The 56,685-nt window shown below is 58.0% G+C and carries 53 protein-coding genes (2 of these 53 only partly in view); 24 read left to right on the top strand and 29 right to left on the bottom strand.

What is annotated here, in order from left to right:
• The 3 genes from FEM03_RS12880 to glsA all read left to right on the top strand — a co-directional run.
• Positions 1–1,550, top strand: the 3' portion of a protein-coding gene (locus tag FEM03_RS12880; protein WP_138086666.1) for an FtsX-like permease family protein. 1,024 nt of this gene lie to the left of the window's left edge; only the last 1,550 of its 2,574 coding nucleotides appear in the window; its start codon lies off the left edge, out of view; its stop codon occupies positions 1,548–1,550.
• Positions 1,551–1,596: 46 nt separating this feature from the next.
• Positions 1,597–2,679: a lipocalin-like domain-containing protein gene (locus tag FEM03_RS12875; protein ID WP_166442826.1), complete on the top strand. Its 1,083-nt coding sequence runs from the start codon at positions 1,597–1,599 to the stop codon at positions 2,677–2,679.
• Between the two features lie 89 nt (positions 2,680–2,768).
• Positions 2,769–4,622: a glutaminase A gene (gene glsA / locus FEM03_RS12870; RefSeq protein WP_240772766.1), complete on the top strand. Its 1,854-nt coding sequence runs from the start codon at positions 2,769–2,771 to the stop codon at positions 4,620–4,622.
• A 49-nt stretch (positions 4,623–4,671) separates the two neighbouring features.
• Here the strand turns inward: glsA and FEM03_RS12865 are convergent, their stop codons facing one another.
• The 7 genes from FEM03_RS12865 to FEM03_RS12835 all read right to left on the bottom strand — a co-directional run bounded on the left by FEM03_RS12865 (position 4,672) and on the right by FEM03_RS12835 (position 9,434).
• Positions 4,672–5,385 carry a class I SAM-dependent methyltransferase gene (locus FEM03_RS12865; RefSeq protein WP_138086663.1) on the bottom strand — a complete coding sequence of 238 codons (714 nt, stop codon included), beginning with the start codon at positions 5,383–5,385 and terminating at the stop codon, positions 4,672–4,674.
• 9 nt (positions 5,386–5,394) lie between these two features.
• On the bottom strand, positions 5,395–6,039 hold the full coding sequence (locus FEM03_RS12860; RefSeq protein ID WP_138086662.1) for a YajG family lipoprotein: 645 nt from the start codon (positions 6,037–6,039) through the stop codon (positions 5,395–5,397).
• Between the two features lie 95 nt (positions 6,040–6,134).
• A complete protein-coding gene (locus tag FEM03_RS12855; protein ID WP_138086661.1) occupies positions 6,135–6,959 on the bottom strand; it encodes a glycosyltransferase family 2 protein in 825 nt (274 codons plus the stop codon).
• Between the two features lie 97 nt (positions 6,960–7,056).
• Positions 7,057–7,956 carry a hypothetical protein gene (locus FEM03_RS12850; protein WP_138086660.1) on the bottom strand — a complete coding sequence of 300 codons (900 nt, stop codon included), beginning with the start codon at positions 7,954–7,956 and terminating at the stop codon, positions 7,057–7,059.
• 130 nt (positions 7,957–8,086) lie between these two features.
• Positions 8,087–8,368 (bottom strand): hypothetical protein, encoded by a 282-nt coding sequence (locus tag FEM03_RS12845; RefSeq protein ID WP_138086659.1) that lies wholly within the window; start codon positions 8,366–8,368, stop codon positions 8,087–8,089.
• A 9-nt stretch (positions 8,369–8,377) separates the two neighbouring features.
• A complete protein-coding gene (locus FEM03_RS12840; RefSeq protein WP_240772765.1) occupies positions 8,378–8,905 on the bottom strand; it encodes a GNAT family N-acetyltransferase in 528 nt (175 codons plus the stop codon).
• 40 nt (positions 8,906–8,945) lie between these two features.
• Positions 8,946–9,434, bottom strand: a complete 489-nt coding sequence (locus tag FEM03_RS12835) for a DUF3592 domain-containing protein (protein ID WP_166442825.1) — start codon at positions 9,432–9,434, stop codon at positions 8,946–8,948.
• Positions 9,435–9,551: 117 nt separating this feature from the next.
• Here FEM03_RS12835 and recJ point away from each other — a divergent pair, with 117 nt between their 5' ends.
• The 6 genes from recJ (at position 9,552) to FEM03_RS12805 (ending at position 17,720) form a co-directional block, all read left to right on the top strand.
• Positions 9,552–11,282: a single-stranded-DNA-specific exonuclease RecJ gene (recJ, locus tag FEM03_RS12830; RefSeq protein WP_138086657.1), complete on the top strand. Its 1,731-nt coding sequence runs from the start codon at positions 9,552–9,554 to the stop codon at positions 11,280–11,282.
• A 50-nt stretch (positions 11,283–11,332) separates the two neighbouring features.
• A complete protein-coding gene (locus FEM03_RS12825) occupies positions 11,333–11,554 on the top strand; it encodes a hypothetical protein (RefSeq protein ID WP_138086656.1) in 222 nt (73 codons plus the stop codon).
• Between the two features lie 78 nt (positions 11,555–11,632).
• Positions 11,633–13,744, top strand: a complete 2,112-nt coding sequence (locus FEM03_RS12820; RefSeq protein ID WP_240772764.1) for a prolyl oligopeptidase family serine peptidase — start codon at positions 11,633–11,635, stop codon at positions 13,742–13,744.
• Between the two features lie 19 nt (positions 13,745–13,763).
• Positions 13,764–14,126, top strand: a complete 363-nt coding sequence (locus FEM03_RS12815) for a hypothetical protein (protein WP_138086655.1) — start codon at positions 13,764–13,766, stop codon at positions 14,124–14,126.
• Between the two features lie 152 nt (positions 14,127–14,278).
• Entirely contained in the window at positions 14,279–15,598 is a 1,320-nt protein-coding gene (locus FEM03_RS12810; protein ID WP_138086654.1) for a homoserine dehydrogenase, read from the top strand.
• Positions 15,599–15,734: 136 nt separating this feature from the next.
• Entirely contained in the window at positions 15,735–17,720 is a 1,986-nt protein-coding gene (locus FEM03_RS12805) for a redoxin domain-containing protein (protein WP_138086653.1), read from the top strand.
• A 58-nt stretch (positions 17,721–17,778) separates the two neighbouring features.
• Here the strand turns inward: FEM03_RS12805 and bioA are convergent, their stop codons facing one another.
• The 3 genes from bioA to FEM03_RS12790 are packed head-to-tail and all read right to left on the bottom strand — an operon-like array spanning position 17,779 to position 20,317.
• Positions 17,779–19,029 carry an adenosylmethionine--8-amino-7-oxononanoate transaminase gene (gene bioA, locus FEM03_RS12800; RefSeq protein WP_138086652.1) on the bottom strand — a complete coding sequence of 417 codons (1,251 nt, stop codon included), beginning with the start codon at positions 19,027–19,029 and terminating at the stop codon, positions 17,779–17,781.
• Entirely contained in the window at positions 19,026–19,352 is a 327-nt protein-coding gene (locus tag FEM03_RS12795) for a putative signal transducing protein (RefSeq protein WP_138086651.1), read from the bottom strand. The genes bioA and FEM03_RS12795 overlap by 4 nt, the downstream gene beginning before the upstream one ends.
• 5 nt (positions 19,353–19,357) lie before the next feature.
• The gene (locus FEM03_RS12790) at positions 19,358–20,317 is read right to left on the bottom strand and encodes a histone deacetylase family protein (RefSeq protein ID WP_138086650.1); all 960 of its coding nucleotides are present in this window, start codon (positions 20,315–20,317) and stop codon (positions 19,358–19,360) included.
• 29 nt (positions 20,318–20,346) lie between these two features.
• On the opposite strand from FEM03_RS12790, the gene recG reads away from it, so the two are divergent.
• The 3 genes from recG to FEM03_RS12775 all read left to right on the top strand — a co-directional run bounded on the left by recG (position 20,347) and on the right by FEM03_RS12775 (position 25,220).
• Complete coding sequence (gene recG / locus FEM03_RS12785) at positions 20,347–22,506, top strand: ATP-dependent DNA helicase RecG (RefSeq protein ID WP_166442824.1); 2,160 nt, start codon at positions 20,347–20,349, stop codon at positions 22,504–22,506.
• Positions 22,507–22,527: 21 nt separating this feature from the next.
• On the top strand, positions 22,528–23,673 hold the full coding sequence (locus FEM03_RS12780; protein ID WP_138086648.1) for a S1C family serine protease: 1,146 nt from the start codon (positions 22,528–22,530) through the stop codon (positions 23,671–23,673).
• Positions 23,674–23,753: 80 nt separating this feature from the next.
• Entirely contained in the window at positions 23,754–25,220 is a 1,467-nt protein-coding gene (locus tag FEM03_RS12775; protein WP_138086647.1) for an OmpA family protein, read from the top strand.
• Positions 25,221–25,295: 75 nt separating this feature from the next.
• On the opposite strand, the gene FEM03_RS12770 is transcribed toward FEM03_RS12775, so the two are convergent.
• Positions 25,296–26,324, bottom strand: a complete 1,029-nt coding sequence (locus FEM03_RS12770; protein ID WP_138086646.1) for a 3-deoxy-7-phosphoheptulonate synthase — start codon at positions 26,322–26,324, stop codon at positions 25,296–25,298.
• A gap of 127 nt (positions 26,325–26,451) precedes the next feature.
• Here FEM03_RS12770 and tal point away from each other — a divergent pair, with 127 nt between their 5' ends.
• A complete protein-coding gene (tal, locus tag FEM03_RS12765) occupies positions 26,452–27,405 on the top strand; it encodes a transaldolase (protein WP_138086645.1) in 954 nt (317 codons plus the stop codon).
• Positions 27,406–27,561: 156 nt separating this feature from the next.
• The gene (locus tag FEM03_RS12760; protein WP_138086644.1) at positions 27,562–28,158 is read left to right on the top strand and encodes a hypothetical protein; all 597 of its coding nucleotides are present in this window, start codon (positions 27,562–27,564) and stop codon (positions 28,156–28,158) included.
• A 454-nt stretch (positions 28,159–28,612) separates the two neighbouring features.
• On the opposite strand, the gene FEM03_RS12755 is transcribed toward FEM03_RS12760, so the two are convergent.
• The 7 genes from FEM03_RS12755 to FEM03_RS12725 form a co-directional block, all read right to left on the bottom strand.
• A complete protein-coding gene (locus FEM03_RS12755; protein ID WP_138086643.1) occupies positions 28,613–29,194 on the bottom strand; it encodes a hypothetical protein in 582 nt (193 codons plus the stop codon).
• A gap of 376 nt (positions 29,195–29,570) precedes the next feature.
• Positions 29,571–29,987 (bottom strand): PaaI family thioesterase, encoded by a 417-nt coding sequence (locus tag FEM03_RS12750; protein WP_138086642.1) that lies wholly within the window; start codon positions 29,985–29,987, stop codon positions 29,571–29,573.
• 191 nt (positions 29,988–30,178) lie between these two features.
• Positions 30,179–31,192 carry an SRPBCC family protein gene (locus tag FEM03_RS12745; protein ID WP_138086641.1) on the bottom strand — a complete coding sequence of 338 codons (1,014 nt, stop codon included), beginning with the start codon at positions 31,190–31,192 and terminating at the stop codon, positions 30,179–30,181.
• Positions 31,193–31,203: 11 nt separating this feature from the next.
• Positions 31,204–31,809 carry a hypothetical protein gene (locus FEM03_RS12740; protein WP_138086640.1) on the bottom strand — a complete coding sequence of 202 codons (606 nt, stop codon included), beginning with the start codon at positions 31,807–31,809 and terminating at the stop codon, positions 31,204–31,206.
• Between the two features lie 59 nt (positions 31,810–31,868).
• Complete coding sequence (locus FEM03_RS12735; RefSeq protein ID WP_138086639.1) at positions 31,869–32,417, bottom strand: hypothetical protein; 549 nt, start codon at positions 32,415–32,417, stop codon at positions 31,869–31,871.
• Between the two features lie 201 nt (positions 32,418–32,618).
• Positions 32,619–33,485, bottom strand: coding sequence for an alpha/beta hydrolase (locus tag FEM03_RS12730; RefSeq protein WP_138086638.1), 867 nt, complete (start codon positions 33,483–33,485; stop codon positions 32,619–32,621).
• Positions 33,486–34,134: 649 nt separating this feature from the next.
• Positions 34,135–36,294 carry a thioredoxin domain-containing protein gene (locus FEM03_RS12725; protein ID WP_138086637.1) on the bottom strand — a complete coding sequence of 720 codons (2,160 nt, stop codon included), beginning with the start codon at positions 36,292–36,294 and terminating at the stop codon, positions 34,135–34,137.
• A gap of 109 nt (positions 36,295–36,403) precedes the next feature.
• Here FEM03_RS12725 and FEM03_RS12720 point away from each other — a divergent pair, with 109 nt between their 5' ends.
• On the top strand, positions 36,404–37,150 hold the full coding sequence (locus tag FEM03_RS12720; RefSeq protein ID WP_138086636.1) for an ABC transporter ATP-binding protein: 747 nt from the start codon (positions 36,404–36,406) through the stop codon (positions 37,148–37,150).
• An 87-nt stretch (positions 37,151–37,237) separates the two neighbouring features.
• On the opposite strand, the gene folK is transcribed toward FEM03_RS12720, so the two are convergent.
• A complete protein-coding gene (gene folK / locus FEM03_RS12715; protein ID WP_138086635.1) occupies positions 37,238–37,762 on the bottom strand; it encodes a 2-amino-4-hydroxy-6-hydroxymethyldihydropteridine diphosphokinase in 525 nt (174 codons plus the stop codon).
• Positions 37,763–37,813: 51 nt separating this feature from the next.
• Positions 37,814–38,554 (bottom strand): 4-hydroxy-tetrahydrodipicolinate reductase, encoded by a 741-nt coding sequence (gene dapB, locus FEM03_RS12710; RefSeq protein WP_138086634.1) that lies wholly within the window; start codon positions 38,552–38,554, stop codon positions 37,814–37,816.
• 74 nt (positions 38,555–38,628) lie between these two features.
• Here dapB and FEM03_RS12705 point away from each other — a divergent pair, with 74 nt between their 5' ends.
• Positions 38,629–41,151 carry a hypothetical protein gene (locus FEM03_RS12705; protein ID WP_138086633.1) on the top strand — a complete coding sequence of 841 codons (2,523 nt, stop codon included), beginning with the start codon at positions 38,629–38,631 and terminating at the stop codon, positions 41,149–41,151.
• Here the strand turns inward: FEM03_RS12705 and dapA are convergent.
• From dapA to trpA, 3 genes are read right to left on the bottom strand one after another with little or no spacing between them, the layout of a single operon-like run.
• Positions 41,137–42,015: a 4-hydroxy-tetrahydrodipicolinate synthase gene (dapA, locus tag FEM03_RS12700; protein ID WP_138086632.1), complete on the bottom strand. Its 879-nt coding sequence runs from the start codon at positions 42,013–42,015 to the stop codon at positions 41,137–41,139. The two genes, FEM03_RS12705 and dapA, sit on opposite strands and share 15 nt — an antisense overlap.
• A gap of 32 nt (positions 42,016–42,047) precedes the next feature.
• Complete coding sequence (gene dapF / locus FEM03_RS12695; RefSeq protein WP_138086631.1) at positions 42,048–42,863, bottom strand: diaminopimelate epimerase; 816 nt, start codon at positions 42,861–42,863, stop codon at positions 42,048–42,050.
• Positions 42,864–42,883: 20 nt separating this feature from the next.
• Positions 42,884–43,702 (bottom strand): tryptophan synthase subunit alpha, encoded by an 819-nt coding sequence (gene trpA, locus FEM03_RS12690; protein ID WP_138086630.1) that lies wholly within the window; start codon positions 43,700–43,702, stop codon positions 42,884–42,886.
• A gap of 134 nt (positions 43,703–43,836) precedes the next feature.
• Here trpA and cls point away from each other — a divergent pair, with 134 nt between their 5' ends.
• Positions 43,837–45,294 carry a cardiolipin synthase gene (gene cls, locus FEM03_RS12685; RefSeq protein WP_166442823.1) on the top strand — a complete coding sequence of 486 codons (1,458 nt, stop codon included), beginning with the start codon at positions 43,837–43,839 and terminating at the stop codon, positions 45,292–45,294.
• A gap of 15 nt (positions 45,295–45,309) precedes the next feature.
• On the opposite strand, the gene FEM03_RS12680 is transcribed toward cls, so the two are convergent.
• Entirely contained in the window at positions 45,310–46,032 is a 723-nt protein-coding gene (locus FEM03_RS12680) for a V-type ATP synthase subunit E family protein (RefSeq protein ID WP_138086628.1), read from the bottom strand.
• A gap of 54 nt (positions 46,033–46,086) precedes the next feature.
• Complete coding sequence (locus FEM03_RS12675) at positions 46,087–47,004, bottom strand: sulfurtransferase (protein WP_138086627.1); 918 nt, start codon at positions 47,002–47,004, stop codon at positions 46,087–46,089.
• A gap of 68 nt (positions 47,005–47,072) precedes the next feature.
• On the opposite strand from FEM03_RS12675, the gene FEM03_RS12670 reads away from it, so the two are divergent.
• The 4 genes from FEM03_RS12670 to FEM03_RS12655 are packed head-to-tail and all read left to right on the top strand — an operon-like array spanning position 47,073 to position 50,479.
• Positions 47,073–47,918, top strand: a complete 846-nt coding sequence (locus tag FEM03_RS12670) for a phosphate ABC transporter substrate-binding protein (RefSeq protein WP_240772763.1) — start codon at positions 47,073–47,075, stop codon at positions 47,916–47,918.
• 30 nt (positions 47,919–47,948) lie between these two features.
• Positions 47,949–48,824 (top strand): phosphate ABC transporter permease subunit PstC, encoded by an 876-nt coding sequence (pstC, locus tag FEM03_RS12665; protein WP_138086626.1) that lies wholly within the window; start codon positions 47,949–47,951, stop codon positions 48,822–48,824.
• Positions 48,817–49,680, top strand: coding sequence for a PstA family ABC transporter permease (locus FEM03_RS12660; protein WP_138086625.1), 864 nt, complete (start codon positions 48,817–48,819; stop codon positions 49,678–49,680). Before pstC ends, FEM03_RS12660 begins: the two co-directional genes overlap by 8 nt.
• The gene (locus FEM03_RS12655; protein ID WP_240772762.1) at positions 49,673–50,479 is read left to right on the top strand and encodes a phosphate ABC transporter ATP-binding protein; all 807 of its coding nucleotides are present in this window, start codon (positions 49,673–49,675) and stop codon (positions 50,477–50,479) included. The genes FEM03_RS12660 and FEM03_RS12655 overlap by 8 nt, the downstream gene beginning before the upstream one ends.
• Positions 50,480–50,555: 76 nt before the next feature.
• Here the strand turns inward: FEM03_RS12655 and FEM03_RS12650 are convergent, their stop codons facing one another.
• The 4 genes from FEM03_RS12650 to FEM03_RS12635 all read right to left on the bottom strand — a co-directional run bounded on the left by FEM03_RS12650 (position 50,556) and on the right by FEM03_RS12635 (position 54,345).
• A complete protein-coding gene (locus FEM03_RS12650; RefSeq protein ID WP_138086624.1) occupies positions 50,556–51,392 on the bottom strand; it encodes a DpnII family type II restriction endonuclease in 837 nt (278 codons plus the stop codon).
• Complete coding sequence (locus FEM03_RS12645) at positions 51,389–52,471, bottom strand: DNA adenine methylase (protein ID WP_206170987.1); 1,083 nt, start codon at positions 52,469–52,471, stop codon at positions 51,389–51,391. Before FEM03_RS12645 ends, FEM03_RS12650 begins: the two co-directional genes overlap by 4 nt.
• 143 nt (positions 52,472–52,614) lie before the next feature.
• Positions 52,615–52,902: a translation initiation factor gene (locus tag FEM03_RS12640; RefSeq protein WP_138086623.1), complete on the bottom strand. Its 288-nt coding sequence runs from the start codon at positions 52,900–52,902 to the stop codon at positions 52,615–52,617.
• A 54-nt stretch (positions 52,903–52,956) separates the two neighbouring features.
• The gene (locus tag FEM03_RS12635) at positions 52,957–54,345 is read right to left on the bottom strand and encodes an alkaline phosphatase (RefSeq protein WP_138086622.1); all 1,389 of its coding nucleotides are present in this window, start codon (positions 54,343–54,345) and stop codon (positions 52,957–52,959) included.
• A 234-nt stretch (positions 54,346–54,579) separates the two neighbouring features.
• Between FEM03_RS12635 and FEM03_RS12630 the strand changes: the two genes are divergently transcribed.
• The 3 genes from FEM03_RS12630 to argJ form a co-directional block, all read left to right on the top strand.
• The gene (locus tag FEM03_RS12630; RefSeq protein ID WP_138086621.1) at positions 54,580–55,218 is read left to right on the top strand and encodes a sterol desaturase family protein; all 639 of its coding nucleotides are present in this window, start codon (positions 54,580–54,582) and stop codon (positions 55,216–55,218) included.
• 179 nt (positions 55,219–55,397) lie between these two features.
• A complete protein-coding gene (gene argC / locus FEM03_RS12625) occupies positions 55,398–56,447 on the top strand; it encodes an N-acetyl-gamma-glutamyl-phosphate reductase (protein ID WP_138086620.1) in 1,050 nt (349 codons plus the stop codon).
• Between the two features lie 33 nt (positions 56,448–56,480).
• On the top strand, positions 56,481–56,685 hold the start of the coding sequence (argJ, locus tag FEM03_RS12620) for a bifunctional glutamate N-acetyltransferase/amino-acid acetyltransferase ArgJ (RefSeq protein ID WP_166442822.1). It continues 1,076 nt past the right edge of the window; 205 of the gene's 1,281 nt are visible here — the first part of the coding sequence; the start codon lies at positions 56,481–56,483; the stop codon falls past the right edge of the window.

Raw genomic sequence — 56,685 nt, 5'->3', positions numbered from 1 at the left:
GATTGGTGGGGCAGACGGTGAACACGCTGTATCATCAGACGCAGGCGAAGTCGGTGATGTTGTCGTGGGGCGATTTCGGGGTGGCGATGGGATTGGGGATTGGGGCGAGTTTGGTGGCGGGATGGTGGCCGGCGAAGTCGGCAGCGATGACACCGCCGGCGCAGCTTTTGTCGCGTCATGCGCCGCAGCCTTTGGGGGCGGTGTTATGGCGGCGCTGGTGGTTGGGGCCGATGTTGTTGCTGGTAGGATTGGTGTTGGCTTGGTTGCCGCCGTTGAGGTTGGAGGGTGGAGCGAGATTGGCGTTGGCGGGGTATGTGGCGGCGTTGTGCTGGGTGTTGGGAGGGGGGGTGACGGCGGGGAATGGGTTGCGGTTTTTCGCGAGGGGATTGGAGAGGGTGGTTGGGGGTTCGGTGATGTGGCGGTTTGCGTTGAGTCATTTGCGTCGGGCATCTTCGCGGCATCGGCTGGCGGTGGCGGCGTTGCTTTGTGCGGTGGCGATGACGGCGGGGATGTCGGTGTTGGTGGGGAGTTTTGACAAGACGATGCGGGGGTGGATTGAGCGAACGTTTCAGGCGGATATTTATGTGTCGAGCGACGGGGCGCAGGGGGCGGCTTCGCGCAATTTGATTCGATTGGAGACGCAGCGGAAGATTGCTTCACATCCAGGGGTGGCGGAGGTGAATGGACTGTATTTTCAGCCGGTGCAACTGGCGGAGGGTGAGACGATGCTGGCGGGAAGTGATCTGGGGTTTTTGCAACGTCATGTGGAGCAGGCGTGGCTGGAGGAGCCGGTCAATGAGGCGGTGTTTGATGTGGCGAGGAATGAGGGGTTGTGTTTGGTGTCGGAGAGTTTCCAGGAGAGGTTTCAAAAACGCCGTGGCGATGTGGTGAGGGTGCCGACGCCGGAGGGGGTGAAGGATTTGACGATTGCCGGCGTGTTTGCGGATTATGGGAATGAGCGGGGGACGGTGAGTGTGGACCGGGTGCACCTGGCGAAGTGGTTGAAGGAGGAGTCGGCGTCGCGGTTGATTTTGATGGTGAAGGACGGGGTGGATGCGGAGGTGGTGAAGGCGGAGCTGGTAAGTGAGTTTCCGGGGTTGTCGGTGTTTACTAATGCGCATCTGCGCGGGGAGGTGATGCGGATTTTCCGGCAGACGTTTGCGATCACGCATGCGCTGGAGTTGATCGGCGTGGTGGTGGCGGTGATTGGTTTGGGGATGACGCTGGCGAGTGTGCAGCTGGAGCGGCGGGGGGAGCTTACCACGTTGCGGGCATTGGGATTGACGCGGAAGGAGATGGCGCGGTCGACGGCGTGGGAGGGGGTGTTGCTGGCCCTGGGAGGGGTGGTGAGCGGGTTGGTGTTGAGTCTGGCGTTGGGGTGGCTGTTGGTGTATGTGATCAACAAGCAGACGTTTGGGTGGACCTTGCAGTTTTATTTTCCGTGGGTGCCGATGGGGATCTTGGCGGGGTTGATTTTACTGAGTGCATGGGGGGTGAGTTATAGCGTGGGAAGGTGGGGAGCTAACTTGCCGGCAGACAGGGAGGAGTAATATGATGATGAAGATGCTTTTGTTGATAACTTGCTGGGTGACGTTGATGACTGCGTTGAGAGCGCAGGAGTTAGCGACGTCGGAGGGATTTGCGATCCCACAGCCGGGTCGGGAGTTTGTGTTTCCGAGGGATCATGGGAGTCATCCAGAGTTCAAGATTGAATGGTGGTATGTGACGGGGCATTTGTATGCGAAGACGGATGGTCGGAGGTTTGGGTTTCAGGCGACCTGGTTCCGGCAGGCGGTGAAACATGAGGGGCCGGAGAGCAAGTTGTTTCAGCAGGGGCAGATGTATCTGGCGCACATGGCGTTGTTGGATGTGAAGAGCGGGAAGTTCTTGCATGAGGAGCGGCTGAATCGCGGGGGGTGGAATGCGGGGGCGTCGGTGGAGACGTTGGACGTGTTTAATGGCAACTGGTTTTTGCGTATGGAGGATGCCGGGGAGCAGCGGATGGGGTTGAGGGGGACGTTGGGGGAGGAGGCGGGGATGGAGTTGACGATGTTGCCGAAGAAGCCGTTGGTGTTTTTTGGGAAGGATGGGGTGTCGCGCAAGGCAGCGGCGGTGTCGGCGGCGAGTCATTATTTGACATTCACCCGGTTGGGGGTGGAGGGCGTGGTGGAGATTGGCGATGAGAAGGTGGAGGTGACGGGTGAGGCGTGGATGGATCACGAGATCAGCAGCAGTCAGTTGTCGCCTGAGCAATCGGGATGGGACTGGGCCGCGATTCAGTTGAAGGATGGCCGCGAGATCATGGTGTATCGATTGCGTTTAAAAAGCGGGGGCGTGGATGAGCATTCGACGCTGGCGTGGATTGATCAGAATGGTGGGGTGGAGCATCGCAAGCCAGATGCGTATGAGTGGCGCGAGGTGGGGCATTGGGTGAGCCAGGTGACGGGGGCGAAGTATCCGATTGAAGTGGAGGTGTCGACAATTGATCCGCTGAGTGGGCAGCGGGTGAGTTACCGGCTGGAGCCCTTGATGGAGGCGCAGGAGCAAACCGGCAAGTTGGGCGGCACCGCGTATTGGGAAGGAGCATGCCGGGTTTTTGATGCGGAGGGCAATGAGGTGGGCTCGGCATTTTTGGAGCTAGCAGGGTATACAGGCGATTTGGCAAAGAGGTTTGAGTAGTGTTAGCCGTTCACGCGGTTTACCGTCGCATGGCATAAATGGTGCTCGCTAATGAGCGCTCTTTTCAAATTTGTGCACGACCCTCGCTTATGATTTCAGACAACGACCCCCGCTCCTCGCCCGTCCTCGATTATCTCAAGCAATTGCACCATACCCATGCGGAGTTCACCGGTGGTGAAGTGGCGACTTATATTCCTGAACTGGCCAAGGCGGACCCCAACTGGTTTGCCATCTGCCTCGTCACTCCCGATGGCCAGGTTTACGAAGTTGGCGACAGCAAGCAGCAGTTCACCATCCAGTCGATTTCCAAACCGTTTGTCTACGGCATGGCGCTGGAGGACAACACGCGCTCTGAAGTGTTGGCGAAGATCGGCATGGAACCGACGGGCGATGCCTTCAATGCCATCAGCCTTGAAAGCGACACCGGACGACCCCGCAATCCCATGATCAACGCCGGCGCGATTGCTGCCGCCGGACTGGTGGCCGGGAAGTCGATGAGCACGCGGTTGCAGCGCATTCTCGACACTTTCTCCCTTTATGCGGGTCGGGAACTGACGGTCGACGAAGGGGTCTACTCGTCCGAAAGCACCACCGGCCACCGCAATCGCGCGATCGGACACATGTTGCGCAATTTCGACATCGTCGACGGCGACCCGACACCGATCGTGGATCTTTATTTCAAACAATGCTCGATCTCCGTCAATTGTCGCGACCTCGGCATCATGGCGGCGACACTGGCCAATCACGGCGTCAATCCCGTCACGGGCAAACGCGCGATTCGCGGTGAATATGTGGAAAGTGTGCTTAGCGTGATGGGCTCGTGCGGCATGTATGACTACGCGGGCGAGTGGCTTTATCGCGTCGGCATGCCGGCAAAGAGTGGCGTTGCAGGCGGCATCATGGCGGTGCTTCCCGGGCAGTTGGGCATCGGCATTTTTTCGCCGCCCCTGGACGAACGTGGCAACAGCGTGCGCGGCATCAAGGTTTGCGACGACTTTTCCCGGCACTTTAATCTGCATCTTTTTAATTCGCCCCACGCCAACAAGGCCGTCATCCGACTGCAATACGACGGCTCTCAGATCAATTCCAACCGTGTGCGAGGCGATGACGAAGTCTTTGAACTGCGCAAGTCGGGGAGGTCGATCCGTGTCTACCAGCTTCAGGGCAATCTGGTCTTTTCCACCGCCGAAGTGTTGGTGCGCGAAATCATGTCGGACCTGGAAGACAAGAAATTCGTCATCCTCGATCTGAAAAGAACGCTGGAGGTCAACGAAAGTGCGTGCCGTCTGTTTCATCAACTGCTGTTGAAACTTTCTGCGATCGGCATCACTTTGATTTTTACCCACACCTCGCGCGCCCCGATGCTGAGGCGCTACATGAAGCTCAAACTGGGAGATCGGGCGGCGGAACTTTATCATGCTTTCGATGACAACGATCCGGCTCTCGAATGGTGTGAAAACAAGCTCCTTAGCGAACTGCTTCCAGGATACCAAAGCGAATACCAGCTGGCACCCGAGCAATACGAACTCTTCCAGGGCCTGACTCCAGATGAGTTCACCATCATCAAGGGACGCCTGTTGCTCAAAACCTATCGCAAAGGCAGCGTGCTGGTGAATACGGGAGACAAAGCGCTCGAACTTTTCATTGTATCGAAAGGCAGCGTCAGCGTCGTGGTGACCCTCGCCAGCGGGTCACAAAAACGCCTCGCCACTTTTTCCTCCGGCATGGCGTTTGGAGAGATGGCGCTCATCGACAACGCCACGCGCTCTGCCATCGTTGTTGCTGAAACCGAGGTCGAATGCCATGTGCTTACCGTCGAGACTTTTGACGCCCTCGACGATGATCATCCCCACATCAAGATCGTGCTGCTTCGCAACCTCGCCCACTCTCTTTCGACGAAACTCCGCAAGGTCAATCGCGAGGTGAGCATCTTCGATTATTAGACTCATCAAACGGCACCTGCTTCGGGCGACCGCGTTCGAACCCAATGGGTTAGTGTCGTTCAAACACCTGGAAGTGCATGTTGAACGGAGTGCGTCCCCACAATGGACGTGCTTCCTTCAACTGCAAACCACAGGTCTTCAGCACCGACACCAATTCGTCGTGCGTGGGATATGATACGGGAGCGGCCTTCATCCAGCTCAGGGCGTTGGCGATGTGGTCCATTGAATAGTTGACCCGCCAGCGCCAGGTCGGCTCCTTCATCGAACCGCGAATAACCAGAAGTCCGCCTGGAACAACGTGAGAGGCGGCTTTTGCCAGCAATTCCGCCCGCCCTTTGACCTCGAGATACTGCAAGATGTCGAGCAGACAAACATTGCCATGAACCTCCGGCCAGGGTTTGCGCATGTCGCCGGTTTCAAACTGGGGTTCCGGGGAATACTGCTTCGCCAGCAACTGGGCGGTTTGAATCTTTGCCGCATCAAAATCCACTCCATGAACCGGCACGGTCATTCCCCGTTCCCGGAGGTAAAAAGCCAGCAGGCCCATGCCGCAGCCGATGTCCAATACGGGATGGGGGCTGTCCTTCAACGCATCAAACACGGCACCGTAAAGCGGATCAGTAAGGATCTTCCACTTCGCATAGTGACGATGCGCGCGGAAGGAAAGTTGATTGGGAAATCGTCTGGAGATGCATCGAGCCATCTCCGACTGACTGGGCGAAATCTTTTTCGGCGGAGCAATGGCGATGGCGGGCGATGTCATGGGAGGGAATCAGAGCACGTTCGGACCGTAGGGCTCATTCGCGCGAATGCGCCCGCCGTCAAAACTGCTCAGCCGGGAACGCAGGCTGGGATCATCCAAAGCCTTGTCCACCGTGTCCTGCAAGGCCCTGGATGCCATCTCCTGCAGTGCAGGAACAGGCGAACCCGATCCCGGCAAATAGGCAGAGCCAGCGCGCTCTCCGGTGTAGACCCGGCTGAAAATGATTTGTCCGCTGCCTTCACGAACCAGGTTGACGCGCACCTTGGCGTAGGCACCGGGGCGCACCAATTGGTCGGCGGCGAACTCAAGAATCTCACCTGTCAGAATGAACTGAGCCCCATTCTGCTCCGTCAACATCCTGCGTGAACTGAGCCCATGGGCAAAAGCATTGCGCACCACCTGTTCGACCGGAACGCGGGTGGTCAGCTCTTCCATGGTGGTGCCTATCGGAGTGCGCACTGCGCCGAGGTGATACGAGCCGACGCGACGATGATCGATGAAACGACCGACCGCCACCTTGCGTGGCCCCGTGATGGTCTGGCCGGTGGGCTGGTAATCCAAAGTGATGGTGGAGGTGGAGCCGCAGCTGCTCAACAACGCGGCGAAGGCGGCGGCAGCGGCAAGCCTCAGGACAGGAAAGGTGGCGGAAATCATGGAAAAGATGGGGTTACATCTGGAGCCACTGCTTTAGGTCGTGGCCAGATGCAAAGGCTTCTTTAACATGCACAACTTAAAATGTCTACCGACGATCATTGAGGTCGCGGATTGGACTTGCTGCGTTCGACTTGCGGGGTCGCGATGTGAACGGATTCATGATCACCACTAAACCGGCGCGCCAGCAGCCAGGGCATCCGGATAAATGCGCCGACCAGCAGCCTCGCAAACATCCAGGTCATCAACACATTGTCCCGGTAATAGTTGAAGTGCGAAATTCCCCCCTCAGCGATGGTCAGATAGCGACAGGGTGCGGGCACATTCAAGGGCGGGTGCCCGCGCCAGATCAGCCGGATTGCCACTTCAGGGTCGAAATCAAACCGCCGTGCCCACCGGGTTTTCTGCATCACCTCATACAACGAGCGGGCCGGATATACGCGGAAACCAAACAAACAATCGCCGAGATTCGACTGTGACTCAAACTGCGCCCACCAGTTGGCGATACGCCGCCCGCGCAAACGGATCAACGGGGCGGAATCATCAAACTGCGGCAGTCCCAGCACCAGGGCGTTGGGATTCTTTCGCGAAGCCTGCATGAAGGTGGTGATGTAACCTGAAGCATGCTGACCATCCGCATCCATCGTCAGCACATGGGTGAATCCTTCCTCCAACGCCTGTGTCACTCCGTGCAGCACCGCCGTGCCCTTTCCGGAATTTTTTTTGAGCCTCAGCAGCCGCAAATCGCCGCCATATTCTGGCAAGATTGCCTCAACTGCGGCATCGCTTCCGTCCGTGCTGCCATCGACCACCACCCAGACCGGAGCCCAAAACTTCAAGGCATCCCGCACCGTTTCCACCAGCTTGCCACCCGTATTGTAACTCGGGATTAGCAATAGATGGGTGCTGGAGCGCTCAGGCATCAACTTGACTTAGCAGGCGCAGGCCCGCGTGCAAACATTTACACTGCCCACCGGATTTTTACGTGAATCATTGCCAGGCATCTCTGGAAAATCCGGTTCAAGGCACCCGAAAAACCTTTTGCGTGGTGGGGTCCATCGCCAACGAACCGGTGGAAAGCCCCGTCACATCCAGCTCATTGAATGGAGGATAGGGACTTTTCACACGACCAGGTTTGTCCGTCTTGGTGCCGGTCGGCGGACCAGAAGCTGCGGGCGTTGGCGCGGGCGCTGGGGAAGGATTCGATGTGGATGGACTGGTCGATGCGGTGCTGCTGCCCATGAGTGACTCCTTGGGCGGCTCAGGCACTTTGGATTCGGTCGTTTCCACCTTGGGTTTCTCCGGCGCAGGTGTCGGCTCTGATTTGGGTTTCTCAGCCTCGGGTTTTTTCGGTGCGGGCGGAGGGGAATCTTCCACTGTCGTTCTGGATTCCGGCTTGGGAGTTTCAGGTTTTGGGGCCGGCACCTTTTTCTTCGGAGCAGGGAGGTCCTCTTCAATGGGCTCAGGCTCACTCCGGCGCGGTTGCACTGGGCGATTGTAATCACTCATGCCATCCCTTGAGGATTCAGACTCCCGGTAGTCGGGACGCTGCTGTCTTGGTCGCTGATACTGCGATGGCGGCGGCGGGGAATAACGAGGATAAACTGGGGGACGATCATAATCTCCACGCGCTGCCGGAGGGGGCTCATCCAAATTGTAACGACGCGGTTGCACCGGGCGTTGACGTTGATACTGCGACGGCGGCGGGCGGTAATATTGCGGTGGCTCCGGCTCATCGCGGCCAACCAGACCCTTGAAAAAATTGCTCACTCGACGGCCCACGCCGGGCTCCTCATACTGGGGCTGATTTTGATACTGCTGACCCACCACATCCGAGGTGCCCAATCCGAGAACCACGACGGCAGCAGCCAACCACGGAACGTTTTTCGAGAAGGGCTTGATTGAAGAAATCGATTTCATGAACTGCGGTCAACGTTGCTTAAATTTCAAGAAAAACAAGATTTTTGGTTTCTAGAGATTATGCCGATGTTTTTATAAATCGGCCAATGCAGGATCTTGGATGCGCTCCAGCGGGTAAACATTCAACGCATCAGGAACTCTTTTTCCACCAGTCTGCGTCCCGTTCCCAATCAGCGCGCGTCGTCGGATCTGCCGGTGACCCATTGGGGAGTTCTACCGGGTCCAACCCGGCGGATTCTTGTTCCACATGCCGTCGGCGGCGGCGCGCCAATGCAATTGCTCCGAAAACAAAACACAAGAGCAGGAAGATCAGCAATCCCAGCAGGACCCCGGTCGCCGCATGACTACCGAGATCACTTGAAGTCTCCTTCAGGCTAACCGTGATGGTTGGGGCGGTGGGCCCGGCATTCATGATTTTGGCTTAGCCCTGTGGAGGCGTTTCTTCGTCCTTAAATACATACCGCATCGGAATCATGTGCGAGAACACGAACCCATGCTTCTGGAAAAAGTGCTGACTCTCCGCGCTGATCCGGTCCGTCAGCAAAGTGATGCGCCGGAACTGCTTCTGCCGGGCAAAATCCTTCGCATACTTCAAAAGCATCGACCCATATCCCTGCCCGCGGTGCATCGGATGGACAATCACGTCCTCCATCAAAATCACCGTCCCCCCCTCGGCGGTGCTGATGGTGAACAACAAATTCACCATCCCGATGATGCTGTGATCCGTCCGCAATACAAAAATCCGCCCGCGGTTCGGCTGCTCCAGAATCAACTTCAACCCATGCTCCTGCTTGATCCGGTCCGGCGTGAAATCTTCCTCCTCACCCAACAACGCCATCACCAGATCAGTCAACTGCGTCAAATCCTCCAACGTGGCGGGTTCAATATGTGGCAAAGCATTGTCGGGGATTTCCGGCATGGCACCATCATAGCCCGTCATTTGCGGCATGAAAATACTTTCTCCACCCCGGCCCATTTCTTCCCAAACCCTAACTTTTTCTTCGCAACGCCGACCAAACCATCCCCGCCCCGCCTACCACAAACAAAAACGGAAACCAGATGCTATACAGCCCCGCCCTGGTCGCATGCTCGATAATCGCAAAATCCGGTTGTGCAGGGTTTACAAAACAAGTGACCACCTTCCCCGGCGGATAAGCCTTCACCACCTTCTCCGCCTTGCTCCGGTCCGCACTCGCGCCCTCCACCCGCTTGACCCGCGTCCCCGTGTGCTTCACTCCCTCAAACTCGTAGCTGTAGCGAACCGCCGACCGATGCGCGACCTCCGAGTGGGTCGTGGGCTTCTCCGAAACCACCTCCGACAGCAGCACCAGTCCCTGCACCGGGGTCCACTGCCGCGTCTCCTCCGCCCGCTGATAACTCAACCATAGCAGGCCCACAAAAAGCCCCCCCGCCAGCATGATCACGAGCCCCATCAAGGCTTTCAACAAACGCGCTCCAGAAGTCGATGGCACAGACATGTTCTTCATCCTTAACCCGCCAACGCCCGCCATGCAAAAATAAACGCGTGCAGCCGCCCTCCCCACCCGCTAGCCTTACCTTGAACTGACTCACTTTTGCTTCGTCCCGACCTCACCATGCCCACTTTGCCTCAACCCCCACCCGCCCTCTGGCTGCTCAAAGAACCCGACCCCGACCAAATTCTCGCCCTCAAGGGCAGCCCGTTTCCCCCCATCGTGCAACGCCTGCTCGCCCTTCGCAAGGTCGGCGCCACCGACAAGGCCGAAGCCTTCCTCAATCCCAAACTCTCCAGCCTCACCGATCCCTTCACCATCCCCGGCATGGACGCCGCCGTGACGCGCATCCTCGAAGCCGTCGCCAAAAAACAAACCGTCATCCTCTATGGCGACTACGACGTCGACGGCGTCACCTCCCTCACGCTGCTGACCCTCACCTTGCGCGCTTACGGACTCGACCCCTGCAACTTCCTCCCCACCCGCATGGACGAAGGTTACGGGCTCAGCCACGAAGGCCTCGCCCGATGCTTCGAACAACACGGCCCACCCGACCTGCTCATCGCCCTTGACTGCGGCACCGGATCCGTCACCGAAGTCGAATGGCTGTGCGAACAGGGCGTCGACTGCGTCATCGTCGACCACCACGAGCCCGGCGCCAAACACCCTCCCTGCATCTCCCTCGTCAATCCAAAGATCACCGGCGAAAACGACTACTTCTGCACCGTCGGCCTTGTTTTCAAACTCGCCCACGCCTTGCTCAAACGTCAGCGTCCCGAGCACTTCGATCTCCGCGACCATCTTGATCTCGTCGCCCTCGGCACCGTTGCCGACCTCGTCCCTCTCCACGAAGAAAACCGCATCCTCGTCCACCGTGGCCTTGAACGACTCAGCGCCACCCCCCGCCCCGGTTTGCGCGCCCTCAAATCCATCTCCGGCATGGACGGACATGTGCAAACCCAGCACATCAGCTTCCGACTCGGTCCCCGCCTCAATGCGGTGGGCCGACTCGAAACCGCCCAAACTGCCCTTGACCTGCTGCTCTGCGACGACACCACCACCGCCCGCCTGCACGCCCAGCACCTCGACACCAGCAATCGCGAACGCCAGGACATCGAAGCCTCCGCCCAGCGCGAAGCCGTCGCCATGATCGCCGAAAATCCCCAACTCCTCGACGGTCCCGCCCTCATCATCGGCTCCCGCAACTGGCATCCTGGCGTCGTTGGCATTGTCGCCTCCCGACTCATGCGCGACCACCATCGCCCGACCATCGTCATTGCCTTCGACGAAGACGGCATGGGCAAAGGCTCCGGTCGCAGTGTTCCCGGCATTTCACTCGTCGATGCCCTTCATGCCTGCCGACCCCTCATCGAAAAAGGGGGTGGTCACGCCATGGCCGCCGGTGTTTCCTTGCGCGAGGAAAACCTCGAAGCCTTCCGCGCCGGCATGTCCACCGCCATCCAATCCCAGATCAGCGGAGACGAACTTTTACCCAAAGTCCATCTCGACGCCGAAGTCCAGTTCTCCGACCTCACCCCCGAATTTCTCGCCAGCTACGCGCGCCTCGAACCCTACGGCATGGGCAACCCCGAGCCCATTTTCCTCGCCCGGCACGTCGATCCCGATCTTCCCGGCAACGTCATCAAGGAAAAACACTGGAAACTGATTCTCAGTCAGGGCGGCGAAATCCGCTCCGCCATGTGGTTCAACGCCGAATGGTCAAATCCTCCAGCTGCTCCTTGGGACGTTATCTTCAAACTTCAACGCCAGGTCTGGCGTGGTGTTGAAAGCTGGCAACTGATGATCAACGACGTGCGGAGCTCGGCCGACGCCCCAGCGCCTGATAGAAGGTAAATCCCAAGGCCGCCAATCCGCCCAGCATCGAAACCAGCCGTAACCCGCCCATGTCGCCTGCCTGCTCAAGAGGCATCGAAATGATCGCCGTGTTTACTGAAGACGCCATCACCGCCGCCTCCATCGCTGCAAATGAACGCTCCTCCTGCGCGACAACCGCTCCGGTCATCATCGCCATTAAAGTCATTATTTGCAAAACCCGCATTCCTATGATCAAACAAACACCGTGGCCAAATGACAAGAAAAAAACATTACGGCGACAAAATATCTAGCATAAACCCTTCTAATTCATCGCGTTACTCCATCTCCCTATTCAAAAGTCGCCAACGCACATCGTCCTCACTCGTCCCATGCGTCCACTTCTTCTCATGCTCCTTATTTCATCCTCCAGTGCGACCTCCGCCCAATCGCCCAACTATCCTCCCACTGAAAAACACGACACCGTCGACACCTATCACGGCACCTCCATTCCCGACCCCTATCGCTGGCTCGAAGACGACAACTCGGAAGCCACCAAAGCCTGGGTGCAGCAACAAAACCAGCTGACCCACTCCTTCCTCCAAGAAATCCCTGCGCGCCCCGTCATCCGCCAGCGGCTCGAAAAACTCTGGAACTACGAGCGGTTCGGCATGCCCATGAAACGCGGCAGCCGCTACTTCTTCACCCGCAACACCGGCCTGCAAAATCACAGCGTCCTCTACGTCACTGAAGATCTGCAAGCCGAACCCCGCCTCCTCCTCGATCCCAACCAGCTCTCTCCCGACAACAGCATCTCCCTCAGCAGTTGGACCCCCAACGAAGAGGCCACCCTGCTCGCCTACAGTATCTCCAAAGCCGGCAGCGACTGGCAGGAATTCCGTGTCAAAAACATCCTCACCGGAGCCGACCTCCCCGACAAACTCCAGTGGATCAAATTCAGTCGACCCTCCTGGGTAAAGGACGGCAGCGGCTTTTATTATTCGCGCTTTCCCGAACCGCCTCCCGGTGCCGCCCTCACCCAGCAAAACAAAAACAAACGCCTTCATTTTCATCAGTTGGGCGACTCCCAGGAAAAGGATCGCCTTGTCTACGAACGCCCCGATCAACCTGATTGGGGCCTAAGTCCCCACGTCACCGACGATGGACGCTACCTCATCATCCACATCAGTCTCGGCTCCGATCCAAAAAATCGCCTCTACTACCAAGACCTCACCATTCCGAACGCCCCCGTCGTGCCCCTCATCGACAGCTTCGAAGCCGACTACAGCTTCATCGACAACCTCGGTCCCGTTTTCTATTTCCATACCAACAAAGACGCCCCGCGCTACCGCGTCATCGCCATCGACATCACCAGGCCCGACCCGAAAAACTGGCGCGAAATCATTCCCCAGTCAGAAGACAAACTCGAAAGCGTCTCGCTCGTCGGCGGGCAGTTCATCTGCGACTACCTCCACCACGCCCACTCCCTCATCCAGGCCCGTGACCTCGAAGGCAAACTCAAACACGAAATTCCTCTTCCCGGCATAGGCTCTGTTTATGGCTTCGGCGGTCGCCGCGACGACACCGAGACCTTCTACGTTTACACCAGCTTCACCACCCCTGCCGTCACCTATCGCCACGACCTCACCACCAATACCAGCACCCTCTACCGCAAGTCCGGCATCCAATTCGACAGCGACCCTTACACCACCGAGCAAGTCTTCGTCCCCAGCAAAGACGGCACCCCAATCCCCCTATTCATCACCCGCCGCAAAGACATCAAACTCGACGGCACCCATCCCACCGTCCTCTACGGCTACGGCGGATTTAACATCAGCCTTACTCCCGGCTTCTCGGTCAGCCGCGCCCTGTGGCTAGAAATGGGCGGCATCCACGTTACGGCCAACCTCCGTGGCGGCGGCGAATACGGGGCCGACTGGCATCGAGCCGGCACGAAACTCCAAAAACAAAACGTCTTCGACGACTTCATCGCTGCGGCCGAATGGCTCGTCGAAAAGGGCTACACCCAGTCCGCCAAACTCGCCATCCAGGGCGGCAGCAACGGGGGACTCCTGGTCGGAGCCTGCATGACTCAGCGTCCCGAACTCTTCGGTGCCGCCCTCCCGTCGGTGGGTGTCATGGACATGCTGCGTTATCATCAATTTACCATCGGCTGGGCCTGGGCCGACGACTACGGCACCAGCGACAACCCCGATGAGTTCAAAGCCCTGCTCGCCTATTCCCCCCTTCACAACCTCAAGCCGGGCATCAAATATCCCACCACCCTCATCACCACCGCTGACCACGACGACCGCGTTGTCCCCGCCCACAGCTTCAAATTCGCCGCCACCTTGCAGGAACATCAAGCCAAAGACGGCCCTCCCGTCCTCATCCGCATCGAAACCAGCGCCGGTCACGGCAGCGGCACCGCCCTCAATAAAATCATCGAAGAAACCACCGACGAACTAGCGTTTCTCACGTGGGCCCTCAAACTGAAGCCTTAAACCAGCGTTCCCTATCTCTATGAGCCCCGATGACATCCTGAGACGCATCAGAAACCAACGAAGAGAACACACTCCACATCCATTCAAGTCGGGTGGTGCAGGACTGGACGATTTTGTCATTCTCCATACCTTGTTCAATAACGTATCAGATGCAGATCTAAATCTATACCTGGATGAAATTGACTTGGTGGGACTCGGTCATTCTGATTGTATTTCTTGTTCAGCCAAGATCGCCGTGTTCTGCGAAATATTCACTCGTGAACGTTTAGAAGATCGAAATGCTCTGTATGAAAAGATCTATGATGACATTGTGAAATGCTCTCAGTCCACTGATCGCAACTTTAAAGAGGAAGTTTATCAGTTGTTTGTCACCCATCAATGAAGAGACAAATGCGAATGGCATCTTGAGGACTCGTGTTCTAGCTGCTCAAGCCTCCTGATCCCTGGAAATAGCCTCAGCACAGTCACCACTCCCCAAACCACAAGGTTGCCAGCCCCCTCGCCCCGTGCATGTTGTGACCCCTTCCATCCATCATGCCGACTCCCGCCACTCAAACCCATCGCATCGTCCGAATCGGTCTCGCCGGACTCGGCAACGTCGGCGCTGGCGTTTACAAAAATCTTGCCAAAAATGCCGGTCTCTTGCGCGAACGCACCGGCTGCCTGCTCCACGTCAGCAAAGTGGCCGTGCGCGACCTCTCCCGCTCCCGCGATTGCGAAGTCCCCGAACCCATCCTCACCACCGACTGGCGCGACCTCGTCAACGATCCCAAAATCGACGTCATCGTGGAACTCATCGGCGGCACCGAAACCGCCTTCGAACTTGTCAGCGCCGCCCTCCACGCCAAAAAACCCGTCGTCACCGGCAACAAAGCCCTCCTCGCCGAACGCGGCCAGGAACTCTTCGCCCTTGCCGAAGTCAACCGCACGCCCATCTATTTCGAAGCCGCCGTCGCCGGAGGCATCCCCATCATTCAGACCGTTCAGGAAGGATTCGTCGGCAACCACATCCGCAGCATCCACGGCATCATCAACGGCACCTGCAACTACATCCTCACCCGCATGCGCGACGCGGGCATCAGTTACCAGGAAGCCCTCGACGAAGCCCAAAAACTCGGCTACGCCGAAGCCGATCCCACCCTCGACGTCAGTGGCTGGGACGCCGCCCACAAAGCCATCATCCTCGCCTCCCTCAGCTACGGCTATTGGGTAAAACCCGAGGACGTTCTCGTCGAAGGCATCCAAAATATCCACCTCGCCGACATGGCCTTTGCCGACAAACTCGGCTACGGCATCAAACTTCTCAGCGTCATCCGCGCCGATGCCGAAGGCCGCGTCGAAGTGCGCACCCAGCCCTCGCTTCTCCCCAAATCCCACATCCTCGCCAGCGTCGGTGGTGCCTACAACGCCGTGCTCGTCAACGGCGACATCGTTGGCGAAACCCTCTTTTACGGCAAAGGTGCCGGTCAGGACCCCACTTCCTCCAGCGTCATCAGCGACCTTGCTGAAGCCGCCGCCACCCTCGTTTTCGGTGCCCGCCACAGCGGCTTCGTCCCTCACGGACTCTACGGCAAAGGCAAGCCCATCGACGAAACGGTCAGCCACTATTACGTCCGCCTCAGCGTCGACGACAAACCGGGCGTTCTCGGCAAAGTCGCCACCCTCTTCGGCGACCGCGGCATCGGCATCTCCAGCGTGGTCCAGCCCGAAGACCTCAGCGCCGACCACACCCATCTCGTCCTCATGCTCGACGACGCCCCCTTGAAAGTCATGCGCGAAGCCATCGCCGCCATCAGCGCCTTCGACAGCGTCCGCGAAGCTCCCGTCTGGCTCCGCGTCGAGACCATGGAATAGATTCTACGAAAGTAGAAGGCCCGTCCCGGGCCTTTCAAATAACCACAAGGCTCGGGACGAGCCTTCTACTTTCCACACCCCCGCGCAACCAACCCCCTTCACCCGGGTTTCAATTCCCACGCCCACGTTCAAACCCATGACCAAAAAAGTCATCCTCCCATTTCTCGCCATCATCGCCATCCTCACCAGTTGGTCGCAGCTCCACCTCTCCGCCCAGACCCCCGAGGAACGCTTCAACGCCTACGACACCAACCAGGACGGCATCCTTTCCGGCGACGAAATGAACGCTGCCGAAATCCTCCGCCGACTCGACCTCAACAACGACGGCACCCTCACCAAATCCGAAGCCGTCCGCGCCCTTCAACAATTCCGCAAAAATCGCCCCGCCAATCCTACTCCTGCACTCAATCCCACCTTCACCCAGGATACCACCCTCAAGGAACAACCCCAACTCCTCAAACCCGCCGACCACCAAATCGGCCACCTCATCACCCATCCCGCGCTGCAATCCCTCACCCAAAAAAAGAACTCCGTCCTGCTCATCCTCTTCAGTGCCACCTGTCCCATCAGCAATAAACTCGGACCCGAAATCGCCCGCATCGAAGCCGATTACTCAGACAAACCCTTCACCATCCGACTCGTCAACACCGTCCCCACCGACACCCAGGAAGACCTCACCCAGTTCATCAAAGCGCACAACCTCCGCTCTCCCATCGTAAACGATCCCGACCAGTCCCTCCTCCAACAACTTCGCGCCACCACCACCACCGAAACTTTCGTTATCGACCCCGCCAACACCCTCGTCTACCGCGGCGCCATCAACGACCAATACGGACTCGGCTACACCAAAGCCGACCCCAGAAATCACTACCTCCGCAACGCCCTCGACTCCGTCCTCAATCATCAACCTCCGCAAATTGCCGCCACCACCGCCCCCGGCTGCGCCCTCGACTTGCCCGCCAATGCCCCATCCAACACCACGATCACCTACCACAACCAGATCGCCCGGCTGATGCAGAGCCACTGCATTGAATGCCACCGCAAAGACGGACTCGGTCCCTTTCCCCTCGAAACCATGGCCGACCTCATCGACAACGCCGGCATGATCCGCAAACAAGTCGACCGCGGTGCCATGCCGCCCTGGTTCGCCCATCACCCGACTGGCGAAACCTCAACCCCCACGCTGTGGGCCAACGACCGCGCGCTCCCCGAAGCCGACAAAGCCACCCTCCTCCAATGGCTCGCCTCCGACCGCCCCGCCGGCGATCCCGACCTGGCCCCCGTCCCCCGCCAGTTTGCCTCCACCTGGAACATTGGCCAGCCCGACACCATCCTGCAAATCCCCAAACCCTTCCAAATCAAAGCAGAGGGCGTCATGGCCTACCAAACCGCCATCGTGACCACCGACTTCCCCACCGACCGCTGGGTCAGCGCCTACGAAATCCAGCCCACCGCCCCCAGCGTCGTCCATCACGTCATCGTCCGCGTCCATCCCAAAGGCACCAAAGTCACCGACCACCGAGAAGGTGCCGACGGATTCTGGGCCGCTTATGTCCCCGGCAACGCCAGCCGCATCCTGCCCGATGGCTTCGCCAAAAAACTCCCCGCCGGAGCCATCCTCAGCTTTCAGATCCACTACACCCCCAACGGCAAAGCTACCGAAGATCAGATCAAGATCGGTCTCAAATTCGCCACCAAACCTCCCCAAAACGAAATCCACATTGCCGCCGTTGCCCAGCCCCGCCTCAACATTCCCCCCGGCGCTCCCCGCCATGTCGTCACCAAACAACAACCCGCCCCGTTCGACATGATGCTCACCGGCTACATGCCTCACATGCACGTCCGCGGCGTCGCCTTTAAATACGACATCACTTATCCCGACCAGCAAAAGGAAACCCTTCTAGACATCCCTCATTACGACTTCAACTGGCAGCTGCAATACACCTACAAGCAGCCCAAGTTCATTCCCAAAGGCAGCGTCATGACCATCACCGCCGCCTTCGACAACAGCACCAACAATCCCGCCAACCCCGACCCCACCCAAACCGTCCGCTGGGGCTCCCAAACCTACGACGAAATGATGATCGGCTACATCGAGCACTACGTCCCCTTACAAAAGTAGAAGGCTCGTCCCGAGCCTTTCATCCAAATCCAAGTCCCGGGACGGGCCTTCTACTTTCTCACCCACAAACCTCCTCAATCCCCAGCCTCAGCGCTTCCACCATCTGACCCATCTCTGCATGGGTCACACACAGCGGCGGCATCAACACCAGCGTGTTCAACACCGGCCTCGTCAGCAACCCAAACTTCCTGGCCGCCACACACACCCGCGCCCCCGTCCCCGGCGGTTGATCCCGCAGCTCGATTCCCGCAATCATCCCACATCGGCGCACCTCCAAAACCTGCGGCATCGCTCCCAAACTTCCCACCAGCCCCGCAAACACCTCCATCTTCGCCGCCAAGCCCTCCATCACCCGCTCCTCGCGAAACACCCGCAGACTCCCCAGCGACGCCGCGCATCCCAACTGACTCGCGGTGTAACTGTGCCCATAATAAAAGGCCCGACCCTCCCCTAAAAATCCCTCAAACACCCGCTCCGTCGTCAGCGTCGCCGCCATGGGCAAATACCCACCGGTCAGCCCCTTCGCCAGACACAAAAAATCCGGCACCACGTCTTCCTGCTGACACGCAAACATCGTCCCGGTTCGACCAAACCCCGTCATCACCTCATCCAAAATCAAAAACACCTCATTTTCCCGACACCACGTCTCCAGCTCTTTCAGCATCCCCTTCGGCCACAACCGCATCCCCGCCGACCCTTGAATCAACGGCTCCACAATCACCGCCGCCACCCGCGCCACATCCACTCCCAAACTTCTCAGCGCCTCCAAATCCTTCACCCGCTGCACCCCATAACCAAAATGATTCGCTGCGCCCTTGAACAACGGAATCCCCCCCAAACTCGCCGCCCCCAACGTGTCGCCATGATATGCTGCATCAAACCCCACCATCCCCAATTTCTCCGGCCGGCCGTTCTGCTGCCAGAACTGCAACGCCATGCGCACCGCACACTCGATCGCCGTTGACCCATCATCCGAAAAAAACACCCTCGGCAAACCCGCCAGCTCCGCCAGTTCCCGCCCCAAAGCCATCGCCGGTTCATGCGTAAACCCCAAAAACGACGTGTGCGCCACCCGGTCCACCTGCTCCTTGATCGCCGCATTGATGACAGGATGCCCATGCCCATGAATGTTCGTCCAGATTGAAGAATTCCCATCCAGATACTTGCGCCCCTCCTGATCCCACAACCAGCACCCCTCTCCTCGCACCAGCGCCAGCGGTTCATGCTCCTCCGCGCACCACTCCCGCATCGGCGTGAACGGATGCCAAAGATGCTCTTTATCCAGACGACAACGATCCCCAACATTCATCCCGCGACCTCCTCATCCCGCAGCGTCTCGCATTTCCAGCAACTCCCAAACTCCCCCGGAACCGACTCCCCACATTTCACGCACTGCCACTCATCTGCCACCACCCGACTGTCCCCCACAAAACCCCTGACCAACTCCAACGCAGCCGGAACATCCTCATCATTCAAGACGCACAACTTCGGATAAAACATCGGCAACAACGAATGTGCCATCATCGAATTCGTATGCTCATTCTGGATGTAACAAGCAATCCCGGCCCCCTCCAAAACCGACTTCAAAAAGCCCACCCGTGTGTAATCCCTGTCCGTAAATACCTGCTTCATAAAAATCACTTGTCGCCCGTTAAAGCCCCCACATGCGCCACCACCGCACTCGTCAAACCCTCCACATTATACCCACCCTCCAGCACCGACACCACCCTTCCGTCACAATACGAATCCGCAAACCCCATCAGCTCCCGCGTCAACTCCGCAAAATCTTCATCGGTCAGCGTAAACCGACCCAGCGGATCATCCACTCGCGAATCAAACCCCGCCGAGATCATCACCAAATCCGGTTTGAACTTCGCCGCCACCGGCAACACCTGATCCCGCAAAATCGCCCCGATCTGTTTCATCCCCGATCCTCCCGGCAAAGGCGCATTCATCGTCAATCCCTTGCCCTTCCCTTCGCCCATCTCCTCCGCCCAGCCCGTGTAAGGATACCACGGCGCCTGGTGCACACTAAAAAACAGCACCGACCCATCCTCATAAAATACATCCTGCGTCCCGTTCCCGTGATGCCCATCCCAATCCACAATAAAAACCTTCTCCGCCCCCATCTTCGCCTGCGCAAACCGCGCCCCAATCGCCACATTGTTGAACAAACAAAACCCCATTCCCTGCTCAGGCCGTGCATGATGACCCGGCGGACGCACCGCACAAAACGCATTCCTCAACTGCCCCGCCATCACCTCCTCCACCGCCCCCACCCCCCCCCCCCCCGCCCGCGCCCCCACCCCCAACGACGCCTCCGAAATCTCCGTATCCCCCGTCCTCAAATCCGACCGCCCCGCCGCCCCATCCCGCTTCACAATTTCCAGATACTCGCGCGAATGACAGCGCAAAATCGCCTCCTCCTCCGCCATGGTTTGCGTCAATTTTGCCGTCCTCTCCACCAGCCCCGCCCCCTTCAAACCCTTCGCCACCGCCCGCAAACGATCCGCCCGTTCCGGATGCCCCGCACCCGTATCATGGTTCAAATAAACCTCGTCCAAAAGCAGACCCGTCGATGGAGAAGCAGATGACATCACCCCAACATCCTGCCACCATTCCGCCAATGCCACAAGCCGCAAGCATCCATCTGCAAACCCCCATCAGCGAAATCCTCGTCATCCCCACCCCCACCCGCACGCTTCTCATCCGCGAAGGCATCGAAACCGCCGCCGACCTCCTCCACATTCTCCCCGCCCGGCACGAAGACCGCCGGCAGCTCACCTTCACCGGCTTTCATCCCGACCCCAACCCCGTCTGCCATCACCTGCGCATCCTCAGCACCCGACTCCTGCGCTTCGGTCGCAGCGCCGTGTTCGAAGCCACCACGGTTCCCGCAAGCGCCCGCTTCAGCCAGCACCAATTGACCCTCCGCTGGTTCGGCATGCCCTTCATGCAACGCGCCCTTGCCGTCGACATGAACCTCATCGTCTACGGCAAAATCAAAGAGATAAAGAGCCGTCTCATCATCGACCACCCCGACTACGAAATCCTCCTCGAAGAAGACACCGATCCCACCGCGCCCCGCATCCACACCGGTCGCATCGTCCCCATCTACCGACTGCGCGGCAACCTCAAACAAAAACCCCTGCGCACCGCCCTCTGGCATCTCCTCCAAGACCTCGACCCCTCCGCCCTCCCCAACCTCCTGCCCACGCCGAAGGCCACCGGCGAATTCTCCGGCTACACCCGTGCCAAAGCCATTCAAACCCTCCATCATCCCCCCGACCTCGACACTCTCACCCAGGCCCGACGTTACCTCGCCCTCGAAGAGTTTTATCTCCTCCAACTGCGCCTGCTTCATCATCGTCATCAACACCGGCTCCATAGCGGCAATCCCCAAAAACCTCCCGGCAACCTCCTTCAATCTTTCCTTCAAAACCTCCCCTTCGACCTCACCGCCGCCCAGCTCCGCAGTCTCAACGAGATCCGCCAGGACATGGCTGATCCCATCCCCATGAACCGACTCCTTCACGGCGATGTCGGCAGCGGCAAAACCGTCGTTGCCCTCGCCGCCATGCTCGTCGCCGTCGAATCCGGTCATCAAGCCGCCCTCATGGCTCCCACCCAGATCCTTGCCGAGCAGCACTATCAAAACGCCCAACGCTGGCTCACCCCCCTCGGCCTCCGTGTGTCCCTCCGCACCGCCGATAAACGTAACACGGGCATTCTGCCGGTGCGTGAGACAGACATCCTGTCTGTCCCGTCTGACACCACGTGCACCCCAAAAACCCACGACCAACTCCCCGAACACCTTCCCCACATTCTCATCGGCACCCACGCCCTTCTCTACGACCGCGTCAGCCTTCCGCAACTCAGCCTCGCCGTCATCGACGAACAACACAAATTCGGCGTCGCCCAGCGCGCCCGACTCATCGCCCAAAGCGACACCATCCCCGATGTGCTCGTCATGACCGCCACCCCCATCCCGCGCACGCTCACCCTCACGCTCTACGGCGACCTCGATGTCTCCACCATCGACGAACGCCCGCGCGAACGTGGCAAAATCATCACGGCCGTCCGCGACTCCACCAAACTCAAGGACATCACCGCCTTCCTCAAAACCCAACTCGACGAGGGCCGCCAGGCTTACATCGTCCATCCGCTCATCGAAGAATCCGAAAAACTCGACGCCAGCGCCGCCATCACCGGACACGCCACCTGGAGCAAACGCCTCAAAAAACACCACGTCGGACTCCTCCACGGCCGCATCGATTCCGAAACCAAGGACACCGTCATGCGCAAGTTTCGTGACAACGAAATCCAGGCCCTCGTCACCACCACCGTCATCGAAGTCGGCGTCGACGTCCCCAACGCCACCGTCATGATCATCCATGACGCCGCCCGCTTCGGCCTCGCCCAACTCCATCAGCTCCGCGGTCGCATCGGACGCGGCACCCACACCTCCTATTGCATCCTGCTCATCGATAAAAACGACGAAGAAGCCCGCCAGAAACTCACCATACTCGAGCAAACCTCCGACGGATTCCAAATCGCCGAAGAAGACCTGCGCCGACGCGGCCCTGGCGACCTCCTTGGCAGCATGCAAAGCGGTCAGGCACCCCTCCGATTCCACGAACTCCTCGCCGACACCCGGCTCCTCACCCTCGCCCGACAGCTCGCCACCCGGACCCTCATCCAAGATCCCAACCTCACCCAGCCCGACCACGCATTGCTCCGTCCTTTCGTGCTGGACTCCCTCCCCGTTCGCACCACCTTACAGTAAGCAAACTCAACCGTCCCCTCCATGTCCCACGTCCGCCGCATCTTCCTCGCGCTCCTTCTCTTCATCCTCGCTGGCTGGCTCTACAAACAATGGCGCACCCGCCAGCCCAACGAAGGCCTGTTTGACCTCCTCGACAAAAAACCCGACAGCACCGCGCCGTCATCAACATCGACACCAGCAACCCCTCCATCGCTACCGACCCCACCCAACCGCACCGCCACTCCCGCCCTCAGCCGCCTTGATGAAGAAATTTCCGCGCTCGCCCAGCGGACCCTTCCTTGTGTCGTCAGCATCGACACCCAAAACCTCCAAAAGGAACGACTCAACAGCCTCTTCAGCCGCCTCGAAGTCGTCCCCAGTCTCGGCTCCGGCGTCATCATCACCAAGGAAGGCCACATTCTCACCAATCACCACGTTATCGCCAACGCCCTCGAAATCCGCGTCACCACCAACGACCAAAAAAGCTACAAAGCCGAGTTCATCGGCACCAATCCAAAGGCCGACATCGCCGTCATCAAAATCGTCGATGCCGACCATAACTTTCCCGTTTTGAAATTCGCCAATTCCGATCAGGTAAGAGTCGGTCAGACTGTCTTCGCTGTCGGCAACCCTTTCGGTCTCAGCGGATCCTTCACCCAGGGCATCATCAGCGCGCGCCGCAACAGCGCCCAAACCGGCAACATTTTTCAAACCGATACCGTCATCAACCCCGGCAACTCTGGCGGCCCGCTCGTCGACATCCACGGTGAAATCGTCGGCATCAACTTCTCCATCCGCAGCGGCAACTCACAAGTCAACACCTGGCAGGGCGTCGGATTCGCCATCCCCGCCAACGAAGCACGCGTTGCCTTCGACACCATCATCAAAGAAAAAACCGTCCCCACCGGCTTCCTCGGCATCACCATGGACGAAGTCGTGATCGAGGTCAGCCCCGGTCGCATCGGCGTCACCATCAACGAAGTCGTCCCCCAATCCTCCGCCGCCAACGCCGGGCTGCGCCCCGACGACGTCATCATCGGCCTCAATGGCGACCCCCTCGAACACCCTGACGAAGTGTATATCGTTGCCAGCGCCACCCCCATCGGTCGCTCCATCGTCTTCGACATCCTTCGCAACCAACAACGCCGCACCATCACCGCCACCATGCAGCCGCGCCCGCAGGATTGAGGCTGATCCCATCTTGATCTTTGACGCCAACGCCATCCCATGCTTCCCTAGACCAATAGCCCATCGTGCTGGAATATTAAATGCTTATGCTCCCCGCCCTTCGTCAGCACCCCGGTCTCAAAAACCCACGCGGCAACGCTCTTGCCCCCTTGCTCATCATCGTCGCCGCCCTGGCTGCCAGCGTTGCCGTGTTCTTCATCTTCACGAAAAAACGCATCGAAGAAAAAGCTGCAGCATCAGCCGTTGCCTCCGCTCCAAGCACTCCTGTCGCCACCGCGCCTGTCGCTCCAAAATCCACCGATCCCAAACCGGCCGCTCCTCCCTCACCCGCTCCGGCTCCTGCTCCTCCCGCCAAACCCGCCTTCGGTTTCGCCCGTCCTGCCGATCTTGGAGAACAACTCGCGCGCAGCATGAGTGCGCCCGACCTCTCCGAAGCCGCCGCCCTCATTGCCGCTGGCGATCCTGCCCAGCAACCCGCCGTCCTCGAAACCCTGCGCAAACTCAAAGATCTCGGCTACCTGCCCGCCAAACCCGATCAAGTTCAAATCATCGGCCAGACCGGCAGCACCCTGCGCCTCGCCATCCCCCTTCTTAATCGCGACAACAGCCCCTCTCCCCACCGTCTGCTGATCGACGTGATCAAGGACGACAAAATGGGCTGGAAAGTCGCCGGCATCGCCCTTCCCAAAGAACTCGCCCCCGCCCTCGCCAGCGCACCCGCCGCTTCGCCCACAACCTCAACACCAGGTTCTGCTCCCGCTCCAGGCATGAAACCCGCCCCCATGCCTCTCATCAGCGTAGCGGAAGAGCCCGACTCCCTCACCTTTGCCTCCGACTTCGTCACCGCGCTTCTTAAGCCCGATTACGAAACCGCCCGCAAACACATCGACGAAGAACGCGTCTCCAGCATCAAACTCGCCGCCCTCTGCATCGTGTTTGAAGACGGCCAATACAGCCTCCAGCGCAACCGTCCTCTCATGAGCACCGTCGCCACAGACACCACCAGCTGGATCATCGCCAAGGTGCAGTCCAAACTCAGCAGCGAAGGCACCGAATTTGGTCTCGAAATGGAAAAACTTCCCCAACAAGGCTGGCGCGTCATCGGACTCAACCTTTCCAAAATCCTCGAGGACAACGCCAAATCCTCCCCTCAAGCCGGCGTCCCTTACACCCCTCTCGTCAGCAATCCCAAAGGCGGCGAATCCATCGCCCTTTATTTCGAATACGACTCCGACATCCTTCATCCCCGCGCCAAACGCCAGCTTGAAATCGTCGCCGGCATTCTCAAAGCCAGCCCCGCCAGCAAACTGAAAATCGGCGGTTACACCGACGCCATGGGCAGCGACCGCTACAATCTCAACCTCTCCAACAAACGCGCCGCCGCCGTCAAACAAGCCCTCCTCGACTTCCAGGGCCCCCTCGCCCAAGTCGAAACCGGGGGCTTCGGTGCTGCTGACCCTCTGTTCCCCACCGTAAACCCCGCCGGCACCGACAACCCCGACGGTCGCTCAAAAAACCGCCGAGCCGAGATCCTCCTCGATTTTTAAGAAAGTAGAAGGCTCGTCCCGAGCCTTTCATTTCACAGCAAAAGGGCCGGGACGGCCCTTCTACTTTCCACAAACTCAAACCTCCCGCAACAACGCCACCGTCGTCTCCCAGTCAATGCACTGATCCGTGATCGACTGTCCATACACCAACGCCTCGCGCGACTCTGCCATCGCCTGCGCCCCGGCCACCAGGTTGCTCTCCAGCATCGCCCCAATAATCCCCGTCGCCCCTGCCTTCCGCTGCCTCACGATCTCCCGGAACGTGTCCGGCATCTTGCGGCAATCCTTGCCGCAGTTCGCATGGCTCGCATCGATCATCACCTTCGGTGCCAGTCCATTTTTCTGCAACGCCGCCAGCGCCTGGCCCACCGACCCCTCATCAAAATTCGGCCCCTCATCGCCGCCTCGTAAAATCAAATGACTGGCCGCATTGCCCGTCGTTGTCACCACGCTCGCCCGCCCTTCCTCATTGATCCCCAAAAATGTCTGCGGCTGCATCGCCGCCTTGATGCCATTGATCGCCGCCACCACCGAACCCGCCGTCGCATTTTTGAAACCCACCGGCATCGACAACCCGCTCGCCATCTGACGGTGCGTCTGAGACTCCGTCGTCCGCGCCCCGATCGCACTCCAGCAAGTCAGATCCGCGATGAATTGCGGCGTGATCGGGTCCAGCATCTCCGTCGCCGTCGGCAACCCCAGCTCCAGCACCTCACGCAAGAACGTCCGCGCCATGCGCAGTCCGGTCGGAATGTCATTCGTCCCATCCAGATGCGGATCCATGATCAACCCCTTCCATCCCACCGTCGTGCGCGGTTTTTCAAAATACACCCTCATCACCAGCAACATCCGGTCCTTCACCTCCTCCGCCAACCCCGCCAGACGCTGCGCATATTCCCGACCCGCCTTCAGATCATGGATCGAACAAGGCCCCACGATCACCAAAAACCGCTCATCCACGCCCGCCAGCACCCGGGCGATCTCCTCGCGCGACTTCACCACAAATCCCGCATGCGCATCACTGCGGGGAATTTCCCGACTCAACACCTGCGGTGCAGGCAGGGGAGTGTTCGCGACAACATGAAGATCAGAAACCCGGGGCATATCGCTCAGCCTCACGTGGGCTTCCCCCACGGTCAAGACCAAACCCAACATCAAAAATCCCCTCACCATTTCGCCACTTGCCCCTTTGCCACAACCGACCTATCATCTCACCCCTAATCGTAAAGTCATGAACCAACTCGACCAACTCAAGCAGCACACCACCGTGGTGGCAGACACCGGCGACTTCGAAGCCATGCGCGCCTACAAACCCCAGGACGCCACCACCAATCCCTCCCTCATCCTCGCCGCCTCCCAAAAGGCCGAATACAAGCCCCTCGTCGACAAGGCCATTGCCGACCACAAAGGCTCCTCCCTCAGCGGTGCCGGGCTGCTTGACGCCATCACCGACTCCATCCTGGTGAACTTCGGCATCGAGATCCTCAAAATCGTTCCCGGTCGCGTTTCCACCGAGGTCGACGCCCGTCTTTCCTTCGACACCGACGCCAACATCAGCAAAGCCCGCCACATCATCGGTCTTTACGAAAAAGCCGGCATTCCCCGCGAGCGCATCCTCATCAAAATCGCCTCCACCTGGGAAGGTATCAAAGCCGCTGAAGTGCTTCAAAAAGAAGGCATCAACTGCAACCTCACCCTTTTGTTCTCCCTCGCCCAGGCCGTTGCCTGCGCCGAAGGCGGCATCAAACTCATCTCTCCTTTCGTTGGTCGTATCCTCGACTGGTATAAGAAGAGCACCGGCAAAGACTACACCCCTGCGGAAGACCCCGGCGTGCTTTCCGTCACCGAGATCTACAACTATTACAAACACTTCGACTACAAAACCGAAGTCATGGGTGCCAGCTTCCGCAACAAAGGCGAGATCACCGAACTCGCCGGCTGCGACCTGTTGACCATCAGCCCCGGTCTCCTCGGCGAACTTCAGGCCGCTGATGAACCCATCGAACCAAAACTCAACGCCGCCAACGCCAAGAGCCTCAGCATCGAAAAACTCGTCAACGACGAAAAAACCTTCCGTTGGTCTCTCAACGAAGACGCCATGGCCACCGAAAAAACCGCCGAAGGCATCCGCAACTTCGCCAAGGACATCGTCAAACTCGAGACCATGCTCACCGCCGCCCTGTAATCCGATTCGATTTAACTCGACGGCACAGCTTCTACTTCATCAAAAACCGGCACCCGCAAAGGCTGCCGGTTTTTTTTATGGTTGCGCATTTTCGCACCAAGTATTGACTACTTGAGATAGTCTCAAAGAAGCACTTCCCCCCCCTTTTTTGGAAACATGCCAACCAACGTTCGAACACTCATCGCCCTGTTTCTCAGCGGAATCCTGTGTTCCTGCGATCCTCCCCGCTATACCATCGACCCCAAACTGTCGATGGCTGACGTGCTGCATTTTGACAAGCCAGCCAACCTTTTCCCCATTCGGATTGAAAACCATTCTTCACACTGGCTAGATACTTACGGACAACCCTTGGCGGCCTACCATTTCGGGGACAGTCAGGCTACGGAATACAGTTATACCATCTCCGTCTTCAAAATAGGTGAAGCATTCGGTGAGAAACGAAAATCTCAGGAAGCTTTCAGTATCGAACTCCAGAAGAAGATGCAATCGGCAGGGAACAAAAAAGCGAAACCCGTCGGTTTTCGTGAACAGTCTGAAAGACAGGTGCTTCATGTGTTTCTTGGTGCAGGCCCGGGTGGCGAGGGAAGTGGCCTGCTTTTCAAACATCGCACGGCACCGATTGAAATCCTCGTTGTTCAGCACATTGCTTATTTTGATCCTCCTGCCGATGGGGCCAGCAAACCCGACGCAAAACCGAGAATCAACGTTCACGATGCAGTGGACGCCCTGGAAAATATGGTCACCGTCCACTGAGACCCCTGACCAACGAATATGGGGCGGAAGCGACACAGGACGTCAAAGCGTGGCGAGCATCCCCGCCGCTTCCCGTTCGCCGTCTAACGTCAAGAGGGCAATAGTCGATCATTTGGTCAGCAACCGTTGACCTTGGTGGCCTTTGTCTCGAAGCAGGCAACACGGGATTTAGGCATGAACCGTCCTCACGGGGATTGAAAGAGATGACAAATGCCAAGGATGATCAAAACGGCGAAGATGAATCCGAACGTTGTGGCCAGAACCGACTCACTGCCGCAAGATGGATCCATGCGAATGCGACCCAACGAAAGCAACCGGACGGTCCGCACGCCGATCTTGGCAAAAAGAGCATCAAAGGCCAACGAGGCGAGGCCGAATGCAAAAAGAGCGCTCCAGCCAAGAACGAGAACAATGATGTCAGCTTGGGGCATAACGTTCAAGCCCATCGGACGGGCTATAGCCCGTTCGATGCGCCGCCTTGTTGTGCCCGCGTTTCTGTTGCTAGTGGGTGGGGATTGCTCGGGAGCGATTGGGTGCTGTAATGGTTTTTCATCAGGTAGTTGTGCAAGATCCCAAAGTCTTCTGGTGTCTCGAAAGAATGGTAGACGGTCGTGTAAACGATCCATCCTTTGAGTTCGCTCCCGGATCGTGTCAAGAAGCCGGAGAGCCCCTCCGAATCTGTCCAATCATGTTCGCCGGATGAGCGGTTAAGTATGAAGACCGTTCCGTCATCTGGAAAATAGAAATAATGCGAGCCAGGCCGAACCCCGCCAAAATAGCTCGCGATCGATTCGTGATCAGCACCTGAGTAGGGTTCAGCGTCCCCCGGATCGTTCCCGCTGTTGGTGTCCGAACACGAATTCAGAAGCAGGGCATTGCAGAGGGATAAAATGAGAAGAGCTGGTCGCATTTTCTTTGGCACAACGATGCGCATCACTCGCCGAAGGAACCCAAGCGACTGAAGGTTGAGTGCATGAGCCTTGTTGAACGAAGCCGCTTCGCGGGGGTGAGGCTGGTGCGGGGCGTGGATCGGCATGAACACGGTGGGTTTACAAACATGTCAGGGACCTTAGGCAGGCGGAACCTGGCGGCTTATGAAAACTATTTCTTTCAACCTATCCGACCTCGTCCGCTTCATCAATCTTAAATCCTTTTGGGCTCACACCCGCACGCAGTATGTGCGCTGATTCTCGCGCCTCGCTTCTCATCATGGCGTAGAGTGCGCTTTGCAGAGATTCAAAGAAGCCACCAGCTTCGTTGACGTTCGCCCGTAACTACGACGGCGGGGTTATCTTTCCTGCGTCAGGATCTGTCATTGGGCTTCGCTTGGGTGATGCGGCTCACGCGGCAGGGCAAGATTCAACATGGGTTCGCCCTCGTTTGGCGGGGATCGTTCTTTTGAGTTCTCATAGCTAGTGCTTGGCGATAAACCACTCGACCACGGCAGACAGAACATGGGTGTCCGCCTCATCGTGGATGTCCACGGCAATCTCCGCGGTGGCTCTCCCCTTCGCGGCTATCGACTGTCGAAGGTGGGAACACACTTGATAACTGAGACTGGCGGAACTTGTCAGTCTTCCTCTGGCTGGCTTCCGGAACTTGCACTCGAACCGCCTGACAACGGGAACAATCGGGATAGGCAAATCGCCCAAGGCTCTGATCAGCGCGTCACCGCTTGAAGCCTCGGCCAATGACATCAGGGCACTTGCGTGAACCGTTCCAAGATGGTTGGTGTAGCGGGCTCCTTCAGGCAATGCCAGCGTCCGTCCTTCCTCGGTCGCTCGCTCGACGCCTATGAATTGGTTAAATGGTAAAGCCGTGATGTCCATGTTCTCGGAATCTAATTGGTGAGGGACGGGGTTGGTAGTGCGAACTTCAAAGTGTGTGGGATGCCCGGGTCAGGGGACATTCGCTGTCGCCGTTTCGCGTCAATAGGACGTAGTCGGAAATAAAGTGTCCGGAAATAAAGTGTCCGTCCCTTAGGTGCGGTCCGTCCCTTAGGTGCGGTCCTTTAGGAGCGTCAACTTGAGGGTTGGTGGTTCTTTTCAGTGTGGTGTTTGATGTGATTCAGAACTCGAAGATGGATGCGATGAATGATCTCATCGGAAACCAAACCCCAATAGAACTCCGGTGAAATGCTGTGGGAATACCAGGTGGTGCCTTCCAGCAGAACCTGATCGCCCTGCTCAGAAAGTCGAAACTGTCCCCTGTCCGAAACCATGTGTTCGTGCAGATGCGGAGCGTGTAAATCCTTGTAGATGGAAAGCTCCTTCATGGGTGGGGGATTCTCAGTTACGTCGAAGGAAAGACGATGAGGAGCATCCCACTCCGTGATCGGCTCCACGAAACTTCCTGTGGAAAACACGCAATAACGAATCGCTCCAACCCCGTGGCCCTCGATGCGAGCCTCAATCGGATAAGCAATTCCAAGACGGAAGATGATGCCCGGCTTTTCTGTAATCTTGGGGAAAGCAATCACAGTGTCCCAAACATCTTCGATCCGTCCATGGATGAGAACTGAAGTGGAAACCTTGCGGATCACGGGGGCGGAGGTTGTCGCGTGCTCAAATCCGACAAGAAACGGAAACGAGAGTGATAGCAACAAAGCGACCGTGGCACCGGCTGCACCGCCAACTGCCGATCCAACCAGCCGCCCCAAAGCGGCGCCAATCAAAGCCAGAACGAGAGCGAGCGGTAGAGCCATAAGCAGGCAAATCAAACCATCCAGCGCGAAAATCAGGATCAGCCCACCCAGTGACAGAATGCTCAAGCACGATACACCGTAAGCGCTGCCAAATGTCCGTTGCCTTCGATAACTCCAAGCAAATGCGGCCAAAAAGCTGACGACGATGGGAAGGCCGAGAAACAGGCTCCATCCATACTGCTCGAAAGCCCGGACAGAAAGTGCCGCGCCCCCAAGTCCGACGATCGCGGGAACCAGGATTGCCGTGGCTTTGTTGTTTAAGATGTGTTGCATTAGGCTGTTTTTCTTTTGCTGACGTCGGAGCGCATGGAGGGCTGAAAGCCCTTCCACGACGCGACTTGTTAGTGCGTTTGGGATTCGTCTATCTCTTTCCGTGCAGAAGCCATGATTGGGCCAGTCTCCCACTCGTGACAGTTAGCGTCAAAGAAACGGATCTGGAAATCGGCGGTCTTGCGCAGGACCTGAATTTCGGGACTCTGCTCCAAGGCTGCCACGGAGCCAGCACACACATGGAGAAATCGGTTACTCAGATCATCATGGTCTACCGAGTCAACGGCGCTCAGGCGATCAAAGAGCTCGTAATTGGCTTCGTTGACTTCGCCAACCTCGTGAGCGCACTTGAACTCGTAGAGATCAAACTCCCAGGCCTCGAAATACCATCGCCCCAGCATGGCCAGAATCTCTTCATCGGTCCTCTCAGGGCTGTTTCTCGTCATGGGACGGAAACGAGCGGGCATGCTAGCGTATCCCCTCTCGGTGTTAAGGTAAGTCGATAGCTCCCAGTTCTGCCCACGCGAGATCAAAATCCCATACACCTCCTCTTGTGGGTTCTGCATACTGAATGTCGCGACGACTGTTCGTAGGTATTGGCCCAGCGCGTCACGAACGGTTACCCAGTCAACGGAGTCAGGAGAAGCCCAGGCTTCAACGGTTGCTTTGTAGTCCATGCTCTTCAATTTCCTGCACTAACGTTTAGCTCATCCACGGCGGGGAAGGAAGCCCGAATTCAAACAGGAGCGTTACCCGCCGTTGGATGGAGCGACTTGTTCTGCTTCTGAATTTTCCAGTATTCAGGTCTGGCTGAATATGGATGCCAGGGAATCGAAATCATTTCGTAAATAGGATGAACGATCTCAGAATGCTCTAAGCGTAAGTCTTGGATTCTCTCATCAATGTCTTGAACCATAAAGAAAAGAAATTCCCCAACACATTCAGCCATCCACCTCGGAAAAGTCATATCCTCTTTGTATGGTTCGAAATCAGAATAGAAGCGATGCTTCCATTCGGCCTCGGTGAGTCCTTCGCAAAAAATAACCTCTGGATTCACTTCCAAAGTTTGTGAGACGAATGCCTGAACGCAGTGCCAAGGGGCGTTGTATACTGCGGCTGGATGTTCACCACTGCCTCCTCCGATACAAATGGCATTGCGGATGGCAACGCTTGACGGTTCACGGGTTGGTTGACCAAGCCAGCAACCATCTTCATGACAAAGGTATACTGGAATCCGACCAAATTGACCTATACGGCTGTGGTTTATGAGATCAATGTCTGACATAGGTTTAGCAGAACAGACGGTTAATATGACGTTTTGGAGGATAAGATCACCCTACATGCTTCAATTTTGAAGATTTATCGATGTTCTATCCGATTTCCCCTGCAAAATAACTCGGATATTCGGGTGTTATTCTTCAAAAATGGAGATTTCGGCGAAAGTGGTCAGTCCCTCTGGAAGCAAGTGTCAACGTATGGAAAGCCGTTAATGGATGACGCGCGCCAGCCAGTCGCGCGCTTGCTGGCGCTCCGGGATGTTGTGCAGCACCCATGCGGCGCTGTGATTGGCATAGGGAATCGGGACGAAAGTGAACGGAGCCTGCACGCCGCTGCGCTCGATAAAATTCTGCGCGGCGAGAATCGTTCCTTCATGGGAAATCCACTGTTCGCGACCTCCAAGCCTCTGAAGTCGTTTGATGGCGGCGGCCTCATCCGAATGGGGATAAGGCCACACGCGCACCCCATCGTAATGGCTGTGGCAAAAAAAGGCCCGCCACAGCGACGCTATTTCCTCGTCATGCAAACCGACGTAATTGCACGCAATCGCTCCGCGTGAAAAGCCGCAGAGCACCACCCGCGAAACATCGCCACCATAGCGGGCGCACACGTCGCGCACCGTCGCCAGGCAGTATCGCCTGGTCTCGGCCACCTCTCCCCACCAGGTTGTGCAGTTTTGCTTGGTCCCATCAGCGGCAATCTCAACAAAAGGCAAACATACCCAAATGAAACCCTCCCCTCCGCTCAGCCCGTAGCCCAGCACACAGCCATCCACCGTCCCATCCGAGACATCACCCAGCTTGTTCCGAAAACCGCCATTCCCCGCAAACTCCACAAGCACAGGCAATTTTGTTCCCGGCTTCCAGTCGCGCGGCAAATAGAGCGCGTGCCTGACCTGCGTTTGCTCCCAGCCAGTGGTAACCGCCTCCACGCGGCGTCCTGCTGCTGCCTCCTCACGAGTGACCTTGGGAACCGTGAGGTCAGGCGTAAGCGCATTCAGATTCGGCAGTTCCGCACTCAAAGCATGTCCCGCAAGCCAGCTCAGTATCCACAGTAGAAAGCGATAGGTTTTCATATGGGGGTGAACGTGGAAGAGGCCTGACGTTCAAGCGCTGGCACTGATGGGGCGGGGTGAGCGTCGAGACGGGATGGCGGGTTAGATTGGTGGAGAGAATAACCGACAGAGCAACCCCAGCGGTTGCCCAATAAAACCTTGTTCGGCGCGGCGAGCTTCGTCGGACTACCAATCAATTCCATGGAAACTATTCAAGTGGCTGGTCGCAGTGAGGACAAGCGGTGTGCACACGGAGAGATTTCATCTGGACCTTCTGGCCGCAATGCCCACAAGGTCGTCCTTGGCGCTGGGATATCCACCAAATCTCCTCGGCGAGGTAGGCGACTCCCAACGTTACAGCAATACCCAATCCGATAAACCACTGCGGAGACAACTCAGGCTCACCTTTCATTAAGAGCCACGCCAAGACGACGAGCGGGAAGATAAGAGAATGCTTCCACTTGCGATAGGGTGTCCACATATTCAGTTGAGGTGTGCGGCAGCGCCAAACGTCGAATCCTTGATGGCACAGTGGAGCGGTTCGGGAATCCGGACGGACGTGCTGGCCATAATTAGTATTTTGACGGCTTGATGACTAATGGAAGGTTCTTGCCGACGACACGTCGGCACTCCCAGTGTTGGCACTCTCAATTGGCGCTCCAGTGATTCTTCAGGCGAGTTGCAGGGCTTTGTTTAAGGCTTCAACGGTGGTGACGGGGGCCTGGCAGGTGTGGTTTTTGCAGACGTAGACGGAGGGTTTGCCGCCGACGGGTTGCATGTGGGCGATGGCTTCGTTGGCTTGAGCCAGGAAGGCTTGGGATTCGCCGCCATCGGCGTGGAGGAGGACGGCGTGGGGGAGGAATTTTTGGCGGACTTCCTTGACGAGGTCTTGCATGGTGGGGTCGGCTAGGTTGCCGGCAAAGACGATTTCCATGTTGCCGTGCTGCTGGTAGTCGAGGGCGGTGACCATGGCAGGGACGGTGATGGGGGCTTTTTCCATGCTTTGACCGAAGAGATTGAGGGTTTTGGCGGCGGTGTCGCGATAGGAGTCGCGGGCGAGCATGCTTGCGAGGCGCAACAAGTTGAGGGAGGCGATGGAGTTGGGGCTGGGTTCGGCGCCGTCGTAGTCTTCTTTGACCTGAAGGACGGAGTTGGGGATGTTTTTGCTGACGGTGTAATAGCCGCCTTTTTCGGGGTCGCCGTAGCTGGTGTCGAATTCGTTCTGGAGGTCGACGGCCCATTGCAGCCAGGGGAGTTCGAAGGTGGCTTCGTAGAGGTCGAGGAGGCCCTGGATGAGAAGGGCGTAGTCGGGGGCGAAGGCGAGGTCGTCGGCCTGACCGTTGCGCCAGCTGCGGCGGAGGTTTTTGCCGTCGGTGCTGAGGTTTTGTTTGAGGAAGGTGGCGCAGTTTTTGGCGCGGGTGAGGTAGGCCGGGTCGTTGAGGATGCTTGCGGCTTTGGCGAGGGCGCTGAGCATCATGCCGTTCCAGGCGGTGATGATTTTGTCGTCGAGATGGGGGTGGGGACGTTTGCCGCGGGCTTCGAGGAGGGTGGCGCGGCCGCGGGTGAGGATGTCTTCGATTTGGGGTTCTTCGAGTTTGAAGAATTCGGCGGTTTTTTTGACGGAGAAGGCGCGGAAGAGGGTGTTGGTGCCTTTGAGTTCGCCCTGAGGATCGCTTTCGGGACGAGCGTTGCCGTCGCGTCGGGCTCCGTAGGCGTAGCGGAAGATGCTGCCTTCCTGTTTGCCGAGGAGTTCGTCGATTTCGGCGGCGGTCCAGATGTAATAAGCCCCTTCGGATTTCTCGGTAAGGGTGTGGTCTTGGTAGCTGTCGGCGTCTTCGGCGGAGTAGTATCCACCGTCGGGATGGCCGAGGTCGCGCTGGCAGTATTCGAGGGTGGAGCGGGCGATGCTGGCGTAGAAGGGGCTACCGGTGATTTGATGACCTTCGAGGTAGGCGACGGCGAGCTGCGCCTGATCGTAGAGCATCTTTTCGTAGTGAGGGATGTGCCAGTAGCCGTCGACGGAATAACGGTGGAAGCCGCCGCCGAGGTGGTCGCGCATGCCGCCGTGGGCCATTTTGGTGAGGGTGGTTTTGGCCATGGCCTCGGCCCAGTTGGCGTCGCCGCTGGTTTCTTCCTTGCGGGCGAGGTGGCTTTTTAAACGCCAGAGAAGGTTGAGGGTGACGGGTCGGGGGAATTTGGGGGCGGTGCTGAAACCGCCTTCGTGGTAGTCGAAGGCACCGGAGATGTCGTCGTAGGCTTTTTTGGAGACGGTGTCGAAGGAGGCGTCGTGGGCGTTTTGTTCGTCGTTGATGTAGCCCTGGAGTTTTTCGACGGTTTCATGGCTGCGGGCGATGACGTTGGCCTTGTCTTCGCGCCAGACGCGGGCGATTTCTTCGCTGAGGCGCTTGAAGCCCATGCGACCAGCCTTGTCTTCGGGGGGGAAATAGGTGCCGCCAAAGAAGGGTTTTAATTCCGGAGTGAGCCAGACATTCATGGGCCAGCCGCCGCTGCCATTGACGGCCTGGACATAAGTCATGTAGGTGAGGTCGACGTCGGGACGTTCTTCGCGGTCGACTTTGACATTGATAAAATGTTCGTTGAGGACGGCGGCGATGGCTTCGTTTTCAAAGGATTCGCGTTCCATGACGTGGCACCAGTGACAGGTGGAGTAGCCGATGGAGAGGAGGATGGGTTTGTCTTCGTCACGGGCTTTTTTGAAGGCGGCTTCGCCCCAGGGCATCCAGTTGACGGGGTTGTGCGCGTGCTGCTGAAGGTAGGGGGATTTTTCGCTGGCGAGGGCGTTGGTGTGTTTGGGCGTCGAGGAGGACATGGGAAGTCGGAGGTGGGAAGTCGGAATGCGGAAGTGTGCGGTAAAGGAAGTTTAATGCAGGTGTGGGGAATTGACTACGTTCGATGTGGGAGGCATGTTGCGGGCGCGAATGTCTGTGAAGTCTTCTGTTGCTGAATCCCAACCGCTCATTGGCGAGGTGATTTTTGAGGCGCGTGGTTTGAGAAAGGTGTATCCGACGGGCGAGGTGGAGGTGGTGGCGTTGAACGGGGTGGATGTGAATTTCTCAAGCAGCGAGCTGGTGGTGTTGCTGGGGGCATCGGGGAGTGGCAAGAGCACTTTGCTGAATATTTTGGGTGGGTTGGATGTGCCAACGACGGGGCAGATGCGTTACAAGGGCTGGGAATTGACGGATGCGGATGAGGGGGTGTTGACGTTGTTCCGGCGCAATTGTGTGGGGTTTGTGTTCCAGTTTTACAATTTGATTCCGAGTCTGACGGCGCGGGAGAATGTGGCGTTGATCACGGAGATTGCGCGTGATCCGATGACACCGGAGGAGGCGCTGGAGATGGTGGGACTGGGGGATCGGATGGATCATTTTCCGTCGCAACTGTCAGGCGGGCAGCAGCAGCGGGTGGCGATCGCGCGGGCGATTGCGAAGCGACCGGAGGTGCTTTTATGCGATGAACCAACGGGGGCGCTGGATGTGACGACGGGGATTGCGGTGCTGGAGGCGATTGAACGGATCAACCGCGAGATTGGGACTTTGGCGATCATCATCACGCACAATGCGTCGATGGCGGAAATGGCGGACCGGGTGCTGCATTTGTCCGATGGTCAGATCGTGAAGGAGACGCGAAATGAGAAGAGGTTGCCGGCTCGGGAACTCAAATGGTGAGATCGAAAGGCTAAAGGCTAAAGTAGAAGGCTCGTCCCGAGCCTTGCGCTGTGATGAAAGGCCCGGGACGGACCTTCTACGTTTGCTTTATAGCCAGTGGGTGTCGACGAGGAGGAGGGGGGATTCGGTGGTGGTGAGGTTTTCGAGAAGGGAACAAACAGTGTCGTCGTGGCCGGGGAGGATGAGGCCGGGATGGAGGTCGGCGAGGGGTTGGAGGACGAAGGCGCGTTGGGTCATCCGCGGATGGGGGATGGTGAGCTCGGGGGTGTTGAGGACGAGTTCGCCGGAGCAGAGGATGTCGAGATCGATGGTGCGGGGGGCGTTGTGTCCGTGATCGTGACGTCGACCGAAGCGGGATTCGATGCCACGGAGAAGACGCAGCAACTGGCCCAAGGCGATGGTGGTGCGGATTTCGATGACGCTGTTGTAGAACGGTTGCGAATCGGGGGGACAGTCGACGGGATCGGTTTCGTAAAGGGGGGCGGCGTCGATGAGGTGGGTGCCGGGGAGCTGGCAGATCGCGGTGACGGCGCGGCGCAGGTTTTCCGTGCGGTCACCTAGGTTGGAACCAAGAGCGATGTAGAGGGAAGAGGGATGAAGGGAGTCGTCCATGGGTTCTTTTGGCCTTTCGCCCTTATCCTCGATCTTTCGCTATCTTATCTTTTATTTCAGCCCCAAGACGTCCTGCATGTCATACAGGCCGGGAGGTTTTCCGGCGAGCCACACGGCGGCGCGGGCGGAGCCGTTGGCGAAGGTGTCGCGGCTGGAAGCTTTGTGGGTGAGTTCGACGCGTTCGCCGGTGTTCGCAAAAACGACGGTGTGGTCGCCGACGACATCGCCGCCGCGCAGGGCGTGGACGCCGATTTCTTTTTTGGTGCGGGCTCCGACGTCGCCAAAACGACCGTGGCGGGTGTCGGTGTCGTAGCTGACCTCGGTTTCTTCGCAGAGGATTTCGACAAGACGGCGGGCAGTGCCGCTGGGGGAGTCAGTTTTGTGGCGGTGGTGCATTTCGACGACTTCGAGGTCGAAGGGTTCACCGAGGATGCGGACGGCCTGGCGGGTGAGCCAGAAGAGGGTGTTGACGCCGACGCTGAAGTTCGGGGCGTGGACGATGGGAAGGGTCAGGGAGGCGGTGCGGATTTGAGCGAGTTCGGCGTCGGTATGCCCGGTGGTGCCCATGACGAGGGGTTTGTTGGTCGCGAGGCAGGCGGCTACGAGGGTGGGGCTGAAGTGATGGGCGGTGAAGTCGATGACGATGTCGCTTTGGGCGAGGGCCTCTTCGAGGGAGTCGCCCACGTCAATGACGGCACCGATGACGGTGTCGGGGTTGTTTTCGACGGCGGCGATGACGGCCTGGCCCATGCGGCCTTTGGCTCCGGTGACGAGGATGCGGGTTTGACTCATAAGACAGGGCGATGTAATCAACGTTTTTAATTGGCGCAAGGGGGGACTTCCCCTATGCTGTTTGAAGTTTTGCGATGGAATCAGTGTGTGATCAAAGTGCTACGAAGCCGCTCCAAGTGCGGAGAGTGGTGGGTCGGCTGGTGTTATTGGTGGCTTTGTTGGGGTTGCTGGCGGCGATCATGCAAAAATACAGCGGCTGGGGATTGATGGAGGAACGGGAGATCTCGCCGCAGAATATGCGGGAAAGAGGGGGACTGTGGATGTGGAGTTTGGGGAAGCGTGAGTTCACACCCGCAGAGGAAAGGGCGGGGGTGTTGCTGGAGAACGGCAAACCAACGGGAAGCAAGGCGCGGCGGGGAAGTGAACTGGACCGGGGGCCGGGGTGGTATCGACTGAAGGGGTCGCAGCTGCGTTTTTCGCCGATGGACGGATCGGATCCACGGGTAAATGGTCGAAGGTATTCGTTACAACTGCCGGTGGAGGTGAGAGACAAGGTGTGGTGGCTGCTGGCGGGGGCGTTTGCGTTGGGGTTTGCTTTGACGCGTGGGGAGGTGAGGGTGCCGGTGGAAGGTGCGGCGCGATCATGGCGCAGGGTGCCGCCTTGGATGAAGGTGGCGGCGTTTTTTGTGTTGTGTCTGGGGGTGCGCGCAATGCAGTTGCATGGATCGGATTACAATGATGGGGTGATGTCGATCCGAGGGGTGCCGGCGAGTGATGCGGGGGGATGGCATGAGATGGCAGAGGCGTTGGCGGATGGGCGGGGATTTGATTCGTCGTTTGGAACGCAGCGGCCGTTTTACAGTTTGTTTTTGTCGCTGTTTCATCAGGTTTTTGGTTCGGGGATTTGGGTTTCGTTGATGACGAACTGTTTGTTGCAGGCGTTGACGGCGACGACGGTGCTGGTGTTGGGGGGGATTTTGGGATCGCGTTTTGTCGCCTTTACGGTGGCGAGTTGGATGATGTTTTGTCCAATGCAGGTGGCGCTGGCGCAGGTGGTTTTGACGGAGAACATGGGGGCGACGTTTGGGGTGTTGGGGTTGCTGGTGTTTTGGAGATTGTTGCGTCGCCGGACGGTGGGCGCGGCGGCGGCGGCGGGTTTGGTGGTGGGGTTAGGCAATCTGGCGTCGGGAGTGTTTTTGCTGACGGTGCCGTTGTATCCCATTCTGATTGTGGTGTTTGGTTGGTGGCAGGGTTGGGGTTGGGGGCGGGTGGCGAAGTGCGCGGCGATGTTTTGTGTGATGGTTTGTGCGTTGTTTTTGCCGTGGATGTTTCGTCAGCAGGTGAAGTATGGGGCGTTTACGCAGTCGCTGAACACGTCGGAGTTGTTGTATGGGGGGGCGCATCCGGTGGAGAAGCGGCTGACGAGCAATATCCATGATGAGGCGCGCAGGGATGGGTTTGGTCCGGGAACGACGGGGCGGCGTTACAACTATTTCATGCAGAAGTATGTGGCGCTGGTGACGGAGCATCCGGTGCGATATGTGAAGCAGTTGTCGGAGGCGTTTGTGCGGGCGGCGGAATACACGCCAAGGACCAATCCGGTGTGGCAGTGGCTGACGCGATGGTTGATCGTGCTGGTGGCGCTGGGTCAGTGTGTGAGACGCAAGTTTTGGTTGCCCGCGTTGCCTGCGGCACTGGCGTTGTTGTTGTTGCATCACGTGGATCACTTGCCGTCGGTTCAAAGCCTCGCAGCGGGGTCGTTGATCGTTTTGATTTTGGCATCGCGGCGGCAGCGGGTGGGATGGTGGCTGGTGGTGGCCACGGCGGTTTCGTTTTTGCTGCTGGCGGCGATGTCGGGGAATGTGGCAACGGACCGATTCCAGACGGCGGGCGACTGGCTGTTGTTTCTCATCTGGTGCGGGGCTTGGGAGCGGGTTTTGGTAACGTCTTCTCAGGGACTCGACTGGTTATGGGCGAAAGTGCCGGGTTGGAGACAGCCCGTGCCGCGGCGTTTGGTGGCGAGGGCGGGGGCGTGGAGGGCGCATGGTTGGCGTTGGTCAGCGCGTGCGGCTTGGGTGATGTCGGCTCTGTGTGGTCTTTCCGTGGTGGGGGCACTGGGGGCGTATGGCTGGCGTTCGATCCATCCGCCGGAGGGGATCACTTTGAAGGAAGGGGAAGCGCGGGCCTTGGTGGAACGGACGATGACCGGGCATCCCGATCAACGGGTGAGGGACATTCCAGAGAAGGGTTTTGCGGTGAAGCTGGTGCAGTTCGATGACTACCGGGTGCGCATTGGGAAACACGAGGATCTGAACAGCATGACGCGGGTGTTTGAGCGTCGGGACCATGCGCGCTGGGTGGTGGAGGCGCGGGTGCTGAATTCGACGTCGGGCGAAAGGCGGCTGGGGTTGCAGATCCCGGGCGACCTGAAGGGCATCCCGTCTGAGCAGCCGTTGCTGGTGGTGGGAGTCTACAATCGGGGCTATGCGGACAAGTTCGGCATGGAGATGGAGCTTTTTGAAGTGCTGGGGATTTGTCCGACGCGCGAGAGTGGATCACCAGATGAGGTGGAGGCCCGGCTGGATGAGATCCGCTGGTTCAAATACCACTTTGATGTGAAGGAGTCGGTGCGCCGGCTGTTTTTAAAGAAGCCGTAGTTTTTCCATGACGGCTTTCAGCTCGGCCGTTTGGGCGTCGGTCATCTCGCAGAGGGGCAGGCGCAGTTCAGGTTCGCACAGACCTTTGAGTCCCATCGCGGTTTTGATCGGGATGGGGTTGGTGGCGAGTTTGAGAAAGGCGCTGAAGAGCGGGTTGAACCTGGCGTGGACGGCCTGGGCTTCGTTCCATTTGCCTTGCAGGGCGGCCTGGACGAGATGGGTCATTTCGCGTGGGATCACGTTCGCTGCAACGCTGACGACACCGACAGCGCCGACGCTGATGAAGGGCAGGGTGAGGGAGTCGTCGCCGGAGAGGACTTCGAAACTGGCGGGCAGGTTTTGTTTGATGGCGCTGACGCGGTCAAGGCTGCCACCGGCTTCTTTGATGGCGACGATGTTGGGACATTCGGCGACGAGGCGCTGGATGGTCTCGATGGGGATTTCGATGCCGCAACGGCCGGGGATGCTGTAGAGCATGATGGGCAGTTTGGTGGCGGCGGCGATGGCTTTGAAGTGGCGGAACAGGCCCTCGGGGGTGGGTTTGTTGTAATAAGGGGCGACTTGCAGGATGGCATTGGCTCCGGCGGCTTCGGCTTCCTGGGTCATTTCGATGGCTTCGGCGGTGGAGTTGCTGCCGGTGCCGGCCATGACGATGCCGCGACCGCGGGCGAACTCGACGCAGAGCTGGATCACGCGTTCATGTTCGTCGTAGTCGAGCGTGGGGGATTCGCCGGTGGTGCCGCAGGGGACGATGCCTTGCACGCCGCTTTGGAACTGGAAGTCGACGAGCTTTTGCAGGGCGGCTTCGTCGAGCTGTCCGTCTTTGAAGGGGGTGACGATGGCGGTGTGGGTTCCGGCGAACATGATGGGTGGGGTGTCTGGGATGAATGAATGGGTTAAATGGTGACGTCGCCGTTGAAGACGAAGTCGGCGGGGCCGTGAAGGGTGACGTCGTGGTAGATGCCATCGATTTTTTCGAAGCCGATGAGCAAGGTGTCGCCGCCTTTGACGAGGACGGAGACGGGGGATTCGGCTCCGATGAGTTCGTGATGGATGAGGGCGCAGGCGACCATGCCGGTGCCGCAGGCGAGGGTTTCGTCCTCGACGCCGCGTTCATAGGTGCGGATGCGGATGTAGCCGGGTTCGATGACCTGAACGAAGTTGGCGTTGGTGCCTTTGGGGGCGAAGGCTTCGTGGTAGCGGAGGGCGGCACCGAGGCGATTGACATCCGTGTGGTCGAGGTCTTCGACGAGGACGACGGCATGGGGAACGCCGGTGTTGACGCTGTGGACGATGAGCGGCAGGCCTTCGACGATGAGCTCCTGGTGAAGTTTGAGGTCGTGCGGGGTGCTCATGTTGATGCGCACCTGGTCTTCGAGAAATTCGCCGGAGATGATGCCGGCCTGGGTCTCGAAGCTGACGTGTTCGAGGGAGTTGTCGTGGAGATGATTGACGAAACGGGCGAAGCAGCGGGCGCCGTTGCCGCACATTTCGGCTTCGCCTCCATCGGCATTGTAATAACGCATGCGGAAGTCGCCGGTGGCTTGGGCGGGTTCGACGGCGAGGAGTCCGTCGGCTCCGATGCCGCGATGGCGGTCGCAGAGTTTGGCGATGGCGTCGCGGTCGAGGTTGAGCGCGAGGTTGCGGTTGTCGAGCATGACGAAGTCATTGCCCGCGCCGTTCATTTTCCAGAATGAGAGTGTGGAGGCCATGGGTGTGGAGGGCGGTGAAGTTAAGCGGATTTCACGGCGTCTACAAGAGGCTTTACGAAAGCGGTGAGTTTTGCGGCGAGATCTTCTGCGTGGCCGTGTTGTTCGATGAGCTTGACGATGGCACTGCCGACGACCACTCCATCGGCCATGGTGGCGACGGTGCGGGCCTGTTCGGGCGTGGAGATGCCGAATCCGACGGCGACGGGAACGCTGCCTGCGGACTGGATGAGTTTGACCTGCTCCTGGATGCCGGTGGCGAGGCTGGTCTGGGCGCCGGTGACGCCTTCGCGGGAGACGTAGTAGATGAATCCCTCGGCTTTGGAGGCGATGAGCTGGATGCGTTCGGCGGGGGTGGTGGGGGCGATGAGGCGGATGGTGGCCGGACGTGGGTGTTCGACGGAGTTGGGGCCGAGGGTGGTTTCGAGGTTGAGCGAAGCTTCGTCGGGAGGAAGGTCGAGGAGCAGGATGCCATCGACTCCGGCGGCGGCGGCGTCTTGATGGAAGCGCTCGAAACCGTAGGTGTAGACGGGGTTGAGGTAGGTGAAGAGAACCAGGGGAATTTGGGTTTCCTGGCGGAGCTCTTTGATGAACGAGAGGACTTTGGCGGTGGTGGTGCCGGAGCGCAGGGCGCGGTCGGCGGCCATTTGGTTGACGATGCCGTCGGCGAGCGGGTCGCTGAAGGGGAGGCCGAGTTCGATGATGTCGGCCCCGCATTTTTCGAGGGTGAGGACGATCTCGCGGGTGCGTTCGAGCGTGGGATCACCGGCGGCGATGTAGGCGATGAAGGCGGATTTGCCGGAGGCGCGCAGGTCGGCGAAGCGTTGGTCGAGACGGTTCATGGGGCCAGAGAGTTAGTCGGGGGACGGGCGATGTGCAATGAGTTTTGGGAAGGCGGGAGGGGGGAGTGGTGACGGTGCTGTCATTTGTGTTTCGCCTTGCGGTTGTCTTGTCGATGGCGAAGGTGGATCCAAGTATGACTTTGGCGGAAGTTTGGCCGATTTTACAACATGTATGGCATTGGCTGGTGATCGCGATGGCGGTCAGCCTGGTGGCGGTGGCGTTTGGGCATGTGCTGCTGCGGCATCGCGATGCGCGGTCAGCCGCGTTCTGGGCGGTGATCATTTGTTTTGTGCCGGTGGTGGGCGCGATTTTTTATGTGCTGTTTGGCATCAACAGTTTGCAGCGTTGGGGGAAACGTTATCATCTGGAGGCCGAAATGGGTAAGGGCGACGTGGGGGCGGCGTGTCCGGTGAATCCATGGGAGATGGCTCCGGAACTGACGCAGATGCGGGGACTGGCAGCGACTTTGGGGCGGATCTCGCGCTTTGGATTTACCGTTGGCAACCGGGTGACGTCGCTACGCAATGGCGATGAAGCGATGTTTGCGATGCTGGATGCGATCCGTGCGGCGGAGACTTCGGTAAGTCTGTGCAGTTACATTTTTGAGGCGAAGGGGATCGGCGCAGAATTTGTGGAGGAACTGTCGAAAGCGCATGAGCGGGGCGTGGAGGTGCGGGTGTTGGTGGATGATGCGGGGACGCGTTATTCGTTTCCTCCGGTGACGCGAATTCTGCGCAAGCGCGGGGTGTTTGCGAAGCGTTACATGCCACTGCGGTTTGTGCTGCGCATTCTCACCATGAACCTGCGCAACCATCGCAAGATTCTGGTGGTGGATGGCAAGGTTGGATTCACGGGCGGGATGAACATTCGCCAGGGCAACATGCTGGCGGCGAATCCGTCGCATCCGGTGCAGGACATGCATTTTCAGGTGGAAGGGCCGGTGGTGCGGCAGTTGCAGCGGGTGTTTGCCGAGGACTGGGCATTCTGTGCGAAGGAGGTGCTGTCGGGCGAAAAATGGTATCCGGCATTGGAACCGGTAGGCGAGGTGGCGGCGATTGGATTGCCGGATGGTCCGGATGAGGACGCGGATGTGTTGATCCGCACCATGCTGGCGGCGATTGGTGCTGCGAAGGAGGAGATCCAAATCATGACGCCGTATTTCCTGCCGAATACGCGGCTGACCTGGGCGCTCACGTTGGCGTCCTTAAGAGGGGTGCGGGTGAGTGTCATCACGCCGAGCAAGAACAATATTGGGTTTGTGCAATGGGCATCGCACACGCTGTATCCGGAACTGCTGCGGCATGGGGTGCAGATGTTTGAGGCAACGGGTCATTTTGACCACAGCAAATTCATGGTGGTCGATGGGGCGTGGTCATTGATCGGGTCGACCAACTGGGATTCACGCAGTCTGCACCTCAACTACGAATTCAACCTCGCCTGCTTTGACGACATGCTGGCGCGCGATCTTGGCGCAAGGTTTCAGGAGAGTCTTGAATGCAGTGTGAGGATTACCCAGAAAATGCTGGATGAGGCGCCGGTGTTGGTGCGACTGCGGAACGGCCTGGCGCGGCTGTTCATTCCGTTTTTGTAGGTCAGAGTTGGAAACTCAGCGGGTGATGCGAATGATGGGCGGGCTTATGAAGGAACCGCTGTGATGATGCGGGTGATGATGGTGGTGATGGGGATGGTAGTGAGGAGACCAAGGGCGGGAAGGGGAACTCCAAATGAACGGGGGATAATAGCCGTCGACGCTGTAAATGCCGTCGCCGGAACGCCACCTGCGGCTGCTGCTGTTTCGAGTGCTGATGCCGGGATCATGCACAGCTCCAAGGGGTGGGGCGGAAGGGATGATTTCGACCGTGGTGGTGGGAGCCGGAAGGAGCGGGCGGTTTTCTTCACCGGGCAGTGGCGCGAGTGGAGCGGGGTCTTTGCTCTGGGCGGCGAGGCGACGTTCTTCGGCTTCAATTTTGGCGATGGCGAGGCGCTCGGTGCGCTCGCGCTGGAGGGAAAGCTGCTGGCGACGGTCTTCGGCTTCGCGGTTTTGGATGGCGATTTTTTCGCGATAGGCATCGGCTTTGGCGGGGTCGTAACCGAACTTTTGCTGCCAGGTGGGATTGAGATTTTCGAAGCCTATTTTTGCAACGCCTGCGTCGTGCATGACGGTGAGGTCGGCCGGGGTGACTTTGATGAGGCGGCTGTTTTTGTAAATTTCGCCGGAGAGGGTGCTGATGTCGAAGCGGCTTGGTTCGACGGGGTTTTGATTCTCTTCAGCCGACAAGGGAAGCGCCTGGGACAGGATCGCGAGAACCATGGCGAGCGCGGTTTTCATGCACCAAGAATACGGGAATTCTCGCGTGACGTCAATGGGGGGCGCTTTGGAGGGCTATTTGGGCTCGTTCGCTTTGGTTTCGACGGGGTGTTGTTTGAGCGACGCGTATTCTTTCCAGGAGCCTTCGTAGAGTCGGACATGGGGATAACCGGCGACATGTTTGAGATAAAACCGTAGCAGGCTGCCCTCGCGTGAGGTGCCGCAGTAGACGAGGATGTTTTTGTCGGGGGTGAGACCGGCGGCGGTGAGTTCCGCTTTGACGCTGTCGAAGGGTTTGAATTGGTGGGTGTTGTCAGCCGCCATGAGTTTGGCCCAGTGAAAGCTGATGGCTCCGGGGATGTGGCCTTTGCGAAGCCAAACGTCGTCTTTGCCAAGGTATTCATTGATGGGACGGGCGTCGACAAGCACATGACCGGGCTGGTCTTTGAGCTTGAGAACCTCGTCGACGGAGAGGGAGATGGGCAGGGGAGAAGCGGTGGAAAGGTTGCCGGATTTGGTGTCGGGATACTCTTGGGTGGTGGCGTATCCGGCGGCTTTCCAGGCGCTGAGGCCGCCGTCGAGAATGAGGATGTCATTGACGCCAAACTTTTCGAGGACATAAGCAACCATGGTGGCGCTGAGGATTTCGTCGTTGGGAAGGGCGGCACCATCGGCATAAAGGAGATGGGGGCGGGTTTTGTCGACTCCGGCGCGGGTGAGGAGGATTTGGGTGAGGTCGTCGGGGAGGTATTGCACGGGAACGCCGTGATCAGTGCCGCGAAGGGTATCGAAATTGAGGTGGTGGGCGTTGGGGAGGTGAGCCCGGAAGTAGTCTTTGTAACCGCCGCGGGTGTCGATGACATGCGGGCGTTGGGAGGGGTCGGGGTTTTCAATGAGGGCTTTGGCGTCGGCAGGGGAGATGGATTTGATTTCGGCCTGAGCCAGGGAAGTGACGAGGCAAAGAAGTGCAAGCGGGGCGATGAGGCGATTCATGTTGGATGGAAATGGGTGGCGAGAATTTGACTTGCGAGGTTTTTGCGAATATGCGTGAATGCGCATGTATGACAAAGAATTTCCTGCATTTGATGTTGATGATGGGCTTGGCGGTCGGTGCGGCAGCGCAGGCGGAGACTCTGAAAATCAATGGGTCGACGACAGTGAATTTGCCGGCGGCTGAAGCGGCGGAGGCGCTGAGGAAAGAGCAGGGTTTGGATATTCAGATCGATACCCAGGGAGGAAGCTCGGGAGGAATTTCCATGCTGGGAGAGGGGCTGGTGCAGATTGGGATGGCCTCGAAGCCGGTGAAGGATGAGGACAAGGCGAAGTTTCCGAAGTGCGACTTCAAATCCATCCACGTGGGCGAAGATGCGGTGGCGATGATTGTTTCGGCGGATGTTTGGGAAGGTGGGGTGAAGTCGATCACCAAAGAGCAGGCAGCGGGCATTTATGAGGGACGGATCACGAACTGGAAGGAGCTTGGCGGGGCGGACCGGCGGATTGCGTTTTTTAACAAGGAGCCGGGTCGGGGCACTTGGGAGGTGTTTACGCATTGGGTGTATGGCGATTCGAAGAAGGCACCGCAGGTCAATTTCCCCGAAGTGGGCGGCAATGAAGAGGCGCGCAGCAAGGTGGGTGGGACACGTGGGGCGGTGAGCCAGCTCTCGTCGACCTGGGTGGACAACGAGAAAATTTTTGCCTTGGGGATCAAGACGGAGGCAGGCGAGGTGGTGGAGCCGACGGCGGAGGCGATCTCGAGCAAGAGGTATCCTTTGTCGCGTCCGTTGTATCTCCTGACCAATGGTGAACCCGCTGGGACTGCCAAAACGTTTGTCGATTTCATGTTGGGCGAGAGGGGGCAGGCGTTGGTGAAGAAGCATGGTTATCTGATGCTTTCGGAGTTGAAATAGCGAAACGACAGAGGACCTACGACGCCAGAGATGACACGCTTTTTCTGTTGGGTATTCAGCCTGCTGGCTTTGTTGGCATTTGGCGGTTTGCTTGCGGTGTTCCTGTGGCAGAGCCTGCCGGTGTGGCAGGCGGAGGGCGTGGGGTATGTGACGAAGAACCGGTGGTTTTTCCGGCAGCAGGAGTTTGGGGCGGCTGCGATGATTTATGGATCGGCGATGGTGGCGCTGGTGGCGCTGCTGGTGGCGGCTCCTTTGGGGCTGGGGACGGCGGTGTTGATGTCGGAGTATTTGCCGAACCGGCTGCGTTGGGGGATGAAGGTGTTGGTGGAGCTTTTAGCGGGGGTGCCTTCGGTAGTTTACGGATTGCTGGGGATTTTGCTGCTGCGGGAGTGGGTCTATGATTCATTTGAGGCATTTGATTTGTTGAGTGGGGACACGCTGTTGACGGCGGGTTTGTTGTTGGCGGTGATGGTGTTGCCGACGGTGGTGACATTGGGGGATGATGCGTTGCGGGCGGTGCCATCGACACAGCGAAGGGCGGCGCGGGGTCTGGGACTGACCCGGGCGGAGGTGGTGGGAAGTGTGGCGCTGCCACAGGCGGCGAGAGGGATGGGGGCGGCGTTGTTGTTGGGGTTTGGTCGGGCCTTGGGGGAGACGGTGGCGGTGTTTTTGGTGGTGGGTCGGCAGGACAATCAGTTGCCGGAGCGGTGGTGGTCGATGCAGCCTTTGTTGGAGTCGGGTCAGACGCTGACGAGCAAGCTGGGCGGGGCGGAGACGAGCATCGCTTATGCCGATGATTTGCATTGGGGGGCGATGATGGGGCTGGGGGTGTTGCTGCTGGTTTTGACAGGGGTGGTGACGTTGTTGGGAACGATTTTTAGGTCGAGGAGGAACGCGAATGCGTAGGCATAGGCGGCGGGGATTGATCGATGGAGGGGTGGTGGTGTTGCTTTCGGCCTGTGGGCTGGTGGTGCTGGGCTTGTTGCTGGGATTGGTGGGGGTGTTGGTGGTGAAGGGGTGGGGTGCGATTTCGTGGGAGTTTTTGACGGGGGCGATGGAACAAGGGGGGGCTGAGGGGGGGATCTTCTGGCATGCGGTGGGGACGGTGATTTTAATGGTGTCGGCTTGGGGTTTGTGTGCGCCTTCCGCATTGGCATTGGCGTTGTTGCAGCAGGTGTGGTGGAAGGGGACGCGGCGCGGGGAATGCATGAGGACGCTGTTTTACACGTTGAACGGGGTGCCGAGCATCGTGTTTGGGTTGTTTGGATTTATGGTGTTTGTGCAATGGTTTGGATGGGGCAAGTCGTGGCTGGCGGGGGGGATCGCGTTGGCGATGAGCATGTTGCCGACGGTGACGCTGGCGTTGATGGAGCGCATGCAGGCGATTCCGGCGAAATATCTGGAGGCGGCGGCTGGCTTGGGGCTGAATCGGGCGCAGGTGGTGTGGTCGGTGATTTTGCCGCAGAGTGTGGGCGGGTTGGTGACGGGGTCACTGCTGGGAGTGGCGCGGGCGGCGGGGGAGACGGCACCGATCATGTTTACGGCGACAATTTTTGCGGGGGTGACGTGGCCGACGGCGGTGAAGGAGAGCCCGGTGTTGTCGCTGCCGTATCACATTTTTGTATTGGCGCAGGATTCGTTTGATCCGGCGGTGGGATCGAATCTTTGGGGGGCGGCGCTGGTGTTGTTGGGGATGGTTTTTGCGCTGAGTTTGCTGGCGTTGCCGTGGAGATTAAAAATGCACGAGGAGTTTCATGATTGATCAAAGGAAAGATAAGGCAGAGAATTGCTGTGCGGGAACTGGTTCGGCGATGCTGGACGTGCGCGAGCTCGGGGTGAGGGCGGGGGCGCGAGAGTTGTTACGCGGGGTTTCATTCGAAGTGGTGAGGCATGAGGTTTTTGGGATTATTGGGCCGTCAGGGGGTGGGAAAAGCACTTTGTTGCGGGCAATGAACCGCTTGACGGATCTGACGGGGTTGAAGGTGACGGGGGATGTTGTCTTGCACGGATCGTCGATTTTTGCATCAGGGACCGATGTGGATGCGTTGCGGGCGCGGGTGGGGATGTTGTTTCAGCAGCCGGTGATTTTTCCGACGAGCATTCGGGAGAATGTGTTGTTCGGGGCGAAGCGTTTGCGGAGGATGTCACGGGCGGATGAAGAGGCGTGTGTGGAACGTTCGTTGCGGGAGGCGTCGTTGTGGGAGGAGGTGAAGGATCGGTTGAAGGCACCGGCGATGAAGTTGTCGGTGGGGCAGCAGCAGCGTTTGTGTTTGGCTCGGACTTTGGCGACGGAGCCGGAGGTGATTTTGATGGACGAGCCGACGAGTGCCTTGGATCCGCGTAGCACGGAGGCGATTGAGGGGTTGGTGCGTCGACTGCGGGAGACGCATACGATTGTTTTGGTGACCCACAATTTGAGACAGGCTCGTGAGTTGGCGGATCGGGTAGCTTTTGTCGGCGTGCGGGACGGGGTTGGGCAGCTGTTGTGTGGGGGGACGGTGAGCGAGGTGCTGGACAACACGCGGCTGACGGAGCTGGATGAGTATGTTTGTTGTCAGTGAGACACAGCAGATCAATCTCAAGTCTCAGATCAACGTCTTTGAAATAGAAAAAGCCGAAAGATGCTTTGATGCAGAGTTAAATTTCCGCTTTTAACGTTTCCAAATCTTCGCGCAACTCTTCAGACATCGATTTGGTGTATATTCTCTGTATTTTCCCTTCATTTTGTAGTCTAATCAGCTTACGAAGGTCACTTGGACGTTGCTTCCATGTAATACCATCCGTCACTAACAAAAGCACCGTATCGTGTCTTTTTTCTTCTACAATCCTCGCAATGTCGCCCAACACATCTGTTTGTTTGCTTCCAGTAGCGCCGTAAGCTTTAACTTCGATTAGAATGCGTGGGTCCATTGCTGAGGGCACGCAAAAATCGGCTTTTTCCGTGCTGCGTCCGTTGGCGCCAGTAAAACGATGTCGCACGGCGACTTCTTGGGATACAAACACTGATTTGACAATTTCTTCTACAAAATCCTCCATGCCGCGACCGCGCGTCTGGCCCTTGATGGCACTGCCACGTCCTCCCTTCAGTCGCTCGACCAATACATCGGACCAGTGAGGCGGATGATGGATTAGTGTCGACATCTTTTCGCAAAGACCCATGGAGTCGAGGGCATTTAAGTAGGCGGGCGGATCCGATAGATATCTTTTTATCCCGATACCGCCTTCGCCCATAGCGTCCCTCATACGGTGGGTGAAATCATCTTTAGAGAGATCTAAAAATAGCCTGATGGTTGTGAGTGCGGTGGCGAAATCCCCCGCCAACAGGGCCGCTACATCAGCAGCTTCATAGGTCGGTTTTTTCGGCAGATTTTTCAGGGCCAAAATCACTCCTTCGGCGTGTGGATCGAGCCAAGACGCCTCAATGGGAATAAGAGATGCGACAATTTCTTCGAAGGTCTGTCGATAACGTTTCATGAAGTTCCGATGATAAGATACTCTTGCACTAAGTTGCGTTTGGATGCTTCATGGTTTCCAAAATGATACCGATGTGTTTTTTCAAACACATCAACCGACGATTTGTAGCGTTGCATCAACTTTCTCAAGCTGCCGAGGTCCGGATATGCATTGGACGAGTAAGAAAGCACAAGTGTAGAGTCAGCAAATTTCCTAAACAAGCGATCAAAAGCATCAAGTGCAGTGTGGCGATAGGCGAATGGTGTGAAGGGTTTGGTGATTTTTCGCACCTTGGACGTTGTCATGATCTCCTTATCCTGCCAGTAGCAAGCCAACCCTTCAAGGAAGTGGTAGCGTTTCATGTAACAGTTATCATCAGCTAGTGGAACATAGGGAGGATCCATGTAGACAAGGTCGTTACCCACTAAGACATCAAACACATCGCCTGATGTTGAGGTGTTGCGTTTCCCGTTGCTAAAAACAGCGGAGTTGTAGCACCCAACCTGCTCAATAAAATGTTCTCTCAGTGTCAGTTTGAGATCCCTTCTCCCGTCTTTATAACGCTCGGGATCACCGGCCACAGTAAATAAACCACGCGGTTGCCGTTTAACAGCAGATCGAAGAATAGCTGCGATCGCAATCGATTGCTTCATTGGGGCGTCCATGCACCGGATCCCCGCCCATAAATCATCCAGGAAAACAAGTTCTTCATTTGTATAAAAGATCCCTTGGAAAGTCTGACGAATAAATTCCTCGCTTTTCCCCCTCGCTTTTGCACCGAGCAGTTCCTCCAGATCATTCTCAGTCAAATGAGTTGTATTGTTTGCAATAGTTGCCGTTGAAAGCACTGACGGAAACGCCAAGGCATCGTTGCTGAACACCTGCTTGCGCATGGACTTGAATAAATAGGACACCACTCCAGACCCCGAAAATGCATCCGTCACCGACTCGAACGGAATGTCGCTTAACACCTCGTGAATCCAAGGCAATAGTTTGAACTTGCTCCCCATATACCGGAACCTGGGAAATTTAACCATCTGGTCGGGAAGACCGCCGAGAGCGCTTAGAATAAAAGGGTGCGATTCGGTCAGCAATTTCATAGGTGAAGGCTACAGCAATATGTTCATAAGAACAATGGAAACCTAGGGTTTGTCATCCCTGGAAGCTTATCGTAATACTCCGACTGGTGAAACCGTTTTCCTCAATCGTTTTGTAGGGCCAAGGAAGACGATGACGCCAATCATCACTTCACCCCCCGCACTTCGAAACCTTCGGCTTCGAGAACGGTGCGAATTTTGGCGGCTTGGTCGCCCTGAATTTCGATGCGTTTATCGCGCACGGTGCCTCCGCAACCACAGGCAGAGCGGACGCGTTTGGCGATGGTTTCAATGACTGACAAAGGGAGGTGAGTGGCGAAGTCTTTGATGACGATGACGGTTTTGCCGCCGCGATGCGCGGTTTCGCGTTGGAGCACAACGCGACCCATCTTCCACGTGTGTTGTGGTGATGCAGGATCGTCTTTGGGGTTCATCAGAGGTTGGGCGTCTTGGGAGGCGGGCTGGAGACCGCCTTTCCTTATGCAAATCTAAGCGAGAGCCATGGCCTTGAGAACAAGATCGTGGATTTCACGGTTTTCCATGTAGGCGGGAAAGTGTTGGGAGCCGGGTCCGAGGGCGCAAAATTCGACGAGTTCTCCGGTGTGGTTGCCGCTGGTCCAGCCGATGCCGTGGTATTTTTGAAACACGGGGGCGACGGAAAGCTTGAGGCCCTGGAGCTCCTTGAGATCTTTTTCGTCGAACCTGATGCCGGTGTGTTGATGGAGGGTGTCCCCGAGTCGGGGGCCGCTGAGTCCATCGACGCCTTGTTGTTTCATCCACTCGAAGGAATGTTTGAAACCGCGGATGCGCTCGAAGGCGGCGTTGCTGGCAGAGTAGACGCCAGGGTTCATGGCTTGTTTGTCGGTCGGGTTGACGCCGTTCATCTGAATGCCGCCGCAGCCGTGGTCGGTGGTGATGATGAGCAGGGTGTCGGGATGTTTGTCGATGAATTCAACGACGGTGCAGATGGCGTCATCAAACGCGAGCTGGTCGTGGATCGAGGCGGCAGCGTCGTTGTGGTGTCCGGCGTGGTCGATGCGGGCACCTTCAACCAAGAGAAAAAAGCCATTGGCCGAAGGGGCGAGGCGGTTGAGGGCGACTTGGGTAAGTTCTGCGAGGGTGGGGACCTCGGCGGCGAGCTTGGCGTCGTGGTTGCGGTCGATGGTGAAGGGAATGTGGCTGTCGCTGAACAGGCCGAGCAGCCGGTCGGTTTTGCCAGCGGGCAGTTTGAGCAGGGCGTCGCGATTTTGCACCAGATCATAACCGGCGTCGCGATACCATTGACAGAGCTGGGGGCTGAAAAATTTTTGACCGCCTCCGAGCAGGACGTCGACTCGTCGGTCGAGGTATTGGGTGGCGATGATTTCTTCACTGGCGCGGCTTTCGGCATTGGCGGCGAAACCGGCGGGGGTGGCGTGGGTGATGGTGGCGGTGCTGACCAGGCCGGTTTTGAAGCCAGCTTTTTGCAGAACCTGATGCAGCGGAGTGGCGTGGCGTCCGTCGTGCAGCACGTTGATCTTGCCGTTCTGAACGCGATGCCCTGCACCCCAAGCACTGGCGGCGGCGGCGGAATCGGTGACGATGCTGTTGGCCGAGAAGGTTTCCATCAAGGCACGAACGATGGGGCGTTCGCGATAAAGCTGGGTCCAGTGGGTGGATTTTTGTTCGAAGAGGGACCGGTAATTTTTGGCAAGGGTGAGGGCACCGTGATTCATGCCGTCACTGACCATGAAAATGACGTTACGCGCCTTGCCCGAGTTGCCGTCCGCTTTCCGGCTGTCGTTGGCGACCAGCGCGGCTTCCGAGCCGAACACGGCGGAGGCGAGAACGGACGCGCGCAGAAAGTCGCGACGAGATGAGGAGGCAGGAGCGGTCATATGGGAAGCGGGTGACGGATTTTACTTGTAGAAGGGGCCTCACGTCCAGCCTACATACAACGAGGCTGGAAGAGCGGCTTTGTCGGGGTGGAGACAAATATGTCACAATGTTGACCATCGCACGCGCCGACTGGCTAGTGATTCCTGTTGCCAAATCGCGAAATGGAGGGTAACTTTTGCGCTCCTCCGGCGGGCAAATCCCTGTTGGAGCCCAGATACAGTTACTGACTCCACATGCAATCTTTCTTATTTTGGTCCGCAGTCGGATTCGCCATTTCGGTGGTGATGACTTCTTTTTTTGAATGGGCGATTCATCGTTTTGTGATGCACAAGCCAGTTGGCAAGTTTGATTATGCTTTTCGTGCGCATGCCGTGGTGCATCACAAGGTTTTCAAGGCGGATCACACTTATCATTTGGTAAAGGAGTCGGATAAGGAAACCATCCCGATGGCCTGGTGGAATGGTCCGGTCTTGATCATGCTGGCGCAGATTCCGATGCTGCCGGTGGCGTTGTTGGCGGGTCAGTGGGCGATTCTTGCCGGATCATTGACGGCGGTGACCGGCTACTACGTCGTTTACGAATACATTCACTGGTGCATGCACCTTCCCCGCAAACGCCACATTGAGCGTTCAGGCATTTTCTTCCGCCTCAATGGTCACCATTTGTTGCATCACCGTTACATGCACAAAAATTTCAACGTGGTGTTCCCTCTCGCGGATTTTTTCATGGGCACCTTGCTATTGCGTTCGAAGATCAAGTTTGCGCAGGCACGCGGACCCTCGGTTCCCAATGTGCAACCGCATGCCGAGGTGCAGCCTCCCACGGATCATGAAGCGCCTGAGGGTGCGGCTTTGCCAGCTCCTGGCATCTGAGGATAATCGGATCAAAGTCAGCGTTCATTGAAGTGGTGGAAGCCCGTGCCCGGATGGCATCGGGCTCAGATTAGAGTTTAAGGGCTGAATGTTTGGTGCCTTAAGTAGTCAGTGAGCACAAAGCACCGCAAATCATCTTGCGCGAAAGGCGCATCGCAGCATCTTCACGGCTCGCTTTCATGTCTACCAAAGTTAAAGTCGCCGTCGTCGGAGCCAGTGGTTATTCTGGAAGGGAATTGTTGCGTTTGTTGCTGTTGCATCCGCAGGCGGAAATCGTGGCAGTGACATCGCGGGCGCACGCGGGCAAGCCTCTGGTGGCGGAGTTTCCTCGCTGGCGCGGGGTGGCCAATGCGGATTCGCTGACTTTTGTCGCTCCCGACATCGCGGCTCTCAAAGCGGCGGGAACGCAAACGGCGTTTTTGGCGTTGCCTCACGGATTGGCGCATGAATTTGCAGCTCCGTTGTTGAATGCGGGCATTCAGGTGATTGACCTGAGCGCGGATTTCCGGTTGCGTAATGCCGCGCTATACGAAGCATTTTATGGGCATCCTCATCCGGCTCCTGAACTGCTGTCGCAAGCGGTTTATGCATTGCCCGAGTTGAACGGAGAGTCGATTGCCGGTGCTCAGTTGCTGGCGTGTCCGGGGTGTTATCCGACCAGCATGCTGGTGCCGCTGGTGCCTTTGTTGCGGGCGGATCTGTTGGAGAACAGTCCGATTTCCGTCGCCAGCATGAGCGGCGTGAGCGGAGCCGGGCGCAAGGAGAGCGTGCCGTTTTTGTTTTGCGAATGCAACGAGAGCGTGCGCAGTTATGGGGTGCCGAAACATCGTCATTTGAGTGAGGTCGGCCAGGAACTGGATCGCGCTGCCGGACGACATGTGCGGATATCTTTCGTGCCGCATCTGGTTCCGGTGAATCAGGGTATTTGCACGACGATTTTTGCAGCACTGCGCGAGGGCATCACGGCGGGTGATGTGGAGAAGACATTGCGTGGCACTTATGCAGGCAGGCCGTTTGTGCGGTTGCTCGGGACCAATCAATGTCCTGACACCAAGAACGTCACGGGCACCAATTTTATTGATGTCGGCTGGTCGTTCGATGAGCGCGCCGGGCAGCTCATTTTGATGAGCGCGGAGGACAATTTGATCAAAGGCGCGTCTGGACAGGCGGTGCAGAATTTTAACCTTGCCCATGGTTTTCCGGAAACTACAGGTTTGGTGCTTGGATAACCTGCCGCGCGGCATTTCAGGAGCAATTTTATCATGAGCAAGCTGGCATCACAGGAAACGGAACTGGTCTTCAAGGACATCCCTGGTGGAGTAACGGCGGCTTATGGTTTTCGTGCGGGGGCGATTTCGTGTGGCATCAAAAATCCCGACGCGACGCGTCTCGATCTCGCGCTGGTGGTATCGGATCTGCCAACGGCGACCGAGGGTTGTTTTACGACGAACCGGGTCAAGGCTGCCC

The sequence above is a fragment of the Phragmitibacter flavus genome, from assembly GCF_005780165.1.
Lineage (GTDB): Bacteria > Verrucomicrobiota > Verrucomicrobiia > Verrucomicrobiales > Verrucomicrobiaceae > Phragmitibacter > Phragmitibacter flavus.
The sequence above is the reverse complement of the archived record's forward strand: the minus strand, read 5'-3'. Positions and strand labels throughout refer to the sequence as shown.

Bases quoted from the DNA above. Each gene is read 5' to 3' on its own strand.
- FEM03_RS12840 (WP_240772765.1), bottom strand. From the start codon at position 8,905: ATGCCGCAAATGACGGGCTATGATGGTGCCATGCCGGAAATCCCCGAC.
- FEM03_RS12835 (WP_166442825.1), bottom strand. From the start codon at position 9,434: ATGTCTGTGCCATCGACTTCTGGAGCGCGTTTGTTGAAAGCCTTGATG.
- bioA (WP_138086652.1), bottom strand. From the start codon at position 19,029: ATGAATGTTGGGGATCGTTGTCGTCTGGATAAAGAGCATCTTTGGCAT.
- dapF (WP_138086631.1), bottom strand. From the start codon at position 42,863: ATGGCCTCCACACTCTCATTCTGGAAAATGAACGGCGCGGGCAATGAC.
- FEM03_RS12775 (WP_138086647.1), top strand. From the start codon at position 23,754: ATGCTTATGCTCCCCGCCCTTCGTCAGCACCCCGGTCTCAAAAACCCA.
- dapA (WP_138086632.1), bottom strand. From the start codon at position 42,015: ATGTTCGCCGGAACCCACACCGCCATCGTCACCCCCTTCAAAGACGGA.
- FEM03_RS12650 (WP_138086624.1), bottom strand. From the start codon at position 51,392: ATGAAACGTTATCGACAGACCTTCGAAGAAATTGTCGCATCTCTTATT.
- FEM03_RS12860 (WP_138086662.1), bottom strand. From the start codon at position 6,039: ATGATTTCCGCCACCTTTCCTGTCCTGAGGCTTGCCGCTGCCGCCGCC.
- recJ (WP_138086657.1), top strand. From the start codon at position 9,552: ATGCCCACTTTGCCTCAACCCCCACCCGCCCTCTGGCTGCTCAAAGAA.
- FEM03_RS12755 (WP_138086643.1), bottom strand. From the start codon at position 29,194: ATGCCGATCCACGCCCCGCACCAGCCTCACCCCCGCGAAGCGGCTTCG.
- FEM03_RS12725 (WP_138086637.1), bottom strand. From the start codon at position 36,294: ATGTCCTCCTCGACGCCCAAACACACCAACGCCCTCGCCAGCGAAAAA.
- FEM03_RS12680 (WP_138086628.1), bottom strand. From the start codon at position 46,032: ATGAAAACCGCGCTCGCCATGGTTCTCGCGATCCTGTCCCAGGCGCTT.
- folK (WP_138086635.1), bottom strand. From the start codon at position 37,762: ATGGACGACTCCCTTCATCCCTCTTCCCTCTACATCGCTCTTGGTTCC.
- FEM03_RS12760 (WP_138086644.1), top strand. From the start codon at position 27,562: ATGCCAACCAACGTTCGAACACTCATCGCCCTGTTTCTCAGCGGAATC.
- FEM03_RS12730 (WP_138086638.1), bottom strand. From the start codon at position 33,485: ATGAAAACCTATCGCTTTCTACTGTGGATACTGAGCTGGCTTGCGGGA.
- FEM03_RS12675 (WP_138086627.1), bottom strand. From the start codon at position 47,004: ATGAATCGCCTCATCGCCCCGCTTGCACTTCTTTGCCTCGTCACTTCC.
- FEM03_RS12750 (WP_138086642.1), bottom strand. From the start codon at position 29,987: ATGGACATCACGGCTTTACCATTTAACCAATTCATAGGCGTCGAGCGA.
- FEM03_RS12655 (WP_240772762.1), top strand. From the start codon at position 49,673: ATGATTGATCAAAGGAAAGATAAGGCAGAGAATTGCTGTGCGGGAACT.
- FEM03_RS12705 (WP_138086633.1), top strand. From the start codon at position 38,629: ATGGAATCAGTGTGTGATCAAAGTGCTACGAAGCCGCTCCAAGTGCGG.
- FEM03_RS12805 (WP_138086653.1), top strand. From the start codon at position 15,735: ATGACCAAAAAAGTCATCCTCCCATTTCTCGCCATCATCGCCATCCTC.
- FEM03_RS12825 (WP_138086656.1), top strand. From the start codon at position 11,333: ATGTCGCCTGCCTGCTCAAGAGGCATCGAAATGATCGCCGTGTTTACT.
- FEM03_RS12815 (WP_138086655.1), top strand. From the start codon at position 13,764: ATGAGCCCCGATGACATCCTGAGACGCATCAGAAACCAACGAAGAGAA.
- FEM03_RS12635 (WP_138086622.1), bottom strand. From the start codon at position 54,345: ATGACCGCTCCTGCCTCCTCATCTCGTCGCGACTTTCTGCGCGCGTCC.
- tal (WP_138086645.1), top strand. From the start codon at position 26,452: ATGAACCAACTCGACCAACTCAAGCAGCACACCACCGTGGTGGCAGAC.
- FEM03_RS12640 (WP_138086623.1), bottom strand. From the start codon at position 52,902: ATGAACCCCAAAGACGATCCTGCATCACCACAACACACGTGGAAGATG.
- FEM03_RS12735 (WP_138086639.1), bottom strand. From the start codon at position 32,417: ATGTCAGACATTGATCTCATAAACCACAGCCGTATAGGTCAATTTGGT.
- FEM03_RS12855 (WP_138086661.1), bottom strand. From the start codon at position 6,959: ATGCCTGAGCGCTCCAGCACCCATCTATTGCTAATCCCGAGTTACAAT.
- FEM03_RS12670 (WP_240772763.1), top strand. From the start codon at position 47,073: ATGACAAAGAATTTCCTGCATTTGATGTTGATGATGGGCTTGGCGGTC.
- trpA (WP_138086630.1), bottom strand. From the start codon at position 43,702: ATGAACCGTCTCGACCAACGCTTCGCCGACCTGCGCGCCTCCGGCAAA.
- FEM03_RS12770 (WP_138086646.1), bottom strand. From the start codon at position 26,324: ATGCCCCGGGTTTCTGATCTTCATGTTGTCGCGAACACTCCCCTGCCT.
- FEM03_RS12845 (WP_138086659.1), bottom strand. From the start codon at position 8,368: ATGAATGCCGGGCCCACCGCCCCAACCATCACGGTTAGCCTGAAGGAG.
- argC (WP_138086620.1), top strand. From the start codon at position 55,398: ATGTCTACCAAAGTTAAAGTCGCCGTCGTCGGAGCCAGTGGTTATTCT.
- cls (WP_166442823.1), top strand. From the start codon at position 43,837: ATGACTTTGGCGGAAGTTTGGCCGATTTTACAACATGTATGGCATTGG.
- FEM03_RS12820 (WP_240772764.1), top strand. From the start codon at position 11,633: ATGCGTCCACTTCTTCTCATGCTCCTTATTTCATCCTCCAGTGCGACC.
- FEM03_RS12720 (WP_138086636.1), top strand. From the start codon at position 36,404: ATGTCTGTGAAGTCTTCTGTTGCTGAATCCCAACCGCTCATTGGCGAG.
- FEM03_RS12875 (WP_166442826.1), top strand. From the start codon at position 1,597: ATGACTGCGTTGAGAGCGCAGGAGTTAGCGACGTCGGAGGGATTTGCG.
- FEM03_RS12740 (WP_138086640.1), bottom strand. From the start codon at position 31,809: ATGGACTACAAAGCAACCGTTGAAGCCTGGGCTTCTCCTGACTCCGTT.
- recG (WP_166442824.1), top strand. From the start codon at position 20,347: ATGCCACAAGCCGCAAGCATCCATCTGCAAACCCCCATCAGCGAAATC.
- pstC (WP_138086626.1), top strand. From the start codon at position 47,949: ATGACACGCTTTTTCTGTTGGGTATTCAGCCTGCTGGCTTTGTTGGCA.
- FEM03_RS12790 (WP_138086650.1), bottom strand. From the start codon at position 20,317: ATGTCATCTGCTTCTCCATCGACGGGTCTGCTTTTGGACGAGGTTTAT.
- FEM03_RS12865 (WP_138086663.1), bottom strand. From the start codon at position 5,385: ATGACATCGCCCGCCATCGCCATTGCTCCGCCGAAAAAGATTTCGCCC.
- FEM03_RS12630 (WP_138086621.1), top strand. From the start codon at position 54,580: ATGCAATCTTTCTTATTTTGGTCCGCAGTCGGATTCGCCATTTCGGTG.
- glsA (WP_240772766.1), top strand. From the start codon at position 2,769: ATGATTTCAGACAACGACCCCCGCTCCTCGCCCGTCCTCGATTATCTC.
- FEM03_RS12780 (WP_138086648.1), top strand. From the start codon at position 22,528: ATGTCCCACGTCCGCCGCATCTTCCTCGCGCTCCTTCTCTTCATCCTC.
- FEM03_RS12795 (WP_138086651.1), bottom strand. From the start codon at position 19,352: ATGAAGCAGGTATTTACGGACAGGGATTACACACGGGTGGGCTTTTTG.
- FEM03_RS12660 (WP_138086625.1), top strand. From the start codon at position 48,817: ATGCGTAGGCATAGGCGGCGGGGATTGATCGATGGAGGGGTGGTGGTG.
- FEM03_RS12850 (WP_138086660.1), bottom strand. From the start codon at position 7,956: ATGAAATCGATTTCTTCAATCAAGCCCTTCTCGAAAAACGTTCCGTGG.
- FEM03_RS12810 (WP_138086654.1), top strand. From the start codon at position 14,279: ATGCCGACTCCCGCCACTCAAACCCATCGCATCGTCCGAATCGGTCTC.
- FEM03_RS12645 (WP_206170987.1), bottom strand. From the start codon at position 52,471: ATGAAATTGCTGACCGAATCGCACCCTTTTATTCTAAGCGCTCTCGGC.
- dapB (WP_138086634.1), bottom strand. From the start codon at position 38,554: ATGAGTCAAACCCGCATCCTCGTCACCGGAGCCAAAGGCCGCATGGGC.